The organism is Aquiflexum lacus (assembly GCF_015476655.1).
In the GTDB taxonomy this organism is placed as follows: domain Bacteria; phylum Bacteroidota; class Bacteroidia; order Cytophagales; family Cyclobacteriaceae; genus Aquiflexum; species Aquiflexum lacus.
Map to the genome: position 1 here is coordinate 1 of NZ_JABFHF010000013.1, position 57,671 is coordinate 57,671.

Below are 57,671 nucleotides of genomic sequence, written 5' to 3' on the forward strand. Positions count from 1 at the left end.
GAATTAAGCAAGAATTTGATCCTTAAATACCTTTAGCCTCCTTATCCCGATAGCTATCGGGATGGTAGAGCAACTGACTTGTAATCAGTAGGTCGTTGGTTCGATCCCGACAGGAGGCTCAAAAGGGTAGTTTCGACTATCCTTTTTCTTTTTATTTTCGTTGGTATCAATAAGTAATAGACCACTTGTTTTTTTATTGGCACGCAGGACCTGCCCCGATCACCGGGATAACACTGATCTCGCTGATTTACACTGATTAATTCACCTGCGAATATCAGCAAAATCAGCGTTATCAGTGTTCTATCGAAAAGGTTTAATAATCTGGCTAGATCAGTATAAATTACCCAAAAACCAATTTTTCAATTTTAAATTTCGAATACCGAACACCGAATAATGAATGATGAAGTTTTGGGCAACTTACAACCCTATAATTCCCTTAACCTCAAAAAGGATAAACATCCAAATCAATTCCCCAAAGCAATGGAAGGACATACAAGGTGAAAAGGGTAATCAAGATAATCGATAAAATATTCATCCAAATCCCGGCCTTGAACATATCAGGAATAGTCAGATAACCCGAACCAAATACCACAGCATTGGGTGGAGTAGCTACAGGAAGCATAAAGGCGCAGCTTGCCGCCATTGTGGCGCCAACCATTAAGCCATACGGGTGAACACCCATAGAGTAGGAGACAGCGGCTAAAATCGGCAGCAGCATCGAAGCGGTAGCTACATTAGAGGTGATCTCGGTCAAGAAATTGACAGCAGCTATCACGATCAATAAAAACAACCCAAAAGCCATAAAATCAAGGAATACAAATTGATTGCCGATCCAAGATGCTAATCCTGTTTCTTTAAATCCTTCAGCCAAAGATAGTCCACCACCAAAAAGCAATAAAATGCCCCAAGGGATTTTCTCAGCAGTTTTCCAATCTAATAATTTAGTTTTAGGTTTTGATGAGGGGAGGACAAACAGCATCAAAACACCTGCAATGGCAATGATGGTGTCATCTAATGCAGGAATAAAATCCTGTAGAACCAAAGAACGTAATATCCAGGACAAAGAAACCAATCCAAACACCCATGAAACCCTTTTTTCTTCTACAGTAATAGGACCCAATAGCTTGAGTTGGGTATTGATTTCTTCTTTGCCGCCATGGATGGCAAAGTTTTTTTCAAAAGGATAGGCAAAGCGAACCAAATAAACATAACAGATTGCCAAGAGAATAATGGAGATGGGAAGGCCAAAAAGCATCCATTGAGAAAAGGTTATCTCATATTGATACATTTCCTTGATTACTCCGGCCAGAATGATATTGGTAGGGGTTCCAATCAATGTGGACACACCACCGATGGATGCACTATAGGCGATACCCAGCATCAGTGCTTTTCCGATTTTATTGGGAGATCTTTCATGGGGATTTTCGTTGGAACTCAATTGGGTCACCACTGCGATGGCTATGGGCAACATCATCAGGGAAGTAGCAGTATTGGATATCCACATGGACAAAAAAGCCGTCGCCAGCATAAAGCCCAAAATAATCCGCTGAATATTGGTTCCGATAAACGCAATGATGGTCAGAGCTATCCGTTTGTGTAGGTTCCATTTCTCAATGGCCATGGCAATCATAAATCCACCCATGTACAGCAACACCATGGGATGTGAATAGGAAGTAGCTGTACTAGCCATAGATAAAGCGCCCAAAGTCGGCAGCAGCACTAATGGCAACAGCGAAGTCGCTGCAATCGGAATGGCTTCGGTTATCCACCAAACCGCAATCCAGGCAGTCACCGCCAACATGGACAAAGCTTCGGGCGACATATCTTTGGGCTGTAGCAAAAATAAAATTCCCAGAAACAATATAGGCCCAAGAAATAAGCCAAGCTTAGCGGTATTGGTTTGATTCATAGATCTCCGAATAAAGTGCTAAGCTTACCAAAAAAATCATGATTTTCAAATTGAAATGGGTTGGGGAGAGGTGATGGAGTTTATATGGTTATTGTTAAGGTATGGGGTGTTGTTAAATTCTATTTAACATAATGTAAATTATATAACAAAAAGGAAAAATAATTACTTCAATTCTTTCAATCAAAAATCACAATATCCCCAATGCTGATCCGAGCATCGTGGTAAGCCCCCGCTCGGTGTAGATTGTATCTACACCTTACTATTTTTGGATTTTGTAATTCCAGCCCTATCCCGAATACACAAACTCTCTTTCTTTTTCATAAAACCTGATTTACATTAGGTCTCCTATTCTTCTAATCGCATTCCTAACAATCAAAGTGCGCCTTTAAAAGACATTATTTCAAAAAATAATACAATCAGTAATATGCAAACTATCTCCGGTACTGCAGTAAAATTTGAGGAAACATATTGATCTCCAATAATTCCACAATCCCAATCATTGGAATAGTTAAAAAAGGGGCCGATTTTATCGGCCCCTTTTGATCAATTTGTTTTTTCCAGCTTTAATTTAGGGTAATCTGTGTACCCTTTTTCACCCGGTGTATAGAAAGTACTTTGATCCCAGTCCTGCAGAGGAGCATCTTGGGAGAATCTTTCCACTAAATCCGGGTTGGACACATACGGTTTGCCAAAAGCAACTGCATCTGCCAAACCTTCAAGGATAAAGCGGTTACCTTTTTCCTGGTCAAAATCTGAATTGATTATCAATGTGCCTTTGTACATTGACCGATATCGCTTGGCGATTTCTGTTACTGCAAAAGGCAATTCGGAAACATCCGAAAATGGCTCTGACAAATGAAGGTAGGCAAGATTGTATTCATTGAGCTTTTCGATGATATAATCAAAAGTAGGAATACTTTCTTCATCCATGGTCATTCCAAAAATTCCATGTAAAGAAGGATTTAACCTTACACCAATTCTGTTTTCAGGCATAACTTCCTTCAGCGCATCGATGATTTCAAAAAGGATCCTCGCCCTGTTTTCAATACTTCCACCGTAGCCATCGGTTCTCACATTGGATGTCTGACTGAAAAACTGATGCAACAAGTATCCATTGGAAGAATGAATCTCAATACCGTCAAAACCTGCTTCCATGGCATTTTTTCCGGCCATTTTAAAGTCACGTATGGTATCCTGAATTTCTTCTAAAGACATTTCTTTTGGGGTTACTGTCTCCTTGAAACCTTTTGGGGTAAATGACTTGGAATGTGGGTTGATGGCTGAAGGTGCAAGTGGCAATTCTCCATTATGGAAATCAGGATGAGAAATCCTGCCTACATGCCAGAGTTGGATGAATATTTTCCCATCCTTTTCATGGACAGCTTTGGTCACCTTCTTCCATCCATCAACTTGAGCCTGAGTATAAATTCCTGGGGTATTGATATATCCCACAGCCTTTGTTGAAATCTGTGAACCTTCTGTAATTATGAGACCTGCAGAGGCACGTTGTTTATAATACTTGGCATGAAGGTCCGTAGGTGCTTTTTCCTGATTGTCAGCTCTACTTCTTGTCATTGGGGCCATGACAACCCTATTATTCAATTCAATGTCCCCAATGGTCAATTTTTCTAAAAGTGGTTTGTTATTCATGTTGGATTTTGGTTTGTATTCAAAATTATGTGTATATACAACTAATCCTACTTCTAGATCGTTCACGAAAAACTAAGTTATTTTTTTTTAAAAAATATTTTTCCTGGCATCTTACATACCGGCAGCCAGGTCTAAAACGAAAAATCCCTACATCACCCCCGCTAGGTGTAGATTGTATCTACACCATTTTATCCAAGGAATTTGTAATTCCTCCCGTCCCCCATTCCCACAAACCCTCCTATCTGCACAAAACCCAAATCTAAATTCTTAAATAGATCACTCAGCCCGCGGAGAATGCTTTACCATTTTTCATCGTCATTGGTAGTTTTTAAAATTTGGCATTTACAGAAAGGAAATGACATCAAAATGGGCAGTAGACCTCTCCTGACGTCGAGGTGACAAGGCAAAGTTTTATTATAGAATTAATGCTATCTGTAGTTCTAAACACTCGATTTCAAAATCTGTCAATGGTAATTTGGCGAAGGGTATTCAGGATATTTCCACCTTTATAATACATATCCCCCGAACTCCGCTTGGTGTAGATTATATCTACACCTTTTTATCCTCGGAATTTGAAATTCCATTCTCTCCTTAAAGAGCCATATTACCAATCCATGTAGCAGCAACCACCAATAATCACAAAATTCCCAATGATGATCCGAGCATCGTGGTAAGCCCAAGAAAACTCAGAAATCCCACGATATCCGTGACTGTGGTCAACACTATAGCAGAAGACTGTGCCGGATCCTGGCCAAATGCTTTGAGGATAATCGGAATTACTGCACCCGAGAAGCCGGCAATCACCATAGACAAGATCATGGAAGATGCGATGACTACCGCAAGACCAAAGGAGGAAGCCCAGATAAACACAATGGCAGAGGTGGTCAGGGCCACTGCAACACCATTAAAAAAGCCAACAGCTACTTCTTTTCTGGCAACTTTCCACCAATGTCTGGTTTGTATCTCCCTCAAAGCAAGACCTCTCATGGTCACAGCAAGGGCCTGAGAACCTGTATTTCCGGATTGCCCGGCTACTACAGGCAGAAAGACTGCTAACACGGTCACCTGAGCGATCGTATCCTCAAAAATCCCTACAATTGAAGCTGCCAAAAAAGCGGTGACTAAATTAATATGAAGCCAGGGCAGCCTCTTTTTCACTGCAAACCAAGGACTGGATAAGGCACGTTCTTCACGGCCTGCACCAAACATCGCCAAAACATCTTCACGGGCATCCATCTGCGTGGCTGCAATCAACCGGTCATTTCTGATAATTCCCAATAAGTTATTACTGAGGTCCACTACTGGCAGATTGAAAAATTTTCCTGCCTCGAATAGTTCTATGATTTCATCAGAAGGAGTCATTACCTGTACACTCGGTGCAGGTTCCATCAACTTCTCCAGGGTGGTTTCGGCATTAGAAACAGCTAATGTCTGGATATAAACAGTTCCCAGCAACTGACCTGAAGTATCTGTAATGTAGATGTTCACTATCCTTCGGTCTCCAAGAGTTCTTAGCTTTGTAAGGACATCATTAACAGTTTCTTTTGGATGAAAAGTGATAATTCTGGTATCCATGAGGTGTCCGGCAGACTCCGCTGGATAGCTCAGCATCTCCCCTATCTTTTCAGACTTCTTTTCGTCCAACAAGGACAGTTTATGAGTTACAGAAGAAGCTGAAAGTCTGGAAATCAGTTTAGCTGCATCATAGGGATTCATCAGATCAAAAAGGGCAATAAACAAAATATCTTCCATGTCATCCAATACCCGGGATACGGTTTCCGGATTCAGATGAAGCAATACTTCTTGGGCGACATGAACGGGCTGCTTTTGCATATAGTCCAGAAGTTCCTTCGTTTTCACCATATTTAAGGTAACTGCTGCTTCTTCGGGAAATCGTTGTATGTATTGACTAACCAGTTGTTCTTTGATTGTTACTGTGTTCATAAGGAGTTTTTTTTATTTGATCACTTTTCAGAAGACCGACCAAACAGGCTGGTCAGTCCAATAAAATACAGGTCGCCCAATGCATTGCCTGCTTTTATTGCAGGGTGATCCAATGTGTTGGTTGTCTTTTCTAATTTACTAAGAGATGTTCTGGAAACTGTACCCAAAAAGGTGCCATTCAATTTAATCACAGGCAGGTCAATTAAAGTCGGGTCCCAGACTTCCAATAGGTCAGAGGTGCTCATACTGGCAAGCACCGTCCTTGGCACTTCTTTCATGACTGAATGGATTTCTGATTCCGATTCGGCCTTAAGCAGATCATTCCACTTTATATACCCTACCAGTTTATTGTTGTCATTCAAAACAAAAACATGAGGTCTGACTGGGGCTTTGCTATTTTTGACCATTGTCAATGCATTCTGAATGGTCATGCGATCGGATAAGGTGAATACAAAAGGTTCAAGATGTGCGCCAACTTGGTATTTTTGAAACACTAAGGCATTTCTCAGATAAGTGGACAGGGCTTTTGTAGTTCCCTCCAGCAATTGATCACGAATGGATTTATCAGTTACCTGAAGAATAGATTCTGCGATCTGAGGATCCAGCAATTCAACCAACTCGATGGCTTTCTTATTGCTGAGCTTTTCAACCACTTTACCTGCGATAAACGGAGCGATTTCCGCTAGTATAATGACCGCCTTATCAGAGTCAAGTTCTTCAATTAGCGCGGTGATTTCTTCCACTTCCAACTTTTCGATCATCGGGATAGCAATGTTTGAATGCTCCTTGAGGAATTGATATATTAAGAGATGGTCTGTACTCATGTTATTTCTTCTTCATTTTGATAATCATTACCGTCCTTTCATTGAATTCCCTCGCCGGGATATTGGCCAATCCTGTTTTTGTTTCGATTGTAACATTATAATCTGTCATTTTCACGATCACTCCCTGCTGTCCGTTCACCTCTATCACATTGCCCAGCATGTAGGATTTTCTAACATAATATGCACCTAGAATATTGCTGACGGAAGTTTGAGCACCTAACCCAAATGCTAAGGAAGCCCCGAAAAGCAAGGACACCAGAACAATTGTAATGAGGTTGGTCAGGAAAGCAATATCAACACCTAGCTGCCCGATAGCAATAATGATCGCAATTAAAAGCAGTAAATACCTGACCATATTGCCCAGGAAACTACCATTTACCAATCCTGTTTTTGTAGCTGCTGACCTTGTCAAATCGCCCAATAACCGCCCGAAAATAATCCCTACAAAAATGATGATGACCGCCACCAAAACATTGGGAAGATAAGCCATGATCTTTTCAAACCAGAGACCAGAAAAATTAAGGTCCAATATCTGTAAACAGAATAACACGGAAGTAATAAGGATAATCCAGAAAAACGTCTTGGAGATAAACCAGGCTGAACTTGCCAAGTCTACATTCAGCAAACGGTTTTGTAGCTTCAGATTAATGGATTTATTCAGGTAAAGAATAAATCGTCTGACTATTTTTTCCACCAGGCGACCTAATAAATACCCCGCTAGCAGGATGCCCAATGCCAGGAGTATCCTAGGCAAAAGGATAACTATCTTAGCTACTAAGTCCTCCATGAATAAGTTAAATTCTTTGTTCATACCCGTAATTTATATACTGCAATTTATCATTCTTATCCTGGAGTTTGAAACCAATTAAATAAAGGTTGGATTTTTAGCCATCTTAAAAAATCTTTTTTCAAAGTGGATAAGAGCTTTTTTCCGTCAAAAAACGAATCCCAATTTTAAGATTTCGCAGGATTTTTTGTCTAAATGATCTTTGGCAAAAACTAAATTAATAAAACCAAAAATACCTTAAAAATCAACTTTCCTCTAAATAATACATTTTCCAGATACCTCTGTTCTTAATGTCAATACTACCTCTGTATTCACATTCAAACTCCTCACTGATAAGTTTATAGGTTGTTTCGGAAAGGTTGATTTTTCCTGGGACTGAATTGGATTCCATCCTGGAAGCAATATTGACAGTGTCTCCCCATATATCATATTGCCATTTTTTGATTCCGACAATTCCGGCCACCACAGGACCGGTATGGATTCCGACGCGCATTTCAAAGGCGCAAATGCTATCATCCGATTTACTTTTTACAAACGCCATCATCTCTTTGGCAGCCAGAATCACATCGCGGGGATGGGTTTGGTTTTCCTTTGGTAGTCCTCCTGCGCACATGTAGGAATCGCCGATGGTCTTGATTTTTTCCAAGTTATTTCGTGTGCAGATCTCATCAAATTTTTTAAAATAGTAATCCAAACTTCTTACCAATTGCTCAGGTGAAATATTTTCCGCGGTAGCGGTGAAATTTTTGAAATCAGTAAATAAAACAGTTACGGATTCATTTTGCCTTACTTTGACTGAACCATATTCTTTCAATTCTTCCGCCGTTTCTGCAGGTAAAATATTCAAAAGAAGTTTTTCCGACCGATCTTTTTCTTTTTCAATAATCTGCTTGGTTTGTTTCTCATAGAGGTAACGCCGATAAACTACAAATGCCAGCAATGCAATCAATACCATCGCAATCACCGCCCCGTAAATGATAAACTTTTGCCTTTTAGTTTGGAGATCTTTGATGTAGGCTTCTTTTTCCAATAAGTCTACTTCAATTTGTTTTTGGGAAACTTCATAATCAGTCCGAAGATTTGCCATCTCCTGCACGGCGCTGATATTATTGACACTGTCACGATAAATGATGTGTTTTTTGTAGTATTCAAGTGCTGTTTGAGGAAGGCCAGCCTGCTCATAAATCTTAGAAAGGGTCAGATTGGAATTGCTGATTTGGTCTTTCAGACCATAGTGATTGGCAAGTTCCAGGCTTCGGTTGGCATAATTCAATGCCCGGGCCCGGTCTCCATTTTCCAAATAAATGGTGGAAATGAATTCTAAATACACCGATATAGGATAGAATTCATTGTAAGCTTCAAGAATGGAAATTGCCTTATTGATATTTTCTTCGGCGGCTGTATTGTTACCGTTTTGAGCATTGATCATCCCAAGATTCCCAAAACAATACGCTTCTCCAATAGGGTAATTAATCTTCGAGAAAATGGTTTTCGCCTCTTCTGTAAAAAGCAAAGCAGAATCGAGTTTCCCCAGATTCAGGTACTCATCGCCGGCATTGAAAATGCCACTTGCAAGGGCCAAAGAATCATTTCCATTTCTCAGAATTTCTATACTTCTGCCATAGTAAATGGCAGCGTTCTGACTGTTTTGACTTTGTGAATAAGTATCAGCTATTGCCAAAAACACCTTTCCCCTACCCTCTTGATAATTGACTTTCTCGGCATAAGCGAGACTTTGAAAATAAAAATCCAAACCTTGGGAAAGTTCGCCTTTCAATACATATGCGTTTCCCAATTGTAGGTATCCGTAATAAGTGCCTTTATAATCAGAATCGACCAAAGATCTGTCTACTAAAATCTGACCATATTTTAGCAGGCTATCGGGATTAGGGTCTATTTGCAGAATAGTTTCCAAAAGACCTATGTCACCATTTTCTTCTTGGAAATACAGCTTTTTCAAGCTATCGAGAATAGTAATACTCTTTCCGACATCCATTTCTGACTGCGAAAAAGCACAATTCAATAAAATAAAAAATAGAAACGGAATCAGGAATTTTTTCATTTCCACATATCAAAATGGGGGAAAATCAAATAACACGAATCTTTGGGTCGATTTTAAATTTTCTTTCCATCCCACCGGAATTAACTAGAAAGTGAATTCTATATTCTTCTTCCGATCCTGTCTTTGCCTTACTGACATACCCATCTTTATGTGTTTTTCCAGAGCCTTTCTTATCTTCATTAATTTTAATCATAGATTTTTTTTTATTTACTACGATCTTGGTGATAATTACAAAATCTTCAACACTTTCCATGATATGCATAGCAGCGCCAACCCATGCCAATTTTGACTTCTCCCGAACATGGCTCACAAAATCTTCATTTTTTGGTGGATCGTTATGGTTGTCTCCAATAAGAATGCATCCCAAAACTTCTTCTTTTGTTGGTTTTTCTTGTAAACCAATGATCTTTTTAGTATCCACGTACAATGTGATGATGGTGTCTTTCATTTTTTCCGGAGTTTTAAAATTATGTTTTCAAAAATTTTGCTTGATTAAAAATTGGTTATATCCAACTCAAAGTAAGGCTAAAATTAGTTAAATACAATATGTAACATTCAATATTTTAAAAGTCCTACACTCCAGCATTTCTGCTTTTGCCTCACTTTCAAATTCTCCTCTGCTTATAGATTGTATCTACACTTTTATATCCCCCTCGCTAGGCGTAGATTGTATCTGCACCATTTTATCCTCTGAATTTGTAATTCCCCTCCATCACCTCAACCCAAAACTCCCCACGTAATAATCCGCATCTACCTTCACCTCAGACCTATGGTTCACTTTCAATTCAGACCATTTTGTGTTGGGAAAAACCCGCACTTTGTTTTCTCCCAATTCCAAATCTACCGGCATATCAAATGAAGTTATGCAATTTGTCCAACGGAAATTTAAGGTATTGTCATCTGAGAAATAATACTCCAGGACAGGTAAAGTACTGTTTCTAAGGTACTGATCAAAAAAAGCAGCGAGATCGATTCCTATTTTTTGGGCTATATAATTTTCCACCTGCGCGGTGGTGACGGTCTGATGATAGAATTCAATATTGAGTCCTCGGAGGATATTTCTCCATTTTTCATCATCATTGGTGATTTGACGGAGGGTATTCAGAATATTTCCTCCTTTGTAGTACATATCACCTGAGCCTCTATGGTTCACCGAATACCTTCCGATAATGGGTAGTTTGTTGTCAATTCGGGTACGAGTTCCTCTAACATACTCCTGCCCTGCTTCTTTTCCATAGAAATAGTCCACAAATAGACTTTCGGAATAATTGGTAAAGCTCTCGTGAATCCACATATCGGCCACATCCTTGTAAGTGATGTTGTTGGCAAACCACTCATGTCCGGATTCATGGATGATGATAAAGTCAAACTTCATCCCCCAACCGGTGCCACTGAGATCGGTACCACGATAGCCGTTTTTATAGCCGTTACCATAAGTGACTGAACTCTGATGTTCCATGCCCAAATAAGGTGCTTCCACCAATTTATAACTGTCCTCATAAAAGGGGTAAGGACCAAACCAATGTTCGAAAGCTTCCATCATACGCCTTGCATCCTGAAACTGCACTTTTGCCTTTTCCAGATTATCCCGCAGGACATAGTACTCCATATCAAGGAGTCCATTTTCTCCGGGATATTTTTCAGAAAAATGTACATAATCCCCGATGTTGATATTCACGCCATAGTCATTGATAGGATTGCTGACAAACCAATGATAGGTTCTCGTTTTCCCTTTCTTTTCCACTTTTCTCAATCTTCCGTTGGATATGTTCATCAGATCTTTTGGTACCCTCACACTGATAAGCATGCTGTCCACTTCGTCGGCAGGATGGTCTTTGCTCGGCCACCAAATGCTGGAACCAATTCCCTGATTGGAAGAAGCTATATAATGTTTGCCGTTATTATCCTTTTGCCAGGTAATGCCACCATCCCATGGTGGACGGACAGCTTCCTTGGGTCGGCCTTCATAGCTGATGATGATCTCCTCAAAGGTTCCCGGAACTTGCTTTTTGGTCAAGCTGATAAAATGAGCTGCCCCTTCTTTTCTGATTTTTAATTCCTGTCCATCTTGTTTCGCAGAAATTATCTTTAGTGGTTCCTGAAGATCAATCTGAAGGATCTGATGCTCCTTTTTCACCTGATAACGCACCTTATTCTTCCCAGAAATGGATTTTGTCCCTGGAAAAACTTCCACATCCAAATGATAATAATTCAAATCCCACCAGCCTCTTTCAGGTGTAATACTTCCTCTCAATGTATCGGCACGGGTAAACTTTTCCTCCTGAGAATAAGCTGTCGTCACTGTTAAAAAGAATGCTAGGAAAAAGAAAAGTTTTGTTTTCATAGGACTTAATATTTTATTATTTGACTTCAAGTTTTGGGATTTCATCGGACATCGGTCATCGGTCATCTGACAAATTACTTTCTTTTGACAAACACCTCCATTATTCATTTAAACGAGATTCTCCCCGCCAAACTCTCCCCTATCCTCAACAATCCCTCACTTTCCTCCGTGGTAAAATCATAAGGTACAGGTTTTGCGATTCCCAAAGTCCCAAACAATTCATCATCCAATAACATGGGAACAGCAATAGATCCTTCCACTTTGGTTTCCTTGGCTGCAGGCCGTGCAACTCCAGATTCATCGGTTTGGAGATTACACATTTCCACAGGTTTTTTCCTTTCAGCTGCAATACCTGCCATACCCTTTCCGATTGGAATGGCTTCCATCTTCGGCAAAAGAAAGTCAGGAATTCCTTGTTGTGCCTTTAAGCGCAATAGATTGGTTTCTTTGTCCAGGACATGGATAGTTCCTGTAGTACAGTCAAATGCTGAAATAATCTCAGTCAAAAATGACTGCCAGTCGATTTCACCTTGAATTTTGTTAATGCTTGTGATGATGTTTTGTGTTGTTTTCATGTTTTTTTGATGTACCAAGTACTAAGTACAATCCGCCACGGCGGACAAGTAGTACAAAGTATGGGTTAGTTTATAGTTTTAGGTTTCTTGAATTAAAGTCGGATCGTGTGCCTCATATCTTGAATCTCACTTTCAAATAGATTTTCATTCTGAGAAGTTATTGGCCTAGAAATGAAAAGGAAAGGCTTTTTTCTCTATTAATATTCTTGCTTTATTTAGTGTAACCTAGTCTTGGAGCTTGTGTCTTATGTCCCACCTCCCCGTTTGTAATAGATGTCTCCTGCCGTCGACATGACAAGGTGAAGTCTTTTTCACTAATTTAAATTATTACTTTATTTAATGTCTAAGTCCTGAATCTTGCGTCTTGTGTCTCAAATCTCATATCTCACATCTCATAAAGCTTTCCCCACAAATACCGGCCAATCTTCCCTATTTTCAAAACTGTTACTGAAGACCATCTTCGCCATATCGCCTTCAAAGGTTATCAGGATGGTTTCAGTATGGGGGCTTTCGTAGTATTTCAGTTTGATTTCCAAGGTCTCTGCATCTTTCCAGGCATAGCTTCCGGCAACTTTGAAGGGGGCTAATCCTTCGAGTTGGTTTTGGGCAAAGTGAAAAAGGTTAGGACCTTTTCTAACAGTTGTACCTAATACCCACTCACCGGAACTCAATAGAAATTCGTAAGAGTCCTCTCCCACTTTCAATGTTAGTCTACTTTTATCTTTAAGAAATTCCAGATTAAATTGACTTACTATATTATTTTGTTTGTCAATATGATAAGTATTATTACTTATTTCTTTTTCTAGCTTTTTATTTGATTTGCTTTTAAGAGAAACTAGGGATAGGTTCTTTAAATTTTTATTAATATTTTTTTCAGTAGTGCCATTTGCATCAAAGGCTGGTAAAAGATATTTCCAAGCCAAATCCAATAAACCCTGCATATCCCTGGTTTCCGATGTGATGACAATCAATCCATCCAATTCGGGCAATATCAGGATATATTGGCCAAAGGCACCATCCGCCCGATAGGAATTATATCTGCTTCTCCACATCTGATAGCCATATCCTTGAATCCAATCATTGGCAGCCATTTTTTCATCCGATGCATCAGGTTCCTGCATGATTTTCATGGTACTGGCTTCATCTATCCATGATTCCGGTAAAATTTGTTTGCCATTCCAATGCCCCTTTTGCAAAAACAGTTGACCAAGTTTAGCCATATCTTCGGTTTTAACCCTGATACCCCATCCTCCGACGGCAACCCCATCCAAATCAGTCTCCCAATCCAATCCGTAAATACCCAATGGATTCAAGAGTCTAGGCTTAAGGTATTCCAATAAATTTTGTCCGGTCACTTTTTGAATAATGGCAGATAGCATATAGCTGGCTGAGGTATTGTAAAGAAATTTGGTACCTGGCTTATTGGCAATAGGCATACTCAAAAAAGCCTTGACCCAATCCTCCTGTGTGAAAACTTCCTGATTGAAACTCTTGTCATGTCCCACGGTCATGGAAAGCAGGTCTTTGATTTCCAATTCAGCCAAATAAGGACTGACAGTGGCAGGTAATGATTCTGGAAAAAAGGTTACAACCTTATCAGTGACTTTGAGTTTTCCTTCTGCTACCGCCAAACCTATAGCCGAAGCAGTAAAGGTTTTACTGACCGAATACATGGTATGTTTGGATTCCGGGCTATAAGGTGACCACCAACCTTCAGCAGCCACCTGTCCATTTCTCAAAATCATCAGGCTATGCATTTCATGTTTACTTTCGGACTCCACCGCATCCAAAAATTGTTGGATACCTTCGCTTGAAATATTTAGGGCTTCGGGTGTACTTCTTGGTAATGAACTTTGGGCAAAAATCTGAAAGGAAAACACGAATAGAATTAATGTTTGAAAGGTGGATTTCATTGAAAGTTTTTTTATTAGGTAAATAGGCTTTAACTGAGTCAGTTCGAATTTAATCAAAGATTGAAACTTATAAACTGATTTATTTATAACCTCTCCATAAATCTTAATGGTGGTTAAATAATAATATGTGCCCTCATCGGTCATCGGTCATCCGACATTAAACCCGGTGCAGAAAGAAATAAGGTAACTGGCATTTTTCCAGATAATTATAGAAATCCTAAATCGAACTTAACAAATAATCAAACCTGACCTGTCCCACAAATTCAATATGCTTTTTCAGATCAGGGAAATCAGGATTAATCAGGAGGTTATGTTCCAATGGGTAAAATGACAGATTCAATCTGGCTGAAGGTACTCTTAAAAATGGAAATTCTTTTTCCTGCAACCAAATCTTCCCAAATTCCTGTGTGACCTTGCCATGCGGCAGCTTATTCCATTGATCCGTCAAACTGTCTTTCTCCAATGTCCCGATCAAATCAGTTTTTTGGATTTCAAATTCAATCATGTACCAGGATTTACCTGAAACAGCATTACCCTTGATACACAAATATTCCAATAAAGATAAGGCGGGGCCACTTCCGGCATAAATCATTCCAAAGCCTTTAGGGTTCCATCTTCCTGCATTGTATGAACAACTGAATGGATTTTGATAATATGTTTCTGACATTATTCTGTAATACCGCATCACATCACATTGCCAAAATGAAGTGCATCCAATGCCTCATCCACCAACTCCAAGCCTATCATGGAGGTAATCAGCTTGATGGGGGCATCATTACCAAGAGCCATATTTGGACTGTCCAACCATTGCTTGAGGTAGGCAGTATTGCCAAATAAATCCACGCCTTTTTTGATGACCTCGTCTATTTTAAAAAATTGATAGGAACCTGGGGTACCTATCGGGCTTTTATTATCCCATCTGGAAACTGTGCTTGGAGACACTGATGCAGCTTTTGCTATATCTTGTATTTTGAAATCAAGAAAATCCACTATTGCAGAAATATCCTCTGAAAGAAGGTTTTGATCTAACAACTCCCCCACTTCGGCCATACTGCCTGCTTTTGTAAAGGAAGAAACAAAATATCCATACCCCCCACTCGGAATATGGTAGGATTTAGAGTGACCTGATCGTTTTACCTTAAATGAGGTAGCACTGCCATAGGGAGCCTCATATTGTAAGTCAGAAACAATATTTTCCTCCTCTGAATGGACTTCTCTATAGAATTTTGTCTTTTTAGTGGCCATCTTTAAGTGATTTAATTAATACATTCATTTGACACTTTAAAAATAGTCATTTGACATTTATATTAAAAAGGTTTTATCTATTTTATTTCCCTTTTATTAATTCTTTTTCAATTTCTTCCATATTACCTTTCAAAGCTTGGTCAAGGATATTGTCCCATCGATATTGTGCATTTCTGTCCAAACCATGTCGGGTTCTGGCATCATAGATTTCCTGAAGCTTGTTCATTTCCCGGAATGAGTCAAAAAAAGCATCATTGACTTCAGCTTCATAATTTTCAGGATTCAGATCCAATGTCTTCAATTTGTTGATCAGCCTGTTCCCCACTATCCTACTGACGTCAAAGTGCCTTTGCTCATGGTTCAATGAGTAATCGTTTCTTCCATCTGCTCTAACCCATGAGGAACCGGGAAGCATATATACTTTAATTTCCAAAGGTAAAAGCAATTCTCCATCCTCCATAAATGGATTTCCTTCCATGGCCAAACTTGTAAAAATCATCGCATTATTTCTATTGGTTCGGCTTGGTCTTTCAAGGAAATCATTCCAATTCAATGGCCTGTTGAAATCATAAAAAACGGTATCTTGATCACTCTTTCTGGATTTTTCAAAAATTTGAAGTTTGACACTTTTCGCCAATTTTCTATTGTATGTCGCATGGTCTTTTATCCAGTCATTGAAAAAAATAAGGGAATTGGAGACACCTTTATTCAATATCTGATTAACCAAATCAGTACGGTGAATGGACCTTTGGTAAGTAATTCCTGCTTCATAATCCACCAAATGAACAGGTTCAAAAGAGCCTTTAAGGTAATAGCTGAATTTGATTTTCAATTCTCCCGCAGCTACTTTACTGCTTTGTTGTTTCTCTGAAATTTTAAAATCCACAACACGAATCTGTATGGCCCTTTCAGTTTCTGTTTGTTGAAGAGACTTAGTATAAAAGTTTTTTATTCCCTGAGAAATGGAGTTCTTAATTTTTACATTATATATCTGATTATTAACACTGTAAATACTTCCAATTGAAGTGGAATTATTTTGAACATCCAACACCTCTACCAAATCAAATCCGGAATTTTCAAGAATCTGTCCCTCTACCTTTGTCAGTTCAAATTGTATGTCCTGAGGAAAAACAAGACCGATTGAAATGAGAAACAGGATGATTAATGCCAATACGATTCTTTGCATAGTTACGTAACGCAAAGTCAAAAAGAACAGTTCTGATGGAATATCTCACTCAATCCAACACAGGTATTATTCAAAATTTTTACCAATCATTTCTTTTACAAGAATTCTAAGAGATACTTCTCCCTGCCATTGGAATCAGCATGACTAAACTATAAATACCAGTACCAGCATGACCAAAGTCAATCATGTAAAACTATCCCCAATAGCCTACTGAGAACTGAATACTGCCTACTGTTTCGCCCCTACCTTTTCTCAAAAATCAACCTCGCATGTCCCATGATTTCCCTTTCGAAGCAAACCCTATTTGGCCGTACCCTCAATACTGCCAGCTGATGTCTAAATTCCTTATCGGTGAGATATTTGGGAATCAAAGAGGCAAACCAAAGGTATTTTTTTAATTGAAACCGGTGAAAGCGTTTGGTCCATTCACGGTTAGTATGGATATAATCCAATCTTCCATCAGTGTAATAAATGTTTTTGAAATAGGGTTCAGCAGTTCTTACAATATGTTCATACCCATAAGGAACCCAAGAATCGGGATTATGCTTCAAAAGCAGGGCCAGCATATATTGATTTGAGTCCTTGGGTGCGTTGATGTCTATTTCATCAAACGGCATCATGTTTTTTTCGAAGGTCATGCTTTGCATATAAAACTTTCCACCATCTTTTAATAAATGATATACATGCTTGAAATAATCTTCATAAACTGCATCTTGTTGACCATTGAGATAATCTTTGACAGATGCCACATGTTCAAAACTCCCAAAAGCCGTGATGGCGTCAAAGGTTCCAAAATCTTCAGGTTTTACAAATCGTGCATCTTTGATATAGGCAGTGAGACCATTATCTCTACACGCTTGAACCTGCCCATCTGAAAGGTTGACTCCAATTCCCTCAGCCCCAACTTCATCTCTCAAGTACTTTAACCAACCTCCCCAACCACATCCTAGATCCAAAACTCTAGTACCTTTTTTGATACCCAGATTTTCGACCACAAACTCATATTTCTTTAACTGTGCTTGCTCCAAGCTCATTGAAAAATCTCCCAAATACATTGCATTACTGAAATGGGCATTTTCTCCAAGACTCAATCTGATAAATTTGTCAATATTGGTATAAGTAAAGTCCATTTCTTTCTTCTTATCCCATTGTTGACCTTCACGTTCGCTGACACTTGATCCTACCCATTTGTCTTTAGGGGTCTCTTTTTTTAGCTCTTCAGTTGCCATAATTATTATGTTTGTTGGTGGATTTCGAAAAATATAATCCTGATAACGAATTAATTGTCATATAAATTAATAAAAAATTTCAGCAAAGCATAGAGGTCTTCAAAAAAATTAAAAATCTTCATATCCAAAAAAAAGAAGCCGGAGAAAAATCCCCGGCTTCTAGTACAATTAAACCCTATTTTCCAAATTCAAAAACATGTTGTCCTTCCAAAGATGTTGTCCTTCCTGTAGTAGTGTACGTGGTTTCATCCCAATCTAGACTTAAGGTAAGAGATGTTTCAGTAATATTCTGAATTTCAACACGCACGCCATCACTTCTGATAAATGTTGTGGCATCATTGTTATCAAAGTTCCAAAATCCATTAGTGGGCCAAACTCCTTTTCCATTTGTTGAAGTATATTGGGTATTGAGAAATGTCAAAACCAAGTCTCTATATGCATTGGTCTGATCAAATCCATCAACAGTTACTTTTGTCATTTTCCATGGAGAATTTACCAAAATAAGGCGGGTAAGTTCCTGTTGGGTTTGAGGTGGATCTGTGAGATCTTCTGTGCAAGAAAAAAACAACAATGGAAATACTATGAAAAAGCTGAAGATTAATGGATTGATGATTTTTTGATTAGTTATATTTTTCATCTTTTTTATGATTTAATGAGCGATAATGAATTTTTTGAATGCCCACCTTTTTTTCAAATCCAGATTTAAAAAAAAGGTGGACAATTCAATACTTCAACTTTATTTCTTAATGATTTTCAGTAAATAATTTCTATTACCTTGCTGTAACCTCAACAGATAAACACCTGGTGAAAGTCTTGAAACATCTGCCTGATATTCATTATCCAACTCTGAGAATACTATCGATGTCGGACGACCTGCCATGTCTACCATTTCCGAATATCCAATTGGGCCGCTTAATCCTCTCACATGAAGAATATTTTCCACTGGGTTAGGGAAGGCTTTCAGTTCAGGTGTTACCTGCGTCCTTACACTGTTTACAATTAAGGTGATTTCATCAGAGATTTCACTTACACAGTCATCAATAGTCACCTGAACAGTATAAGTTCCGAATGAAGAAATCGCAATTGATGAACCTATTGCATCTGGAATTGCCTCCCCATCAAGATACCATTGGTTTCCTGATTGCGAACTTGATGTCAAAGTTACTGCTTCAGTTCCTTGCCCAGAAACAGTTATTACCGGTCTGGCAGGATTGATACAGAAAGTTTGGCTCACGGGTGTTGCTGGGAAGAATTCAATATTTCCAGGTTGACTGGCAGTAATAGTGGTTTTCCCTGGATTGACTAGAGTTGCAGCACCTTCTGAAATTGAAACATTACTATTATCAGAACTGTAGGATATCGCTAATCCTGAAGTTGAGGTTGCATTTAAATTAAATGGTGCTTCTCCCAACGTCTTATCCTCTATTTCAGGGAATGTAATTACTTGCTCTACCTGTACTATCTCTCCAAAAGTCATATCATCCCAGTAATAAGTCTGCTCTCCCGCCTCTGCTCCTGTGGTTCCGAAATTGAAGAATACTGAAGCCTTATTATAGCTTCTTGAGAAGTTGATGGCCTCGGTACCAGCTGCCTGATTGGCAAAATCAAAAGTGAGTGTCTGCCATTCTGAGGCCACAGTCACTGTTGCTTCTGTTTCCACACTGATGGTAGGATCATTGGCATCTTCTACTTTTACCCTCACAGGAATTCCTGCAGTTGGAGACCATACCCTTAGACTCATTTTGGTATCTCCACTGGCAAACGGTATTGGACTTGCAAATCCTGCAGTTCCTCCAACAGTTGTACCTGCCCAGAGCTCTGCTTCTGCTGTCTTGACAGATTTCGCTACTTTATTGCCAGTGTTTGTCGGATCAATTACAATCTCTGAAGCATTGCCACCAAAGTCAGTCAGGCCATAATCCAGGTCATCATTTTCAAATGTGATTGGCAATTCGAGATTGGTCTCTCCGCCGTTGCCTCCGTCACCAACTTTGGTAAGTGAAACGTTTCTGATAAATACAGGATCATTGCTCAAACCCATTTCGAAACCAAATTTCATGGCATCATATTTATTGGACATATTGAATGGGACTTCAATGGTCTGCATTTCAGTATTCAGGGTATGATCAGTAACACTCACTGAGGCAAATCCTCCCCCATCTTCACCAAAATAAAGACGTAGAGCCCTTCCGTCAACTGATGACCTTGCATCAAATTTGGCAATATAATCTTGACCTACTTCCAATGCACTGATCTGTGCCGCTGTGAAGATTTGATTGAACTGAACATGCCAGATCTCTCCTCCTGCACCTGCTATATTGGTTATCGAAGCTTCACCGTCTGTGGCTGCTACTGTAGCACTGACCCCTGCAAAATCTGCAATGAAAGGAGTCCAAGAATTGAGACCGTCCGCGAAATCACCATTGATGATGATGTTTTCGCCTGTTTCTCCATTACCATCTCCGTCATCGTCTGATCCAAAAGTCATATCATCCCAGTAATAAGTCTGCTCTCCCGCCTCTGCTCCTGTGGTTCCGAAATTGAAGAATACTGAAGCCTTATTATAGCTTCTTGAGAAGTTGATGGCCTCGGTACCAGCTGCCTGATTGGCAAAATCAAAAGTGAGTGTCTGCCATTCTGAGGCCACAGTCACTGTTGCTTCTGTTTCCACACTGATGGTAGGATCATTGGCATCTTCTACTTTTACCCTCACAGGAATTCCTGCAGTTGGAGACCATACCCTTAGACTCATTTTGGTATCTCCACTGGCAAACGGTATTGGACTTGCAAATCCTGCAGTTCCTCCAACAGTTGTACCTGCCCAGAGCTCTGCTTCTGCTGTCTTGACAGATTTCGCTACTTTATTGCCAGTGTTTGTCGGATCAATTACAATCTCTGAAGCATTGCCACCAAAGTCAGTCAGGCCATAATCCAGGTCATCATTTTCAAATGTGATTGGCAATTCGAGATTGGTCTCTCCGCCGTTGCCTCCGTCACCAACTTTGGTAAGTGAAACGTTTCTGATAAATACAGGATCATTGCTCAAACCCATTTCGAAACCAAATTTCATGGCATCATATTTATTGGACATATTGAATGGGACTTCAATGGTCTGCATTTCAGTATTCAGGGTATGATCAGTAACACTCACTGAGGCAAATCCTCCCCCATCTTCACCAAAATAAAGACGTAGAGCCCTTCCGTCAACTGATGACCTTGCATCAAATTTGGCAATATAATCTTGACCTACTTCCAATGCACTGATCTGTGCCGCTGTGAAGATTTGATTGAACTGAACATGCCAGATCTCTCCTCCTGCACCTGCTATATTGGTTATCGAAGCTTCACCGTCTGTGGCTGCTACTGTAGCACTGACCCCTGCAAAATCTGCAATGAAAGGAGTCCAAGAATTGAGACCGTCCGCGAAATCACCATTGATGATGATGTTTTCGCCTGTTTCTCCATTACCATCGCCTCCTCCATTTCCATCTCCTGCACCTTGACGAATATTATCCAAATACCAAGTAAATCCTGCCGAGCCATCTCCGACAGTACCCAAGTCAAATATCAGAACCACTTTCTTATAAGTGAAGCCCCTATTTGCTCCGGCCATGTCAAAGGTGACATCTACCCATTGATTAGATTCAGATATGGTCAACTCTTGTTCAAAAGCTTGCGCGCCATCATTTTCATTTTCTAGCTTGAACAGCATTTTGGTATCTGCACGTGGTGCCCATACTGCTACTGTAAATTCTGTACCAGCAGAAAAATCAATGTTTTGATCCATCACGATAAATGATCCTCCCCAAGGCTGTCCTGCATTTTTTACCATTCTACCCACTTTGGCACTCGAGTTTCCATTTGTGTCTGGATTATCTATTACGGTCAGTTCACCACCGTCAAAATTGGTGATCACTTCATTCCACGTAATATCTTCTTCAAAAGTAATCGGGAAAACAAGACCTGAACTGCCACCATTGCCTCCATCGCCGTCATCGTCAGAACCAAAAGTCATATCATCCCAGTAATAAGTCTGCTCTCCAGCTGCTGCTCCGGTGGTTCCGAAATTGAAGAACACGGACGCCTTGTTATAACTTCTTGAGAAGTTGATAGCTTCGGTGCCAGCTGCCTGATTGACAAAATCAAAGGTAAGCGTCTGCCATTGTTCTGCAACAGTTACCGTTGCTTCAGTCTCCACACTAATGGTAGGGTCATTGGACGCTTCCACTTTTAGTCTGACAGGTATTCCGGCAGTCGGAGACCATACCCTTAGGCTCATTTTAGTAGATCCGCTAACAAAAGGAATCGGACTTGCAAATCCGGCAGTTCCTCCAACAGTGGTGCCGGCCCAAGTTTCTGCACCTGATGTTTTAATAGACTTGGCTACTTTATTTTCAGCGTTTGTAGGGTCAACTACGATCTCTGATTCATTTCCACCAAAATCAGTCAGGCCATATTCCAGATCTTCATCGAATGAAACAGGTAAAGTAAGTGAATTGTCTCCACCATCTCCTCCTCCATTTCCGTCTCCTTCAAGCTGTCGGATATTATCAACATACCATGTGAATCCTGCCGAACCATCTCCAACAGTACCCAAGTCAAAAATCAAGACCACTTTTTTATAAGTGAAACCCCTATTTGCTCCGGACATATTAAAGGTAACGTCTACCCATTGATTAGATTCAGCGATGGTCAGTTCCTGTTCAAAGGCCTGTGCACCATCATTCTCGTTTTCTAACTTAAACAGCATCTTGGTATCGGCACGTGGTGCCCATACTGCCACTGTAAATTCCGTTCCGGCAGAAAGGTCAATATTTTGATCCATCACCATAAATGAACCTCCCCAAGGCTGCCCGGTATTTTTTACCATTCTGCCCACTTTGGCACTTGAGTTTCCATTTGTGTCCGGATTATCAATTACGGACAGTTCACCCCCGTCAAAATTGGTGATCACTTCATTCCACGTGATATCTTCTTCAAAAGTAATAGGAAAAATAAGTCCTGAACTACCGCCTTCATCACCGTTTCCGCCATCATCCTCAGTTATGAATACCATATCATCAAAATAATAGGTCTTCTCTCCAGCTTCAGCACCTGTTACTCCAAAATTAAAGAAGATGGATGCTTTGTTAAAGTTAAGAGAAAGGTTTAACGCTTCAGTTCCTGCTGCCTGATTGGCAAAATCAAAGGTAAGCGTTTGCCACTCATTAGCCACGGTTGTCGTAGTTTCTGTTTCCACAGATTTGGTAGGATCAAGATGGTCTTCTACCTTTAATCGTACAGGGATTCCTGCATCAGGTGACCATACCCTCACAGACATTTTTGTTTGCGAAGCGGTAAAAGGAATTCTGCTGGAGAATCCTGTTTGAACTCCATCGGTTACTGCAGTTACTGTCGCACCTGCCCAAGTTTCTGCCTGGGCATTTTTTGTAACCCTGGCAACTTTGTTGTTCGCATCCGTTGGATCATCTACTATAGCAGAGTCATCTGCACCTCCAAAACCCAAAATGCCATAGTTAACATCAGGTTCATCAAAGGTAACAGGAAGGTTCATCTGTGACTGCGCTTTTACATTAAAAGCTGCCACTAAGATGAAAAAGAAAATCATTGTAAAATTTTTCATAGGCACATATATGCTTCTTTTGGGAAATTGTTATTTAGTTGATTTGTAATTGTTTGTGAATCATTAAAAGTAGTATTTAGAAAAATGAATAGATATTGGTTGTCTACATCATAAATACATCAAAGCATTTTAAAAAATACATCTAAACTACATCAAGCCTTTTTTTTTTCAATTTTTGATATTTTTCAGTTCCTCAATTTGATACTGGTAATCATATTGAAGATCTTCATGCAACCCTGATATCAATTTTTCAGATTTACGGATTTGGGTAATGTATAGGTTTTCAATGACTGGATGCCGAAATGTCAAATAGCCATAAAGTTTCATCTTCTCACAAAAAAATAAAATAAGTTCAATCTGCGCAGTTTTGTCCTTGGTAAGTTTTAGAAATTTATTCAATTTCCTTCTTATGGATTGCGCTGATTTTTTTGCGAAATGGTAATGCTTTGTATTTGCTTTTACAAACTCAAAGTCCAAATCTTCTTTTACCATTTCAACAAACAATCTGGGGTTGTCCCTTTCGAATAACTTAAAAAATAAATAAGCTTTATTTTCAGTGCTAAATTTACTGAGATCAATAATCAGATCTTTTAATTCCTTTTCATTAAGGTGGGATAGTTCTTTTTTAATATCACTAAGGCTTGCAATTTTCATATCCAATAGAATAAAATTTTAGGAAAAGGTCAGACCTTTACCTAAAATTCTAAATAAAAATGTGTGATTGATATTTTTACAGGGCATTACACGACCAACTTCACCTCAATAGCGCTCAATCCCTTGGGTGTTTTTTCGGTTTCGTATGTAACCTTGTCGTTTTCCTTGATGGGGTCAATACAGGCTTTAAAGTGAACAAAAAGACTTTCTTGGGTTTGATCGTCTTTTATAAATCCATACCCTTTTGAGTCATTAAAAAATGTCACTTTTCCTGTTTTAGGAAGACCTTCATCTTCACCCTCCACTTGTTTTGAAGTACCAATCTGAATACTGTCGACGTCAATTTTTTTCTTTTTGGTAGGATCAGGAGGAGTTGAGGTAATATTTCCATCCTCATCCACGTAGGCGATCATATCTTCAAAGTCGGCAGTTTCATTGGCTTTGCGGGCCTCTTTCTTTTCTTCCTTTTCCTTTTTCTTTTTAAGTCTTAATTTTTCTTTTTCCTTTTTGTTGAAGGTTTCTCTTGATTTTGACATTCAGTAATTTATCTAATTTAACATTTTTTAATCCAAAAAATATATACTTCTAATCTCCTACATTTTCTTTCAACTTCCAAAAATGCAAATGAAGATTTTACAAAAATACCATGAATTTCTGTGCATTCCCTAATTTATGTTAAAAGTATTTGATTTATCCTACTAAAGTGATTATCCAAATAAAAACAAAAGCCAAGGTCGGATATTAATTATATTTTTACCTCAGTTTTTTTTAGCTTGGTCCAAATAAATGCGAGAACATAAATCCATGAAAGAGCTTCAGCAAATCATTACAGCATACGAAAAAAGTAAAGACCGCAATCAAAAGACAGCCTTGGCCACTGTGGTGAAAGTGGACGGTTCTGCTTACAGAAGACCTGGCGCAAGGATGTTGGTAACTGAAGATGGAGAGCTTACAGGTGCTATCAGTGGCGGGTGTCTTGAAGGAGATGCGTTGAGAAAGGCCCAATCGGTTATTTTTCAACAACAATCCATGGTGGTCACCTATGACACTACCGATGAAGACGACCAGAAATTTGGAGTGGGGTTAGGCTGTAATGGAATCATTCAGGTATTGATTGAACCCATTGATTTGAATGACGAAAATAATCCTGTAGCGTTATTGAAAATAGCTTTGGAAGACAGACAATCAAGTACCTTGGTCACTGTTTTTTCCTTAAAGCATTCCCGATCAGAACAAATAGGAACGAGAATACTTTTAAAAGGAGAAACACACCATGGTTCTTCCGGAAAAATAGATGAAAAATTATTAAAGCAAATTCATGATGATTTTAATGATATAATTGATAAACAGGTTAATACAATAAAAATATATCCTGAATTTGATGATATTCTTGTGTTTTATGAAAGTATCAGACCACCTGTTCAACTTTTCCTTTTTGGTGCGGGCAACGACACCATTCCTCTAGCGAAAATGGCAGCAATACTGGGTTGGCAAATCCAATTGATAGATGGCAGGAAAAACTATGCCACCAAGGAAAGATTTCCTGATGTGTCAGCAATAACAACAGGGCCTCCTGCTGAGGTGGTTAAGCATCTCTACCCTGATTCCAATTCGGTTGCAATGCTGATGACGCATAACTTTGAATATGAATTAGAAGTATTAAATCACCTAATTCCATTCAATTTGCCGTATATAGGAATTTTGGGGCCAAAGAAAAAAACTGAAAAGCTCATTTCAATTTTACGAGACAAAGGTGTCAATGTTTCTATGGAAAATATCTTTGCTCCTACCGGATTAAATCTCGGGGCAGAAGGTTCTGAAGAAATTGCCTTATCTGTACTAGCTGAAATCAAGGCGGTACTCAATAAAAAGACTCCGATTTTTTTGAGAGAGAAATCCGGTCCAATACATGAAGAAGAAAAATGAAACCTTTAAAAACAGGAATTATAATTTTAGCCGCAGGAAGTTCTTCCCGTCTTGGTCAGCCTAAGCAACTGCTGAAATATAAAGGTAAATCACTGATTCAAATGACAATTGATACCGCCATTAAATCTCGAGCAGATACCTGCGTGTTAGTGCTTGGTGCAAATCTTGAATTGATTCTAAAAGAAATCAGAAATTCAAAAATAAATATTGTGATCAACAATAATTGGCAAAATGGCATGGCTTCAGGTATGCAAATTGGATTGGCATTTTTAGAAAAAAAACTTGCCCCAGATCAGGTAATTTTGATTCTTTGTGATCAGCCTTTTGTTGATTCCGAACTCATAAACAACATTATAAATCAAGCTGAATCTGGAAAAGGAATAATTGCCTGTCATTACAATGGAACTTTGGGTGTTCCTGCTCTTTTTTCAAGAAAATACTTTCAGGAATTAAGGGGTCTAATTGGTTCGGAAGGTGCAAAAAAAGTAATTTATGCCCACCAAGATGATCTGGGAAAAGTTGATTTTCCAGATGGTGCCATTGATATTGACACCCCAGATGATTACAAGAAGTTAACTATAGAGGATTAGACTTTCTCAGTTCTTTCACTATCGCTAGCACATGGTCTGCAGCAAACGCTATATCCTTTTCAGTGGTCTCCTTTCCCAAACTAAATCTGATTGAAGCCCTTCCCAAATCAGAACCAAGTCCCATAGCTGCCAATACGTGAGAAGGTTTGGGTAAGATACTTGTACAGGCTGACCCTGAGCTTACAGCAATTTCTTTATTTACCCTTCTGAGTAATTCCTCCCCTTCCACTCCTGAAAATGAAATATTACTGACATGAGAAAGCCTTTTGTTTCGACTTCCGTTCAAAGTGGCACCTACTATACTCAACAATCTTTTTTCCAGTGCATCTCTGAGGGACCCCAACCTTTCTGCATCTTCGATCAATTTATTGGGTCTTAATTGTGCGGCCTTTCCAAAACCCACAATTCCAGGTACATTCAAAGTACCACTTCTAAAGCCCTTCTCATGCCCCCCTCCTTCAATCATAGCCGAGGGTTTGGGTAAATGGTGATTATGTCGAATGTATAGTGCTCCAACTCCCTTTGGACCATACATTTTATGAGCAGAAATAGCCATTAAATGTATACCTCCTGTCGATATCGGAATCTTTCCTGCCGCCTGAACAGCATCCGTGAAAAGAATTATGTCATGCTCTTTAGCCAATTTTATCAAATCTGACATAGGGTGAATAAGCCCTGTTTCATTATTGGCCCACATAAAAGCAAGCATTTTTGTATGGGGTTGAATATTTGATTTCAATTCATTTAAGTCAATATCACCAAATTGATTGACAGGAAGATAAGTAACCTCAGCCCCTTTTGACTCCAAAGACTTGAATGTGTCCAAAACAGCTTTATGCTCTGTTTGGCATGTAATATAATGTTGTTTCTGACCTTTATAAAATTCAAAAATCCCTTTAACGGCCAAGTTAATGGATTCTGTAGCTCCTGATGTAAATACTATTTCCTTTGGCTTGGCTCCAATCAGATTAGCAATCTGTTCTCTAGCTGTCTCCACTGCATCTTCGGCCAACCAACCGTAAGGATGACTATTGCTTGCGGCATTGCCAAAATGCTCTCCAAACCAAGGAATCATGGCCTCAATAACTTCCTTATCACAGGGAGTCGTTGCATTGTAATCTAAGTAAATCGGGTATTTCATGTAATTGACAATGTAAAACCTTTGCCTTATTCAAGCAAGATTTTAAGGATTTACGGCTGAATTAATTAATTTTGAGTATGCAAGAAACTTGGAAATTTGATATTTCAACATCTATTCAGGATAGAAGCCTTGAAAGTCTCATTCTGAAGATCCTTCTTGAAAAACAAAAGGATATGGGAATATTTCTTTCATACTACTATAAAAAAGAAGGAGCTGTGGTGGAAAATGTTCAATTAGCTGGGCTCATTAACTTCTTAAATGAGTTTCATGGTTATTTTTTGGTGGATTTTGAATTGATACATTTTAATGCCTGCCTCAATATCCATGAGCAGAACAAAGAGAAAATGAAACTCCAATTTGAAATTGACCGAGATTCAAAGCAGATTATTTTGACAGGTCCATATTGGCCTGAAAGGGAGATGGATGAGATTTGAAGAAGACCTGAGATATTAGATTTAAGAATTTAGATCGATATCAGGTCTTTATTTCAGAAAAAATTTAATTTATTCAAATGAATCTCAGTTCCCCAATACAAGGGACGGAATTTGTCTCTTGGTTCTAATATCTTATCTCACTTGCCACGGCTAGAAAAGGCATAAAAAAACCTTCCCAGCAGTAAATCCACTGGGAAGGCGTTGAGAGAATTTAAGTTCTCTTGATCTGTAATTTGATTTCGGAGAATTCTTTTTGTTCTATAAAAGGTTGTGTTCTAATTCTTCGACCTGTGGCTGCGAAAATTGCGTTTGCAATTGCACCACCTGTTGGAGGAAGTGCAGGCTCCCCTAGTCCGGTAGGTGCAAATCCGCTATCCACATAATGAACATCTATTTCAGGAACTTCCTTCATCCTGATTAACCGGTAGGTATCAAAATTCTTTTGTTTTGGAAGTCCATTTTCAAAAGTCATATTGGTGAACATGGCATGCCCCATTCCATCCACAATACCCCCTCTAATTTGTTGATTTGCACCTGTTGGATGGACTACTGTTCCACAATCGGTAGCTGCTGTGATTTTTTTCAATACAGGCTGTCCATTTTCCATTTCGATATCAGCAACTTGAGCCACATAGGACCTATGCGAGAAATACACGCTGAACCCTTGCATTACATCCTTGTTTTTACCCCAATTGGATTTGTCTGCGGCTGTTTGAATAACTCCTCGCATCCTGTCTATATCATAATGTATCTCACCAACAGGATTATTTTTGGCCCTATCCAAGAGTTCCATTCTCAATTTCACAGGATCTTGTTTTCCCGCCAATGCTACTTCATCCAAAAAGGATTGTTCTGCGTAGGCCAAGAAATTAGTAATAGGTGCTCTCCATGCATTGGTTGTAATCGGGGATTTGTGCTCGACATTTTCAATCAAGAGATTATCAACAGAACCGGAGGGGAAGTTATTTTCCCTGGTGGAATTACCTGCATTGATCCCAACACCTCTGAGTTTATATCCGATCATTTTTCCCTGCTCATCCAAAGCAGCTTGGAACCTATATCTTACAGCCGGTCTGTAAGCACCGCCCGTCATATCATCTTCTCTGCTCCAGGTTACTTTAACAGGTTTATCAAGCATTTTTGACAATTCGGCTGCTTCTACTACAAAATCAGCCGCCAGTCTTCTGCCAAAACCTCCACCAAGTCTTGTCAATTCCACTGTTATGTTTTCCTGAGGAATATCTAGTAATCTTGCAGTCTCCATTCTTGCCCTGTCGGGTGTTTGTGTGGGACCTACTAATTCCACCTTATCTCCCTTTACATGTGCAAAGAAATTTTGGGGCTCCATGGGTGAATGGGATAAAAACGGGCATTGGTATTCACTCGTGATTACCTGAGCAGCATTCTTGAAGGCTGTTTCCACATCACCATCTTTCCGCATGACCCTTGCATCTTTACTATCAAGCAGTTCCTTAAATATGCGGTCATGGTCAAAACTGCTTTCAACAGTTCCATCAGGCTCATATTCTATTCTAAGCTTGTTTTTTGCTTTAATCAGTGGCCAAGTGGAATCACCAACAACCGCTACTTTATTTTTGAAGACGATCACATCAGAAACCCCGGCAACTGATCGTGCTGCTGAATCATCAACAGATTTGATTTTCATGCCAAAAGGAGGCCGCGTTATCATGGCATTGACCATTCCCTCTCTATAGAAATCCAAGCCAAAAAGAGATTGGCCTGTATAAATTTCTTTTCCCTTGACATTTTTGACAGGTGTTCCAATGATTTTAAAATCTTTAGGATCCTTTAAACTTACTTCCTCCGGCGCTGTTAATTTGGAAGCATCTGCAACCATCTCACCATAAGAGAATTTCTTTTTTCCATTGTGGAAGATTTCTCCTTTTTCAGTGGTCAGTTCACTTACTGGTACTTGAAGCTTTTCGGCAGCCGCAGCCAACAATAAATGTCTTGCAGTTGCCCCTGCTTTTCTCAACCTTTCCCAGGAATGAGGCATGGCACCGGAACCTCCGGTAAGCTGTCTGTCATATTTTTCATTATCCAAAGCCGCTTGAAATACCCTTACCTTGCTCCAATCAGCATCAAGTTCTTCCGCTACAATCATTGGAAATGAGGTGATGATATTTTGACCCAATTCAGGATTAGGTGAATAAATCACTATATCCCCTGTTGGAGAAATGGATAAATAGGCATTGAAATCATGAACCTGTGAGAGCACTTCCTGATCGGTAAGTACCTGAACTTTCGGAGAATCACAGCTGGCCCAATTGAAACCTATAAATAGACCTCCTGCTGTAGTTCCAGCAATTTTAAGGAAGTCCCTCCTATTTGTTTTTGTTAGATTTGCCATGATTATTTAAGTTTTGCTGCCATTGCTACTGCTTCTCTGATTTTGTGGTATGTTCCACATCTGCACAGATTCCTATTCATCACATTCTCTATTTCTTCTAGAGAGGGATTTGGGTTTTTCTTTAGGAATGCAGATGCTGTCATAATTTGCCCGGTCTGACAATAGCCACATTGTGCTACATCGACATCAGCCCATGCTTTTTGTACAGGGTGGTCTCCTTCTTCTGATAGACCTTCAATAGTTGTTATTTTATCTGAACCAACACTTGATACAGGTAAAGTGCAGGCATAAACTGCTTCATCATTGAGATGGACCATACAAGCACCACACTGGGCGATACCGCAGGAATATTTGGTACCTACAAGACCAAGATGATCTCTTAAAACCCAAAGCAAAGGGGTATCATCATCAACATCTACTTGATGTTCTTTGCCATTAATTCGAAGTTTGAAATTTGCCATTTGTCAAATTTTTATGGTTAACTCTTAAATTTAGTGAATTTGTATTTCCATTCAAGTCCAATAGCATACTATTTTTAAAGTATTTTGATAAACAATGAGATTGTTTCCTTGAATGGAGAAATAAATTTTATTTGATGGCATATTCAGAATCCTAATCAGGCTATAATTTATATATATTTTTATTTTTTCTTAAAGTTAACTCTCCATTTACTTGATTATTAATGCGTTAATATTTAAATTTTAGCATTAAATATTGTCTTTTTTGCCTCTATTAGATTTTACATTGATTTTATCTTTGAAAAAGCAACATGAAAAAATTTGCTGCAATTTTAATTATAGCGCTCCTTGCCATCCTTGTATTGGTAATATTCACCAATCCAGAGGTTTTGGGCAAAGCTTGGTTATATGTGTTGGGTTTTATTGGATATGTGGTTGTATTGGTAGAAAATGGTTTTAAGAAAATCGCAGTAGCTTTTACAGGTCCCAAAGAAAATAAACCTGATGCTCCACAAAAACCAACTCTTGATCAAAATCATGAATCCCATGAGATTGCCCAGAGAAACAAAGAAATTGCCTTATTGCAACAAAGAATCAAAGACCTTGAAATCAAACTTCAAGAGTCTCAAACTGATGATGGCACACTATTGGGAAAATGTACACTCACTGTTTTAAGGTACATTGATGATGGTGAAACTACATTAGGACTGATATTCCTTAGAAATAAATTTTTTGCATATACTCTTGAAGATACCCATCGGGAAGAAAAAATAAGAGGAAAAACAAGAATTTCACCGGGTATTTATACCATTGGATATAGCCCTGTCGATCCGGCCCAATCTAGGATAACAAGAGATTATCTAAGAATTTATAGTCCTTGGTTTACCAAACACTTACACCTCAAAAATGTACCCGATTTTGAAGGAATATACATTCATGTTGGAAACAATCATGAGAATACTGAGGGCTGTATTTTGATCGCAGATGGTGTATCAGCAGGTACCCAACAAAAAATGCTTCAAAGTTCTAGAAGCGCATATCAAAGGTTTTATAAAATTATCTCCGCCCTTCTCGATTCCAATGAGCAGGTAAATATTCAAATACTCAATGAAGACTGGTTTGATCGAAGTAAACTGACATCATTATGAAAGAATTGAACAACAACTTTTACCAAATGTTGATAAAAATCACTGCAACAGTGATTTTAACCATCGTCGTAGGTTTTTTCCTCAGACATTTTTTTCAGGAAGACCAAAGCGTCTTGTCATGGACTATTCCATCTATCCTTGCCTTAGGGATAGTTTATTGGATAGTTATCAGCTACTATAAGGAAAAGGATGTGAGAGACTCCTATTATGTCAATAAATATCATGATGTCTTTTTTAAAGGTACTATAATATTTGCGATTCTATTGGTGACGATTTCCTTTATCTATAGTGTTTTGATGTACTTGGAACAGAAGAACATATTTGCCATTGTTGGCTTGCTGATGCTGGTAACTTGGTTGGCTGTTTTTATGATCTATTTTGTTTGGTCAGTTTATCATTACAATATTAATTTCGGGATCACTGATGGGGAATGGGCAGAAATAGCAGAAGCCAAAAGACAGGGTCGGAATTTGGAACTGGAAAATCCAGCATTCCAGATCCGTGAACCTAAGTACAATCCCTACCGAAGTCAAACCTTCGGACTTCCTCCTGGTACTGTAAGGGGTATGATTGCTTTTACCCTATTGTTTGGGGGTATTTCGTTGTTGGTAGCCAGCATGGGTACAGAAGAAATTAATCCGGAAATGATGCAATTGAGGATTCAACAATTCGAATTTTTTGAGACAGCCTTTTTGATGATGATTGCTTTCTACTTTGGCGACAGGTCCCTCAAATATTTTAGGGAAAGATGGAAAAATCCAAACCAAACTGGTACCGACCAGGATCCGTCAATTGCAAAAACCTCATCAAGCACTTCTAAGAATGACAGTATTCCTGCAACAACTTACGGCTTCGTCGACTCTGTATCAGATGACGATAGAGCCTTTTTTGAAGAGGATCGGGAGTTTGGGCTTTCAACCCAAAAAGAAGAACCAGGCCCTTCAAATCTTACAGAGCTAAAAAACACTTTGAAAAACACTTCAACTGAAGCCCCAGAAGAGATTCATACATTTGGTTTTGTACAAATCAAGGATAATATCAACGGTAAAATTCTCAATGATGATCAACTGATGGAATCCCTTGAAAACCTTGCTGAGACCAAAGATCTTATACTGTCTCTGCCTGTGGTCAAAGCTGTAATCGAAGTTGAATCATCTGGCCGAGGTCATCTTAAAAATGGAGATGCCAAAATTCTTTTTGAAGGCCATCTCATGTGGAGACTGCTAAAAAACAATGGTATGTCAGAGGATGAATTGGAAAAACTTCAAAGATCCAATAAAGATATCCTTTACAAATCCTGGACAAGAGAGTTTTATAAAGGAGGAATCGGAGAATATGACAGGTTGGAAAGGGCGAAAAAGATTGACCCTAAACTGGCTGTCTATTCTGCTTCTTGGGGCTTGTTTCAGATTTTAGGTGAAAATCTTGATCACAATATTAAATCGCGATTAGGTGATGGAGAAGATCAATATAAGTCCTGGATTGAATTTGAGGCCATACAGCATGAACACGAAAAATACCATTTTATGGATTTTATGGCATTCATCATGACCAAGAAATTTAAAGGTACCCCTTTGATTAATTTCATTTCGGAAAATGAAAATAATAATGGAAATTATAACTGGGCAAACTTTGCTCATGGGTATAATGGAAGCGGATATAAAGCAAACAAATATGATATAAGATTGCAGGCAGCTTACGAAAAATACAGGAAAATCCATCAGTGATGAAAGCCAAAATTTCATTAACACCTTACCTATACTTTGCTTCTATACTGCTTATTTTGGCAGTGCTGATCTCCTCCTGTCAAAATAATGACAGAGCGCTTATTGTGGGCAAAATCCAAAACGCTTCAGATTTGGCTACTACCGAATTTGTGATCGACAAAATTGTTTTTGGTACCAAGACCAAAAGGCTTGCCTTTTTCAAAATCAATGAAGCCAGCTTTATGGCCTATTCCCAAGCAAAAGTCAAGACAGGAATTGACCTGAGTAAAATCAGAGAAAGTGACATCAGAATTGAAGGAAACAAAATCCATCTCAGACTTCCACCTATAGAAGTGATCAATTTTTCATATCCGCCTGCAAGTTTTGTTGAAGATTCTTTGATTTCAAATCCCAAAATATTTCTCAACAAAATAAATATCAGAGATCAGGAAGAGTTTTTCCGTCTTGCCGAACTCGATATAAGGGAAAATCTACAATATATGGGAATAGTCAAAACCACACAGAACCATACTCGGCAAATGTTCAATGTGCTTTTAGGCTCTTTGGGTTATGAGGAAATCTACATCAATTTTGAAAATGACGACTTGATCATTTCCAAGGTCAATTTATTGGTAAACCCTGAAAACCTGGTGGAACAATGATAGGATGGCTCCTCAGAAACTGGAAATTTTTACTCGATATAGTTATCGTTTTGGCTATAGTAGTACTGATTTTCATTTGGAACCCGATGGGGATTTTTGGAGGGGGAATAAAATTAAAAAATACTGCCAATATGGTATCCGAAGTCAATCAAATCGGTCAATTGGTAACCGCAGAGTATTATGGTGAGGTCATCGCATCTATAGATGAGGCCAGGTTAGATTTGATTGAAGATGATAATATCAGTAACAATGCCATTATTTTATTTAGTGATATCAAATCTGCTTTGGGTAACTTAAAATCTTTCCAAGAATTGCCCAAGGCAGAAAAAGATCAGGAATATTCAAAAATGACACCTGTAAGCGGCTGGAGAAGAATTATTCGGTATGACGTAAATAGCCGGAATATTGCAGATAAAATGGATTTCCATGGATTTATGAATGATATCGTAGCTGATCCTCTTTATGACGACATGTTGGAATACATTTATAGGCTCAAAAGCAAGAGGCCGAGAAATGTACAATGGGATCCAAATCCTAGGCATAAAGAGGAAGCATTGTTTATGATATATAATGAACTCCCAAGTCCGAATGAAAATCTTGATGTAGAAGATTTTAAGCAGTTCTATTACCAAAATAAAACAGCTGAACTCAGTAAGAGCGAAACCCGAAAAAAACTGGCGATGGTTGGCAGAGGTTGGGTAAAAGCTGGCTTTGATTTTTCTGAATTGAAGGAATCTTCTGTCATCATCAATGAGGACCGTGGCGAAATCCACATCATGGGACTCACTCCACAAATCCTTAATGCAGATATCAACCCTTGGTTTATTCCTGAAAAAGGAATTCCAGGATTTGAAATACTGGATGACAATGGAAGAGTAGACTTCAAAGATGCCAAACTCGTCAAAGAATATTGTGTTGAGAAACTTTTAGCCTTTGCACATAGGGCTGATATCCTCCAAAAAGCAGAAGATCAAGCTTCTGAAACATTGAAAAACCTTTTCACCTTAATTACAGGGAAGGAAATAAGAAAAGTAGTTTTTCATAATGACAGGATTATCCAAATCGCCAATAGGATTGAAAAAGAACAAACTGTAAGTCGGTTTGATGTGGTGCTATTGGATTCCTTGCTACAACAGGAATTTGATCTGATTAAAATATTAGCCGATTCAGCCAAAACTGACCCTAGAATAAGACCTGCTTTGCTTCTTAAAGAAAACAATATCGCATTCGTTATCAAAAATTTAAGGAACATTTCATTTATGGGAATGGATCTCAATTATGGATATTTTTCCAAACAGGTCTTGGGCATTGCCTCAGATGGGATCCTAAATGAAAAAGAAATTCAAATTTTGGATTCGCTGCGGATTGATTGGGAATTGATGGATAGAATTGATTATTTTAATAAGCCTATCCCCTATCCGATTTATTTCTGGTATGACAATCCAGGTGAATATATTACAGATTACAATGCTGCAATTTCTTTTTTAATGAGTAAAAATTTGGTTATCGGGGAATTGGAAAATGTTTTAAAAAATATCAGCGAGGTGGACTCTGCTTATTTGGCTTCAAATAAAGTATTGAACAGTAAGAAGTTCAATGAAACGGAAATTGTTTTGACCCAAGTTCAAAATCCAATTGATGCCGAAGACACCTTATTCAGTCTTTTGTATCCATATCAATACAACAGTAAAATCATCTCTGATTTTATAAATACCAAAGATATCAAAGATGTAAAAATAACTGAACCCAATCCATCAGATAGTAAGTATTGGCATCTTTACCACACTGAATATGGACAAGTAATACAATTGATTCCTGCAGAGTTTCTCGATTGGATAGCGCCGCCTCTTAAAACAAAATTGATAGAGAAGGGAGCCATGAATTTTAATAATAAATTTATACTCTTTGCTGACCCAAGGGACTTCACTAAATTTCTCCAGGATTCAATTACAATGATTGCGAGCGAACAAAGCTTGGAAATGGCTACTTTTATTGAACTATTGATCAATGCCAGAACTGAATACCAAACTGAGGGAGCTTTGAAGCGGGCCAACAATTGGGCGAGAAAGAAATTAGAACAAAGGCAGTCTGAACCCAAATGGATGACCTCTTTTCGGGAATCTGTCAAATGACTGTGACTATTCTTTTTTTCCGAGTTTCTTGAAATATGTTTCAAAAACATTTCCTCCAAAGAACTTTCCAAATGTAGTGATTGCCTTCAATCCCTGGATTTTATTGGAAGTATTCAAAGCCTTCATTGTTGTGAGTTGTTTGGCAAAATCTGCGGGTTGGATAATCAGTTTTCCTTTTCCTAATATCTTTCCATCCTCTGATTCTCCCTCAAAAACAGTAATGAATAAGGTGGTAGTATCTTTCCATACATCAAACCCTTTATTATTGTATACATCCTTGAATCCTCTGAAATAATATTTTTTACCTTCCTTACTGAGAAGAACAGTCTTGTACAACATTTTTTTCCTTTCAGGATCCTGACTATTTTCAATAAATAGGTTGAAGGTACCCTGAATGGCTGCAAGGGGTTCTGATGAAAGTGAAGGAACCAACATTGTGCCATACATTCCTGCTTCATGAGTGGATACTCCAACAAAAGACTCCACATCTTCTGACCTGATGGTCAGGGTAAATTGAAATGCTGAATTAGAATTTTTCCCCTTCTCAAATCCTTGGTGATAATCCTCTTTTTCCTCTGTTGAAAAATAGCCTTTCATGGTTTCGGTAAACTGAACACCGGGCTTGATATTGGGACTTGAATCTTTTTCCGGAAGGACATTGAATCCATAATCTAAATCTAAATCCATTTCTTCTGCGATCAGCTTACAACTTCTTTCAGCCAATGCACTGATGGTCAATAAAGGATTGGTACCTACAGGTCTTGGAATAACTGCCCCATCCATAACATACAGGCCATCATGAAGTTCAGTACCTGAGGTTCCTGAAAAAACCTGACCTTTATGATCGGTAACCCCTAGCCCGGCATGATCAGCCATACCACAGCCCCCAAGTGGATGGACAGTTACCAAATCATAATCCATTCTTTTATTCCATGTTGGATTGGGTACTTTTGTTCCTCCCAAAGCTCTAGTGGCACTTAGTAACTTGTCTTCGACTTTTTTGAATATTTCCTGTTTGCCCACACCCTGCCAATTTATACGAAGCTGATCATCCTCAAATACCATTTGCCCATTTCCATCATCATGTGTCATTACCAAATAGATTTGTGTATGATTGATAGCACCATAAAAAGGTCCTCTGACCATGCTTACTATCTCCCGCCATTTTCTCTTAAAAAAATTATTGGAAAAAATCCTGTCTCTGTTCAAACCAAACAATCTGGAGAATGTCAGGAGTGTGCCGGGCATGATACCCCTAATTGGCCCGGGAACTGTACCTTCTTCCAAAGTCATTCCGTTTTCCATTACCGACCCATTCCGCATATCGATCACTGAAGTAATGCATGGCCCTACCTCCGAAACTTGACCATTTCCTCTTTTACCGAGCCCAATACCGTTTATCGGTACGTCATTGTTGTATCCAAATCCTAAAGCATCACCGTTACCGGTAAATCTTTTCCCCAACATGGAGGAAACTTTCAAACCTTTTTGAGCAGAGCGGAAAAGGATCTCTGTGGAACCCAAAGATCCTGCACTTAATATTACGTTTTGTGCATAAACAAACATTTCCGGCGTGTCAAAAACCTCCCTTCCAGTATTCAAGGGGTTGAAATAAACTTTCCAATTTCCATTTGATTTTTCCACGTATCTAACATTGATCTCAGTAAAAATATCGGCACTGTGATTAAAAGCATCAGGAAGATAATTCATGGCAGTGGTGTTTTTGGCGCCAACATTACAACCTGTGACACAATCTCCGCAATTGTTACATTTTGGTTGTTGGATTCCAACGTGGTTGTCAACTCTGTCTTCAAAGGTCACATTGATATCAAGTAATTTGAATTCTTCAGCCATACGGTTTGCCGATATGCGCATTGCTTCGGTTTTTTTCAACACAGGATACCCATTCTCATTTTCGGGATAAGGATTGGGTTGAAGCATTTCCCATGCCCTTTGTAATCCATCTTCAAAGGAACCCACATCTTCCCTTATAGCTGTCGGCCATTCTTTTTGCTCCATTACCCTAGGTTCAGGTTTGATGGAAACATTCGCATTGACAAGCGATGTTCCTCCAAGTCCACATCCTTTAAAGACATTGATTCCATCTCCAAAATTGAATTCATACAAACCATTTCTGGATTCAGAACCTTTGCCTTTTTTCATGTTCATTTCCAAAGCGGCTTCTTTCAGGGTTTTTGGAAATTGACCGGGTAAAAATTCTTTTCCTTTTTCAAACAGACAGACAGATTTGCCTAATCGCGACATTCTTGATGCGGCTATACTTCCGCCATATCCCGAACCAATTACAATAAAATCATAATGACTTTTGAGTTCTGATAAAGATTTGGATAGTTTTTTCATGGTCTTGTTTAGTGAGCTATGTTGATGGGATTTTCTTCTATGAGGTCATATTTTACTTCATCTCCTTTATATTGAGGGTCTTTGCCGGTTCCTTTGTTTACATCCTTCCAGTTTTTAACCACTGTTTTTACTCCTATTGGATAAATGGTTAAGGCTTTTTCGTCTAAGTGCAGCCTTAAAAAGTTCTTATAATCCTCTCCCAAAAATGACGATGATGCCTCTGTGATGTGATTGTTGAGAAAATTACCACTGATAAGAAGATACAGACCGAAAAGTATACCACTTAAAATTCCACCAACTACAATCATTTCAGCTGAAAACCATAAGACCTGTTGTAAGCTATCAATTTTCATCCCTTGCGTAAATAAATTATACCTGGAAAATAGCCATATCAGTATATATAAATTGGCAACATGCAAAATACCATGTACTCCACCTGCGATATAGTTCCAATTGCCTTTACCTGATTTGACATCCGTAAAAACCAACAATCCACCAAACAGTAATAAATTCAAAGCCAATACGGACGGGATATGACTCAAACTACCTCCAATCAAGGATAAATATTCCCCAATCCCTCCATCAAATAGTGATATACTCTTTGCACTTTCCATGAATGTTGAGGGGTCACTTTTAGTACCGACTTGAAGTAACCAAGCAGTGAACAGGTGAAAAATGCCGAAAAACAAAAGCATGCTTACATTATAAAAAGGAAAAAGCAAATTTTTGTAACCGAGCATTATAGAGTCACTTTTGGAAGGAAATGTAGGTTCCATCAAAGTCGCATTGTATCCTTCGGAAGCATTGATTTCCTTTTTTAGCGTATGTGTTGTATGCATAAACGCACCACCGCCACCTGCTGTAATGAGATGGCATTTTTTGTTGATGATTCCTTCTTCTACATAATGAGAGTAATGGTGCAAGTCACCTGTCAAAATAGTGGTTACCTGAATACTTTTGTTTTTACCTCCATAGAAGCAATCCGGATCCTCAAGATGGGTTTTGCCAAAAATGATTTTATCAATAAAAAACTTGAACCGGTCATGGGCAGAGCTTTTTTGACTGAAAGACTTGTACACCCAAGATGGTTCTGCCGTTACTAAAATAATTTTATTATTTGCCTGAATGTCATTCTTTGCAATTTCCCTAAAGTAATTGAGTTGGGGAATATCAATATCTGCATTTAGTTGGATATCAATGCCCAACAACCAGTAGTTATGGGGTAATTTTAAAGCAAAATAACTTCTAGTTTGTTGTGTCCTCCAATTACCCATGGATCTTTTTTGGAGAAACACTTTGATGAAATTGGTCAGACCATCATACCAATCATGGTTGCCAGGAATAGCATATAAATGTGGCGGATCAGGGTCATTTCTATTTCCGGGAAAAGCTGCATGAAATGGCCCTTGCAACCTATTTCGGTATTCATGCATTTCCGGAGTGGGATAAACTTCATCTCCACCCATGATCAAAATTTTTCCTCGTTTTATTTTTTTGCCCTTGACTTCAAGATGATCTTTGGCAAGAAGGTGCGCCATCGTATAAGTAGGATTAAAGCCATCGCCTAAATCCGAAATATAATCGATCCAAATATCCACTCTGTCAGAATAATCAATATAATCCAATTTAGGGTCTAGTGCAGCCTGCATTTCCCTCCTATCCGCAAAATTTCCAAAAACAGAAGATACCACCGTTTTCATACCGGTAGATGCCAATTGCTTGGGATCATACCAGTTTACCATAGGTTTTTTCTCAAATTTCATAAGTAATTAAGGTTATTTGATTTTATATTTTTCGAAATCAGTGATAGAAGGATCAGGCAGCCATTCCTCACTTTGACCAAGGTTTATGACACTTTCCAATCCCTCAGGCATTTCCTTTGGTGGTTCATCATAGGTCATAAACCAACTTTCAAAATGATCATCCAAGATACCTACTGTTTTGGGCATGAATACTGTGAAAAAAGGGTCGGGATTGATGTCAATGCCCCTTAGAAATGAAACATTGGGATGATCACCTATGTATAAATTGGCCTTGGCTTTGCCGAATAAATTGATGCCTGCTTTGGTGTCAAAATAGATATAGGATGCCATTAGCATGTTTCTGAACCTACAATAATTAGTGGCTCCTACCTTTAACCTAATGGAAGGGCTGTTCGGTCTTACAATTTCAATTCTGAAAACAAACTGTCCATCTTTTTCATACTGGCTGCTAACGGTGGTGTCGGTAACCTTAAAGTCCAGATTTGCAATATGTTTCGGCATGCCCCAAATGCCTTTGCCCCCTTTTACCGATACTTCTGAACTTACAGGCAAATCAAGAATAAATTGACCTGTCCCATATTTTTTGAGCATCATGGAATTGAGGATACGGGGGGCAGGTTTGGAGCCCTTGGTGCAACCTATTGCAATGCTGTATTCAATGTATTTGCCGATGCTGGTGTCCACATAGTCAATGACAGTGATCAATAGCGCAGCTTTTCCATTGGGCAATTTCATGGCATGGATTTCATTTCCGGGCAGCAAAGCGTTGGCTTTATCCCAATCACAGGTAAATCCTGCCATCATCGCAGGGGAATTGCGGGCGCTGACGGGCATTTGGTAAGGTATTCCATCAACAAGGGCATATTTCCCTTCATAATGTTTGATCCTTTTGGGAGGCATAATTTTTCATATTAGGGCTTGTTTAGTTCATCAATCATAATCGGAAATACATCTATATGGGAGTTTTTGCCAAAAAACACATCCAAATGGCTATACTCTTCCAATAGATACAACCGGTGGGCTCCTGGGTCCAACCTCTCTAAATATTCAAAGGTATTCTTTTGACTGTCCGGTAGAAAACAGAGATTTTTTACTCCACTGAACAGAACAATTCTTGCATCAGGTTTGAAATTCTCGGGAGCATATGATTGGCCATTACTATTATTTTTTGAAACCAAAACACCGTGATTGATACAAGACCTGATATGTTTGAAGAAGGACAAAGGAACCTCTGCAAATTCATTTTGAATCCACTCCATGGTTTCTTTATTCAAATTTTTAAGTAACCAAAGTGCTGGAAATCCCGAACCGTAAGTAAAGCTCACAAACTTACCCACCATAGTATCTTTTTCCGGATGGGTTACCTTTACCAACTTTCGGAGCAATTTTGTTTTAAAATCAGGTGCTTCCTTGCCCCATTGAGGATTGAGATAGGTGAATATCGTATTGACAATAGGAACCAAAAACTTCAGTTTAAATATGGACCATTTTGGAACAACTGGATGCAGAGATACTGCATTACTGATAATAGTTTTAACTTCGGGTACCAATCCCAAAGAAACTGAAATCATAAAACTGGTGCTCCCCTGACAATGTATGATGGCTTTAATTTCTTGATGACTCGTGAGCTCCACTACCTTCTTAACAGCTGCGGGATGATCATTTTTAGCTACAACGTCCAAATCCCATTCATTGGGTTCCAAATCGATACTTGCTCTCCAATTTTCCAACCATACATCATATCCATCTTCCGCTAAAACTTGTATGATATTCTTTTCCGTTGGAGCATTAAAGATATTTGCCCTTACTCCTGCACCATGAACCAATAGTACAGGTCCTTTCGATGGAGTTTTTTCTGATTTGAAATGCCAAAGATTCAAGGGAAATCCATCTTTCGCTTTAAAGTCTATAATTTCAAATTTATCATTCATATTATTTCAAAAATTACCCTTAATTTAATATAAAAAATTGTTTAATGCTTCAAATACTTCACTATTTATTAATGAGCAGGCTATATTACAATGTTAATTTATCAGGGTTTTTCGAGATATTTTATTTTTATCAAACAGGATTGTTCTTATCAAACCATCAACAATTAGATGATTTTTTGAAAATTAAGCCACCTTTTTAAGGTAATTTTAAAAGTGATCTAAATAAAAATCAACTATATCTATAATTATAAATCATTTTTGAAAGCACTAAAAAATATTTCATACATTATATTTTGTATTATAAGTTTTTTTTAATTAAATATTTTGATATATAATTATTTATACCTTATTTTCAATCAGTTAAGTCACCCAAAAATATTGAATTTTAGTCACCCCCTAATATCAATAAAGGCATGAAAAATTTAATCACCAGGATATTTGCTTTAGCATTAGTTGTTTTTGTGTTATTTCAGATTCAAAATTTAACAGCTCAGACACTAGCCCCGTTTCCCGCCAAATATTCTTTCGTAAATGGATCTGAGTCGGGAGAGATTATAAAAAGTGATAATACCGTCAATGAGGTAATTATTCCTTCAGGAGAAAATGAATATGCCTCTGCTCATTTTCTTCCAATTTCCTTAGAAGGATTGTCTAATTCATTTCAATCCTTTGGATTTGGTAAAAACCATCTATTGATGATCAGTCTATGTCTTTCTGCATTCTTTTTGGTGCTTTCTCACAAGAATCGATTCGAAACTGATATTTATGAATTTTATCATAGATCTTCATCTGGAGAAGTATTATTTGATAGTGTTGAAATGGCCAAAAACCATGAATTCAAAAGTTTTATTGCCATAAGTACAAAAATCATTGGATTGATATCCGGCCTTATTGCAATTATCCTGATTGTTTTTTGATAATTACTAAGAGATAGAATAAAGTCTTTCATAGATTCCAATTTTTTAATCATAATTGGTGGAAAGGTCTACTGTAGCAATACAGTGGCCTTTTTTCTTTTTAACCCCTCCCAAAGCCATTTTTGGCATGGTATTTTTTATATTACGAATCTTGCTCCTATCTTTAATCTACATTTCAAACCAAAATACCAATGAACAGAAAAATCAATGCAGCCATAGTAGGTACCGGCTTTATAGGACCCGCACATCTTGAAGCATTAAGAAGGCTTCCAAATATAGAGGTTACCGCTTTATGTGAAGTAAATATCGAATTGGCTAAAGAAAAGGCTGAAATTTTGGGTATCCCAAATGCGTATACTTTTGAAGAAATGCTTCAGCAGCCTGACATTGACATTGTACACATCTGCACTCCAAATTTTTTACATTTTTCTCAATCCAAAGCAGCTTTGTTAGCTGGGAAGCATGTAGTTTGCGAAAAACCACTTGCAACAAAAATTGAGGAAGCAGAAGAGCTTGTAACTTTGGCCAAAGAAAAAGGATTGGTGAATGCGGTACATTTCAACCTTCGCTATTACCCCATGGTGCGCCAAATGAAAACCATGAGAGAAGCAGGGGAATTGGGAGATGTTTACAGTATCATGGGCTCATATCTTCAGGATTGGTTATATCTTAATACAGACTATAATTGGAGATTAGAACCTGATAAATCAGGAGATTCAAGGGCAATTGCTGATATCGGTTCTCACTTATTGGATTTGACAGAATATGTGACAGGACTTAGGGTTATAGAAGTAATGGCAGATTTCTCGACCGTGCACAAAACGAGATTGAAGCCCTTAAAGCCCATTGAAACTTATTCGGGAAAAATGCTTCAGGAATCAGATTATGTAGAAGTGCCCATCAATACTGAAGACCATGCAACCGTGATGTTACGTTTTGACAACGGCAACAAAGGTTCTGTTACAGTAAGTCAGGTCAATGCTGGTAGGAAAAACCGCCTGAACATTGAGATTGCTGGATCTAAAGCTAATTTTGAATGGTGTTCGGAAAGGCCTAATGAAATGTGGATCGGTAAAAGAGAAACTGCCAATCAACAGCTGATGAAAGATCCTTCTCTATTTTCCAGAGAAGCAGCAGGTTTGATCAGTTTCCCTGGAGGACATAATGAGGGTTTTCCTGATACTTCCAAACAAATGTTCAAAGAAGTATATGCTGCTGTCAGACAGGGCAAACAACCTTCAAAACCAACTTTTCCTACTTTTGAGGATGGGATGCGGGAATTGTTAATATGTGAAAGAATCATCGAAAGTCACAGAAAAGAAGCTTGGGTGAAGATTTAATACTTCATTTGACAACTAAAATGATTCTTTTGAGTTAATCCAAACAAACATAAAATCAATAAACCATGAAAAATTTTATTTTTGCAAAGTTCGGTGTCATGACCTTGACCTTTGCTTTGATAGCAGCTTTGGCTATCGCACAGGATGATAAACCAAGTCCTGCCCGTACTGCTGAAGGAACCATCAACGGTGCCAAAATCACCATCAACTACAGCAGTCCTGCCGTCAAAGGTCGGGTTATTTGGGGAGATTTGGTACCTGTTGGACAGGTTTGGAGGGCTGGAGCAAACGATGCTACCACTTTTGAAACTTCAAAGGATATAAAAGTGCAAGGACAGACTTTACCTGCCGGTAAATATTCCCTTTTCATTATCCCTAATGAAGGAGAATCTACCCTGATTTTCAATAAGGTGGCCAAACAATGGGGTGCATATTCTTATGATGAAAGTCAAGATGCCCTGAGAGTCAGTATACCATCCAACTTTGGAGATAAAATGGAAGAAAGACTGGTATATGAAGTGAAAAATGACCGTGTCGAAATGAGATGGGAATACGGTATCAGTTTTGCGAAAATTGAATAATTAAATATCTAAATACAATCTGACCACTGATTCTTATGAATTTCAAAAGAATCAGTGGTTTTTTATTTTAAATCCAAATCGCTTGAATTTCGATCCCTATTCTATCAAACTTCCTATACTTGATATCCTCAGTGAAGTCAAGGAAAAACTGAACAACTTCAATACCCTTGTTGTAAACGCTCCTCCGGGCGCAGGTAAAAGCACGCTTCTACCTCTCGCTTTATTGAATGAGCCATTTTTGAAGGGTAAGAAAATTCTCATGTTGGAACCAAGGAGATTGGCAGCTAAAACCATCGCATGGCGAATGTCTGATCTGCTGGGTGAGAAAGTCGGTGAATCCATCGGTTACCGAATCAGATTTGAAAGTCAGGTTTCAGAAATTACCAAATTAGAGGTATTGACAGAAGGGATTCTCACAAGAATGCTTCTTAATGACAATGCTCTTGAGGATATTGGTTTGGTTATTTTCGATGAATTCCATGAAAGGAACATTCATGCAGATGTGGCCATGGCCCTGTGCAGGGAAGTTCAGCAAGTTTTAAGACCTGACCTACGGATTTTAGTGATGTCCGCTACCTTGGACATGCCTCAACTTCAGATGCTATTAAAAGCGCCATCTTTAAAAAGTGAAGGAAAAATGTTTCCTGTTGAATTTCATTATTCAGGTGATTTTGATCCATTCTTGATGCCTGAAATGGTTTCCAATACAGTTATAAATGCTTCCAAAAATCATGCAGGGGATATTTTGGTCTTCCTACCCGGTCAGGGGGAGATAAAAAAAACAGAAGCTATTTTGAGAAAAAATTTACCTGAATTTGCTATTCATCCGCTTTATGGACAACTGAGTCCCCAAGCTCAACATCAGGCCATTTTCCCCAATAAAAAAGGAAAAAGAAAAGTTGTTTTGGCTACATCTATCGCAGAAACAAGTTTAACCATAGAAGGAGTTTCGGTAGTGGTAGATTCTGGATTTGGCAGGACATCAAAATTTAATCCGCGATCGGGTTTATCAAGACTGGAAACTATTCGAATTTCAAATGATTCAGCCGATCAGCGTGCAGGAAGAGCAGGAAGATTGGGTCCCGGGCATTGTTACCGGATGTGGTCAACCTTCACCCATTCCCAATTACAGGAATTCAGAACCCCTGAAATTTTGGAAGCTGACCTGGCTTTTTTGGTTTTGGATATGGCAAAATGGGGAATTGAAAATGTCCAAGACCTCACTTGGTTGACTCCTCCCCCACTGGGAACTGTAGCACAAGCCACCGAACTGTTACATGAAATCAATGTGTTGGAAAAGGGAGAGATTACAGTCCATGGGAAAAAAGTACATCAGATTCCTGCCCATCCTAGGATTGCACACATGCTGATCATTGCGGAAGAATTGGGGAAAACAGCCCTGGCCACAGACATCGCAGCTTTATTGGAAGAAAGAGATCCTTTGGAACCGGAAATGGGTGTAGACCTCAATCTGAGGATAGAAGGATTGAGAAGGGCTAGAAGGGAGAATCTTTTCATCAAAGGTTTTAACAAAATTGAGAAAGTCGGTAAACAATACAGAAAGATGCTGAAGATAGATGAGGAGAATACGCCCGTGGACTCTTTTGAAACCGGTCTTTTGATAGCTTACGCCTATCCTGAGCGGATTGCAAGTGCCAGACCTGGAAACAACGCCCAATTTCAAATGGCCAATGGCAAAATAGCCATGATGGGGCACAGAGATGATCTTGCAAATGAATCATGGATTGCCATATCGCATGTAGATGCAAGAGATGGATTGGGAAAAATATTCATGGCATCACCACTAGACCCCAAAGACCTCCTTCCAATGATCAAAGAAAAGAGAATGGTCAAATGGGACAAAAAGGAAGGGGAATTGAAGGCTTTAAAAAATATCTGCATTGGATCAATTATTCTTAAATCCATTCCTTTAAAGGATGTGTCCTTAAATGAAAAAAAAGAGGCCATAATTTCAGCCATAAAGGAAGACCCTGATTTATTGAACTTTAGCGAAGATGTAAGCCAGCTTCTTAACAGGGTAAATTCATTAAAAGTGTGGAATCCAGCTGAAAACTGGCCTGATTTCAGTAAGCAGTATTTAATCAAGCATTTGGAACAATGGATTTCCCCTTATCTCGATGACGTCAAAAGAGAAGAAGATTTATGGAAACTTGAACTGAATGAAATACTGTTTCATTTTTTGGATTTTGAGCAACAACAAAAAATCAATGAGTTAGCTCCCCCAAAAATCCTAGTTCCCAGCGGAAGCATGGTTCCTCTTGAATATCGCACTGAGGGAGAGGTTCCTATACTTTCCGTAAGACTTCAGGAAGTTTTTGGTTGGCTTGAAACCCCAAAAATCAATCGTAATCGAACTCCCATTTTGTTACATTTATTGTCTCCGGGTTTTAAGCCTGTTCAGGTCACTTCTGACTTGAGAAGTTTTTGGACCAATACGTATTTTGATGTTAAAAAAGATTTGAAACGAAGGTATCCAAAACACTCTTGGCCTGAAGATCCATTGAAAGCCGACGCCGTCAAAGGAGTAATTAGAAAGAAATGATTTATGATTATCCGACTATATACCATTAGTTTTTCCACGAAAATGGTTGGAAGACAGAAGGATCATATTCATTCATTAGTTGAATAGAAGCTGCCAAATCAATTTTTGGATTATTGAAGAATATTATAAATTAGATAAATTTTTGAAATTTTTCCTACCAATTTTACAGTTCATGAAAACATTTATTACGGGTGCATCTGGTTATTTGGGACAAAAGTTAGCATGGAAGCTAGCAGAATCCGGCGAACATGTCCAAGTTTTGATCCGAAACAAAAATATAGCTGTTCACCTGATGCATCCCAATATCAAGATTTTTTATGGAGATATTTTGGACTTAAAAAGCGTCAAAGAGGCTTTGGCTGATTGTGAAGTCATTTTTCATGTTGCAGCATTGGCCAGAGTGTGGTCAAAAAACCCAGAGGATTTTTTTACTGTAAATGTTGACGGAACAAAAAACCTTATTCAAGCGGCTAAAGAAGCAAATGTCAAAAAATTCATCTTAACAAGCAGTACAGGAACTATTGGTCCATCTCTGAAAAAACCGAATGATGAAAACACTTCAAGATGGTCGAGTTTCAACAATGATTATGAATTATCCAAATATTTAGCTGAGGAGGAAGTTCAAAAAGAAGTATCCAATGGATTCCCTGGGTTGATAGTAAATCCTTCCCGTATTTTTGGGCCCGGTTTAGAATCTCCAAGTTCAGGAATAAACCGTCTGATAGCAGGATATCTCAAAAACAGAATTGCCATTATGCCAACCAATCACCGCGCTTTGGGTAATTATGGATATATTGATGATATTGTAGAGGGCCATATCAAAGCCCGGGATAAGGGTGAAATTGGACAGAAATATATTTTAGGAGGAGAAAACAAATCTCTTGGAGAGCTTTTTAAAACCATTCAAAAACTTAGCCCACAACGAGGTATCATTCTTAAATTTCCTATTTGGCCTTTAAAATATTGGTCATCGTTTGAATTGTTTCTGGGTGATAAATTTGGAAGAACCCCAAAAATAACTCCTGATTTTGTAAAGAGAATCAATCAAGACGCTGCATTCAGTTCAGAAAAGGCGATCCAAAATCTAGGGTATAAGGTTACTCCCTTTGAAGAAGCCATTGAAATTACTATTCAATTTTTATGGCACAAAAGATCAACATGAAGAGCTTAGCATTGATGAGAACAACAAGTTTGCATGGCTTACAAAGACCTATGTACAGGTTCAAAGATTATCCAGATAGTCTAATAAATTAAGAAAACATGCAACAGTAAAAGGTGTCACTTGCATCTCTTCCATTTTGGCAAGGTATGTATCTCTGACCTCCTTGTATTTTGAAGGATTGTATAGTTTGGCTAACGTAATCCCTCTTGAAGATCTGTAGGTGAAATTTTGTGTGAGGATATTTTTGTCCGGATCTTCATTAAAGAATCTTTCGAGCTTTTTACCACTTGAAAAATTATCCATCCATGGAAATCCCAATTTGATCATGAAGTCTTCCACTTTTTCTATAACAGGTCCGATCTCAAGGTCATTCTCCAAAAAATATCTTCTTGGCATATTTGAATCTATGCTATCCATTGTTTCCACCAAAGTGATACTTCTGTCCTTATAATCCCCCAATGTTGGTAAAAACTTATGAATGATGGTTTCAACTTGATCAAACCGGACTCCCAGATGATATTCAAAATAGGTAGCGTCATTAAAATAAGTATGATGAAAAAATATTATCTGTTTTCCTTGAACAAATGATTTGGAATATAGCAATTTTTTGGGCTCCAAATGAAAGCCAAAATCAGTTAAAAAGTTTTCATGGAGCAATATCATTTCTTTGATTTTCATGCACTATTCCAATTTATGTTTTGATATAACGAATATCTTTTATCTTTATTTTAATCCTTTTGATAAATATTATATTATTTTAGTTAATTATTCCAAATTCTTAAACATCCCTGTTTTTTTATGATGTCTTGCCGGAATCTTTTAGTGGATTTGATGAATTTTCTTTTTGAAATATTTTGTTTAAGTAATATTTAAAAGAGTAGCATTTAAATATTAAGTTATCAATAGGTGTTTTTTTTGTATGTAAATTACAAAAATTAAGCCATTTTAATCAAAAAAATTAAAAAAAATTATGGTTTGGAAAAAATTAAATTTTGACCAATTGAGAAATCTGTTGATTTTCTGTGGTGAAAATAATTTCACTATGAGCTATAATTCCCAAAAAAAGACTATAACAGGTTATGATTCAGAACATAATAAAATTTTAATCTTGAGATTATCAATCGATCTGAATTACATACCCGAAGAAAATAAGGTGATAAAACTGGGTTTTATCAACCATATCATTTTATTGATCAAATCCGGAATTGCTTCTGTTGCATTATTTGAAAACACGGAATTGATGGATCACAAAGTATTTAGGGCCTACATGGTAAGAAAAAAGCAGGGAAAAAGTCAGGTCAAATACCTCAAGACAAAAGGAAAATCCAGAGCCGGTTCCAGGGTTAGGCTCCAGGAAACTTTGGATTTTTTTGAAGACATCAATACCAGGCTTATCTCCTATTTTGAAGAATATAGGGTTGACCTGATTGCTATGAACAGCTCGAAAATACTATTGCCGTATTTATTTGAAAGTAAATCCAAGACACCCTTTGAAAAAAAGGACATCAGACTTTACAAGATTCCCAAGCATATAGCGTCTGCTACGCATGAGAACTTGCTAGAAGTAAATGAACAGTTGTTTTCAAGCGCTGCTTTTATAACAGAAATGGGTACGGACATTTTTACAAATATCATTTCGATCAATGAAGATTTAGACGATGATGGCAAGGAAGAAGACTGGTAGATCTCGAAAAACTCAATTTGGAACAATATTTGGTACAGAAGGTTTTCATTTGATAATAATCCTTTGATAAATAAAAGCTACACCCTGATTTCCCTTCTTATACTTGTTTTCCTGTCCTTAGAAGTTGAAGCGCAGCGATATGGATCAGCGGTGGGTATCCGAATGGGAAGCAATGACTTCAGTAGAACTTTTGGCCTTTCTGCCCAACAACGTGTTTTTAAGCATATCACACTTGAAGGAATTTTACAATCTGATTTTAGGAATAATTCAACAGCCCATTTGTTGGTAGAAGTACATCGGCCGATCATTTCCAAAAGATTCAATTACTATTATGGTGCGGGCATATCGGGAGGTTGGGAGGAAAGTTTTGTAAAGGATACAGAAAGCAAGCAGATCCTACATACTTACGGAAATGCGACTTCAGGAGTTGATATCATTGCAGGAGTAGAACTTACAATTGCCAATACTGTCATCTCTTTGGATTACAAACCAAATTTCAATTTGTCTGGGAGAGAAGAGTTTATTAGAGGTCAGGTTGGAATTACTGCAAGAATGGTTTTGGTAAAAAGCAAAGAGCAGGATAGAAAGCGTAGGAAAAAGGCAAGAGCCAAAAAAAGACAGCACAAAGAACCTATTGGTCAAAAATTCAAAAATACCTTCAATTTCAATTCTAAATAGAAACTTTTTTTATCCTATACAATTAATTAAGATAGGGATATTGACAACACTTTTCACCCATCTGAATAATATTTTCAAGCTTTTTAAAAGAATAATAATTAAACTAGGGTTTATTAAATGTTCCCCTAGATGAAAGCATTCAAAACCTTAGCATTATTGCTGTTGCTCCTGATCATTTCCGGTCAAAGTTGGGCACAGGAAAAAAACATTCTTGAGCAACTTCAGGAAATAGCCATTGTCGATCAAAAGGTCATGATGCCCATGAGAGACGGGGTCAGGTTGGCCACTGATATTTACAGGCCAAAGACAGACAACCCGGTTCCAATAATTTTTTCAAGAACCCCTTACAATTTCAATTCATACCGGGATGGAGAATTGGTGACTCGTACTATGCAAACCGCATTGGAAGCGGTTCAAAAAGGTTATGCTTATGTCGTACAAAATGAACGTGGAAGGTTTTTTTCAGAAGGAGAATGGGACATCTTAGGAACTCCATTAACCGATGGCTATGATGCCTTTACCTGGATGGCTGATCAAAATTGGAGTAATGGAAAAATCGGTACCATTGGTTGTTCCTCTACTGCTGAATGGCAAATGGCAGTTGCTGCGCTTAACCATCCTGCACATGCTGCTATGGTGCCCCAGGGATATGGTGCTGGTGTGGGAAGAATTGGAAAATATTTTGAGCAGGGAAACTGGTACCGAGGCGGTGCCGGACAGATGCTGTTTACTGCATGGCTTTACGGTACCCAACATGACCCCATGGCTCCAAAACTGCCTGAGGGAATCTCGCAGGAAGATTTATTAAGACTTCAGAAGTTTTATGATATGGCTCCAAGATATCCAAGGGTAGATTGGAAGGAGGCTTTGGCCCATTTACCTGTGCAGGATATCATCCGAAATGTTGATGGCCCTCAGGGGATTTACGAAGAAATGATCACCAGAAAACCTAATTCTCCGGAATGGTATAAAGGAGGGCTATTCCATGATGATATGGAATTTGAAAAACCTGCATTTTGGTTTGTGTCTTGGTATGATGTGGCTTCCAGTCCCAATTTGGCGATGTACAACCATGTCAGGGAAAATGCCAAAGATCCAAAAATCAGGGATAATCAGTTTTTGGTCATTGCCCCCACCCTACACTGTTCATTTACCCGGGCTACTGAAAATACCATCGTCGGTGAAAGAAGTATGGGAGATGCAAGATTACCCTACAATGACATGACTTATGCTTGGTTTGACTATTGGTTAAAAGGTGAGGCAAATAAGGTTACAGAAGAAATGCCAAAAGTCACCTATTTCACCATGGGGTCCAAAAAATGGCAATATTCCGATACTTGGCCTCCAAAGGAAGCACAATTGGTCACCTATTTTCTGGACAGTAAGGGCAATGCCAATTCAAGATTGGGAGATGGTAAATTGTCCACCTCAAAACCAAGCAAAGACAATCCCGACACTTTCCAATACGATCCAATGGATCCTGTGTCTTCTTATGGTGGCAATGTGTGCTGTACAGGAAATGCCGTTCAGGGAGGTGCATTTGACCAACAGGAGATGGAATTGAGAAAGGATATTTTGGTCTATACTACCGAGGCATTGACCGAAGGAGTTGAAGTAAGCGGATTTATTGAGGCCCAACTGTATCTTTCCTCTGATGTCAAAGATACTGACCTTACCATTAAACTCATTGATGTCTATCCTGACGGTACAGCTTATAACCTGGATGAAACCATTCAAAGAGTAAGGTATAGGGAAGGATATGAAAAAGAAGTATTTATGGAAACCGGGAAAGTCTATGAAATCAATATGACTCCCATGTCAACTTCCAATTACTTCGAAAAAGGCCATAAAATCAGAATTGAGGTTTCCTCTTCCAACTTCCCCCGATTTGATAGAAACCTGAATACCGGTGGCAATAATTATGACGAAACAGAAGGTGTAGTAGCAACCAATGCTATCCATCATTCCAGAAAGTATCCGAGTAGTGTTAGTTTGCCGATTGTTAAAAAGTAAATGGTTAAAGTCATGGCATGACTAGTCCCAAGCTTACCCAAAGTCTTGCCATGACAAACTATTATTCATCACACATGAAAAACAGACAACTTTATTGGGCAGGAGTCTTAACTGCCTTGATTTCCCTTACACATATTGCCATTGTGATTGGAGGGCCTGATTGGTATAGGTTTTTTGGGGCTGGAGAAGGAATGGCACAACTAGCTGAAGCAGGGTTGGCAAGTCCTATCATAACTACCTTAGGGATTGCCCTTATTTTGGGGATATGGTCACTTTATGCATTTTCAGGTGCAGGTTTGATTCGTAAATTACCTTTATTAAAACCTGTTTTGGTCATCATAACGTCCATATTCTTGCTGAGAGGTTTGCTTGGAATACCCCTTGTTATGCTTATTGACGATCCTTATTTTAATGAATTAAGAGATAAAATGGTTTTTATGGTTGTGAGTTCCCTGATATGTTTTGGGTTTGGGATGCTGTATGCCAAAGGGATTTGTAGGTTCATTTCTCATCCTTGAAATAAGCCAATTTGTAAACTTCAGATTAACGGGCATGTTTGACCTCGGTTTCTTTTATCTCGCATCTTCTGTCTTCTGTCTCCCGTCTCCTGTCTTCAACCCCCTACAAACTCCAAGTATTCCCCACTTCCGACAATGGAATACATCCACGGAATTCCCCTGGAATGGGATCATAACTCAGATGATTTTTTCCGATCTCCTCAGAAGTGAAATAACCCCAAAGTACCATAGATTTTAGGGAACGGTAAAAACCAACGGGTTTTTGATCTCCTACGGCTGTGCCCCAAACTTTTGGATTGAATTTGGCAGTTTCAGCTTCTGCTTTTTTTAGCACAGCCTTTTTATCTTCCTCACTCAATTCGGCAAAAACTTTTCCAAAACTTGCTTTGGTCTCAGCATTGAATTTATCAATTTCAGAGGCCATATTTTGCTGGGCTTTGGGATCATAAGTCTTGGCAATTACCAAATCCAGAAATATATCCGTCTTCACATCCAATCCCCCGGGTGTATCTGTCCTCGGCAAAATGGTATCTACAAATGCAGAAATAAACCTTGCTTGATCTTCAGAGAAAAAAAGCGGCTCCCATTCCAATCGGTTCTGTTGCTTACAGGATTGAAGTAAAGAAAACAAGGAAGGTGCCGCCATGGCGGACCCTGCCATCAATGCTGTTTTTCGTAGTGCGTTTCTCCTGTTCATATACTTAGAGGTTATTTTTCTTTAATTCTGAAACTGCGTGATTGGCCGCCCTTGCGGTAAGTGCCATATAGGTAAGGGACGGATTGACACATGATGAAGAAGTCATACAGGCACCATCTGTTACAAATACGTTTTTACAGGCATGTACCTGATTGGTGGCATTCAGAACAGAGGTTTTAGGATCTCTACCCATTCTTGCTGTTCCCATTTCGTGGATACCAAATCCTGGTTCATGCTCATTGTCAAAGTCTACAATATCTTTCAATCCCGCTCGCTCCAACATTTCTTTGGCATCGATTCGGATCTGTCTGTTCATGGCTTTTTCGTTTTCCTTAAATTCACAATCTATCGCCAAAGTCGGCTGCCCCCACTTGTCCAGGTTGTTTTTGTCCAGATAAACATGGTTTTCATGGTAAGGAAGACACTCTGCAAATCCAGTGATAAAGAATTCCCACGGTCCAGGCTTCATCAGGCTATCTTTGAAGTCTCCACCAAAGTCTTCCGAATTGGAACCTGCACCCCAACCGGCACGACCTCCTGAACCTTGATATCCAAATCCTCTCAGAAACTTGTCGGTTTTGGTTTTTTCGTCCAGATTGACATAGCGTGGGATATAAATGCCATTGGGTCTTCTACCCTTGTAATATTCATCTTCAAAGCCGTCCACAATTCCCATTGCTCCTACCCTATAAGTATGGTCCATCAGGTTATGTCCCAATTCACCGCTGTCATTGCCCAAGCCATTTGGAAAACGGTCTGAAGTAGAATTCAGCAAAATCTGTGTGGTGCTCAAGGTAGATGCATTGCAGAAAATAATCTTAGCATAATATTCAACCACTTCACTGGTTTCTGCATCGATGATGCGCACACCTGTTGCTTTTCCTTTTTGCTCGTCATAAATGACAGATTGTACAATGGAATAAGGTCTTATGGTCAGGTTACCTGTTGCATTGGCAGCTGGTAAGGTTACCGCATTACTGCTGAAATAGGCCCCATAAGGACAGCCGCGGCTGCAACGGTTTCTGTACTGGCAAACTCCCCTGCCGTTCAAGGGCTCGGTCAAGTGGGCCACCCTACCGATGATCATATGTCTTCCCTGAAATTCTTTTTCAATACGGCTTTTGACATGTTTTTCCACACAATTCAACTCCATGGCCGGTAGAAAATGGCTATCCGGTAAATGGGGCAAACCCATCGCTTCACCGCTGATACCCGCATATTTTTCTACATGGGTGTACCATGGTGCCAAATCATTGTATCTTATTGGCCAATCAACCCCATAACCATCCTTTGCATTGGCTTCAAAATCCAAATCAGAAAAGCGGTAACATTGCTTTCCCCATAGGATAGACCGACCACCCATCTGATGGGCACGGACCCACATAAAGGGCTTTACTTCTGTGTAGGGGTTTTCCAGGTCATTGGCATGAAAATGCTCTGTGTCCATTCCGATAAATCCGGAACGCATACCCACCTTGTGTTTTTCTTTCAACTCAGGGGTCAATGAACCCCTCAACTCGCTATCCCAAGGATCATCCATCATGGTGGGGTAATCTTTGACATGTTCTACCAACCTTCCACGTTCCAACACCAAGGTCTTTAATCCATTTTCACATAGTTCTTTGGCTGCCCAGCCACCGCTGATACCCGAACCGATGACAATGGCATCATAAGTCATGTCCTTTTTTGCATCAATATTAAAATTGGCCATATAGTTAAATTAGGTTTGAAGATTTCTGTTTTTGGAGATAAGCGTTTACTTCGACAAGCATGTTTACGAAATAAAGCCAAATTATCTCTCAGGTGAATTTTGAATCTGAAATTTAACTTTATTCTTTTTTATTTCAAGATTTTTTAAATAAATGGGGTAATGAGGGGTTAATTAATTTGATGTAAGTATAAAGCTAACCATGGAGATGCATTCAGATAATATAACCCGGTTTAAAATATTCGTATATTTGAAAACAACTTATGTTAAGAATTTATATTGAAAACTTGAATCTACTGAAAAATACATTTTCAAAACCTTCATTTACATAAAATCAAGCTACCCAATGAAAGTTACATTAGAGATCAATGACAATAAAGCTGCGGCATTTATCAATTTTATAAAAAGTTTGGATTTTGTACATATCCATAGTGAAGAAGATTATAAAGAACCTACTAAACAAGAGATTATTGAAAGTATTAGACAGGGAATGAAGGAAGTACAACTTCATCAAGAAGGAAAAATAAAGCTTCAATCTGCAAGGGATTTTCTCAATGAGCTTTAAAGTAATTACCACTTCAGACTTTAAAAAGAATTCTAAGAGATTGATCAAAAAATATAAGTCCCTGAAAACAGAATTATTGGAATTGATCACATCTCTTGAAAAAGAACCAACACAAGGATCACCTTTAGGGTAAAATTGCTTTAAGATTCGATTGGCTATAAAATCAAAAAGCAAAGGTAAATCCGGGGGTGCAAGAGTTATTACTTGTGTCAAATTGGTGAACAACTTTGTTTACCTGCTTACAATCCACAGCAAATCTGAAAAAGATAATATCTCAGATAAAGAACTCACAGACCTAATTGATGGAATCGAGTAAATATGCTCTGTTTCTATCATTAATTTATCGGTATCTGTCATATTGATATATTTTTTTGAAATTCCTCGCATTGTATAATTACATTCTTTACTACAAGCCGAATATTCCGGTTGCAATTATTAAAGCAAAAAGGTCTTGGAAACCCTTCTTGAAAAGTATGCTGACGAAGGTGTAAACAACATTGAAAGCACGGATATCCTAAAAGTGAAACCCCTGACAGATTACGGTTAACCGTTGGAAATCATTTAACAATTTGGCAGCAAGGCCAAATACGTTGAAGCAATTAAAGAATAGGAATTATATTAAACGAGGACTTAATTAGTTCGGAAATCTTCATATACCAATCCGAAGACGGCAAGAC

Annotated in this window: 46 protein-coding genes and 1 tRNA gene; 19 read left to right on the forward strand and 28 right to left on the reverse strand. The window is 38.6% G+C overall.

Going from position 1 to position 57,671, the window contains the following annotated elements; translation table 11 throughout:
• Positions 1–35: 35 nt before the first annotated feature.
• A tRNA-Thr gene (locus HMJ38_RS12845) sits at positions 36–119 on the forward strand.
• Between the two features lie 323 nt (positions 120–442).
• Here the strand turns inward: HMJ38_RS12845 and HMJ38_RS12850 are convergent.
• The 18 genes from HMJ38_RS12850 to HMJ38_RS12935 all read right to left on the reverse strand — a co-directional run bounded on the left by HMJ38_RS12850 (position 443) and on the right by HMJ38_RS12935 (position 24,481).
• Positions 443–1,909, reverse strand: a complete 1,467-nt coding sequence (locus HMJ38_RS12850) for an SLC13 family permease (RefSeq protein ID WP_194974813.1) — start codon at positions 1,907–1,909, stop codon at positions 443–445.
• A 543-nt stretch (positions 1,910–2,452) separates the two neighbouring features.
• A complete protein-coding gene (locus HMJ38_RS12855; RefSeq protein ID WP_194974814.1) occupies positions 2,453–3,559 on the reverse strand; it encodes an alkene reductase in 1,107 nt (368 codons plus the stop codon).
• A 636-nt stretch (positions 3,560–4,195) separates the two neighbouring features.
• Positions 4,196–5,503: a magnesium transporter gene (mgtE, locus tag HMJ38_RS12860; protein WP_194974815.1), complete on the reverse strand. Its 1,308-nt coding sequence runs from the start codon at positions 5,501–5,503 to the stop codon at positions 4,196–4,198.
• A gap of 20 nt (positions 5,504–5,523) precedes the next feature.
• Positions 5,524–6,327, reverse strand: a complete 804-nt coding sequence (locus tag HMJ38_RS12865; protein WP_194974816.1) for a CBS domain-containing protein — start codon at positions 6,325–6,327, stop codon at positions 5,524–5,526.
• A gap of 1 nt (position 6,328) precedes the next feature.
• Positions 6,329–7,138: a mechanosensitive ion channel family protein gene (locus HMJ38_RS12870; RefSeq protein WP_194974817.1), complete on the reverse strand. Its 810-nt coding sequence runs from the start codon at positions 7,136–7,138 to the stop codon at positions 6,329–6,331.
• A gap of 220 nt (positions 7,139–7,358) precedes the next feature.
• Positions 7,359–9,176 carry an adenylate/guanylate cyclase domain-containing protein gene (locus HMJ38_RS12875; RefSeq protein ID WP_194974818.1) on the reverse strand — a complete coding sequence of 606 codons (1,818 nt, stop codon included), beginning with the start codon at positions 9,174–9,176 and terminating at the stop codon, positions 7,359–7,361.
• 25 nt (positions 9,177–9,201) lie between these two features.
• The gene (locus HMJ38_RS12880) at positions 9,202–9,624 is read right to left on the reverse strand and encodes a hypothetical protein (RefSeq protein WP_194974819.1); all 423 of its coding nucleotides are present in this window, start codon (positions 9,622–9,624) and stop codon (positions 9,202–9,204) included.
• Between the two features lie 264 nt (positions 9,625–9,888).
• Complete coding sequence (locus tag HMJ38_RS12885) at positions 9,889–11,520, reverse strand: M1 family metallopeptidase (RefSeq protein ID WP_194974820.1); 1,632 nt, start codon at positions 11,518–11,520, stop codon at positions 9,889–9,891.
• 104 nt (positions 11,521–11,624) lie between these two features.
• Entirely contained in the window at positions 11,625–12,095 is a 471-nt protein-coding gene (locus HMJ38_RS12890; RefSeq protein WP_194974821.1) for a GAF domain-containing protein, read from the reverse strand.
• Positions 12,096–12,487: 392 nt separating this feature from the next.
• A complete protein-coding gene (locus tag HMJ38_RS12895; protein WP_194974822.1) occupies positions 12,488–14,008 on the reverse strand; it encodes a serine hydrolase domain-containing protein in 1,521 nt (506 codons plus the stop codon).
• A gap of 217 nt (positions 14,009–14,225) precedes the next feature.
• On the reverse strand, positions 14,226–14,675 hold the full coding sequence (locus tag HMJ38_RS12900) for an RES family NAD+ phosphorylase (protein ID WP_194974823.1): 450 nt from the start codon (positions 14,673–14,675) through the stop codon (positions 14,226–14,228).
• Positions 14,676–14,692: 17 nt separating this feature from the next.
• Positions 14,693–15,253 (reverse strand): antitoxin Xre/MbcA/ParS toxin-binding domain-containing protein, encoded by a 561-nt coding sequence (locus HMJ38_RS12905; protein ID WP_194974824.1) that lies wholly within the window; start codon positions 15,251–15,253, stop codon positions 14,693–14,695.
• Between the two features lie 82 nt (positions 15,254–15,335).
• Positions 15,336–16,439: a hypothetical protein gene (locus HMJ38_RS12910; protein WP_194974825.1), complete on the reverse strand. Its 1,104-nt coding sequence runs from the start codon at positions 16,437–16,439 to the stop codon at positions 15,336–15,338.
• Positions 16,440–16,681: 242 nt separating this feature from the next.
• Positions 16,682–17,668, reverse strand: coding sequence for an SAM-dependent methyltransferase (locus HMJ38_RS12915; RefSeq protein WP_194974826.1), 987 nt, complete (start codon positions 17,666–17,668; stop codon positions 16,682–16,684).
• A gap of 175 nt (positions 17,669–17,843) precedes the next feature.
• Positions 17,844–18,305 carry a hypothetical protein gene (locus HMJ38_RS12920; RefSeq protein ID WP_194974827.1) on the reverse strand — a complete coding sequence of 154 codons (462 nt, stop codon included), beginning with the start codon at positions 18,303–18,305 and terminating at the stop codon, positions 17,844–17,846.
• A gap of 99 nt (positions 18,306–18,404) precedes the next feature.
• The gene (locus HMJ38_RS12925; protein WP_194974828.1) at positions 18,405–23,291 is read right to left on the reverse strand and encodes a carbohydrate binding domain-containing protein; all 4,887 of its coding nucleotides are present in this window, start codon (positions 23,289–23,291) and stop codon (positions 18,405–18,407) included.
• A gap of 168 nt (positions 23,292–23,459) precedes the next feature.
• A complete protein-coding gene (locus HMJ38_RS12930) occupies positions 23,460–23,945 on the reverse strand; it encodes a hypothetical protein (protein ID WP_194974829.1) in 486 nt (161 codons plus the stop codon).
• Positions 23,946–24,031: 86 nt separating this feature from the next.
• Positions 24,032–24,481, reverse strand: a complete 450-nt coding sequence (locus HMJ38_RS12935) for a cold-shock protein (RefSeq protein WP_194974830.1) — start codon at positions 24,479–24,481, stop codon at positions 24,032–24,034.
• Between the two features lie 250 nt (positions 24,482–24,731).
• Between HMJ38_RS12935 and HMJ38_RS12940 the strand changes: the two genes are divergently transcribed.
• Both HMJ38_RS12940 and HMJ38_RS12945 read left to right on the forward strand, forming a co-directional pair.
• Positions 24,732–25,871 carry an XdhC family protein gene (locus HMJ38_RS12940; RefSeq protein ID WP_317174522.1) on the forward strand — a complete coding sequence of 380 codons (1,140 nt, stop codon included), beginning with the start codon at positions 24,732–24,734 and terminating at the stop codon, positions 25,869–25,871.
• The gene (locus HMJ38_RS12945; RefSeq protein ID WP_194974831.1) at positions 25,868–26,461 is read left to right on the forward strand and encodes a nucleotidyltransferase family protein; all 594 of its coding nucleotides are present in this window, start codon (positions 25,868–25,870) and stop codon (positions 26,459–26,461) included. Before HMJ38_RS12940 ends, HMJ38_RS12945 begins: the two co-directional genes overlap by 4 nt.
• On the opposite strand, the gene HMJ38_RS12950 is transcribed toward HMJ38_RS12945, so the two are convergent.
• Positions 26,448–27,602 carry a cysteine desulfurase family protein gene (locus tag HMJ38_RS12950; RefSeq protein ID WP_194974832.1) on the reverse strand — a complete coding sequence of 385 codons (1,155 nt, stop codon included), beginning with the start codon at positions 27,600–27,602 and terminating at the stop codon, positions 26,448–26,450. The genes HMJ38_RS12945 and HMJ38_RS12950 overlap by 14 nt on opposite strands.
• 77 nt (positions 27,603–27,679) lie before the next feature.
• Between HMJ38_RS12950 and HMJ38_RS12955 the strand changes: the two genes are divergently transcribed.
• Entirely contained in the window at positions 27,680–28,036 is a 357-nt protein-coding gene (locus HMJ38_RS12955) for a hypothetical protein (protein WP_194974833.1), read from the forward strand.
• Positions 28,037–28,247: 211 nt separating this feature from the next.
• Here the strand turns inward: HMJ38_RS12955 and HMJ38_RS12960 are convergent, their stop codons facing one another.
• Positions 28,248–30,407, reverse strand: coding sequence for a xanthine dehydrogenase family protein molybdopterin-binding subunit (locus HMJ38_RS12960; RefSeq protein ID WP_194974834.1), 2,160 nt, complete (start codon positions 30,405–30,407; stop codon positions 28,248–28,250).
• Positions 30,408–30,409: 2 nt separating this feature from the next.
• Entirely contained in the window at positions 30,410–30,868 is a 459-nt protein-coding gene (locus HMJ38_RS12965; protein WP_194974835.1) for a (2Fe-2S)-binding protein, read from the reverse strand.
• Between the two features lie 308 nt (positions 30,869–31,176).
• Here HMJ38_RS12965 and HMJ38_RS12970 point away from each other — a divergent pair, with 308 nt between their 5' ends.
• Genes HMJ38_RS12970 through HMJ38_RS12985 form a run of 4 tightly spaced genes read left to right on the forward strand, consistent with a single transcriptional unit; the run spans position 31,177 to position 36,513 of the window.
• A complete protein-coding gene (locus tag HMJ38_RS12970; RefSeq protein ID WP_194974836.1) occupies positions 31,177–32,013 on the forward strand; it encodes a DUF5675 family protein in 837 nt (278 codons plus the stop codon).
• On the forward strand, positions 32,010–33,740 hold the full coding sequence (locus tag HMJ38_RS12975; protein ID WP_194974837.1) for an N-acetylmuramidase family protein: 1,731 nt from the start codon (positions 32,010–32,012) through the stop codon (positions 33,738–33,740). The genes HMJ38_RS12970 and HMJ38_RS12975 overlap by 4 nt, the downstream gene beginning before the upstream one ends.
• Positions 33,740–34,381 carry a DUF4230 domain-containing protein gene (locus HMJ38_RS12980; RefSeq protein WP_194974838.1) on the forward strand — a complete coding sequence of 214 codons (642 nt, stop codon included), beginning with the start codon at positions 33,740–33,742 and terminating at the stop codon, positions 34,379–34,381. Before HMJ38_RS12975 ends, HMJ38_RS12980 begins: the two co-directional genes overlap by 1 nt.
• Positions 34,378–36,513 (forward strand): DUF4230 domain-containing protein, encoded by a 2,136-nt coding sequence (locus tag HMJ38_RS12985; protein WP_194974839.1) that lies wholly within the window; start codon positions 34,378–34,380, stop codon positions 36,511–36,513. The genes HMJ38_RS12980 and HMJ38_RS12985 overlap by 4 nt, the downstream gene beginning before the upstream one ends.
• Positions 36,514–36,519: 6 nt before the next feature.
• Here the strand turns inward: HMJ38_RS12985 and HMJ38_RS12990 are convergent, their stop codons facing one another.
• Genes HMJ38_RS12990 through HMJ38_RS13005 form a run of 4 tightly spaced genes read right to left on the reverse strand, consistent with a single transcriptional unit; the run spans position 36,520 to position 42,568 of the window.
• Positions 36,520–38,874 carry a GMC family oxidoreductase N-terminal domain-containing protein gene (locus HMJ38_RS12990; protein ID WP_194974840.1) on the reverse strand — a complete coding sequence of 785 codons (2,355 nt, stop codon included), beginning with the start codon at positions 38,872–38,874 and terminating at the stop codon, positions 36,520–36,522.
• An 8-nt stretch (positions 38,875–38,882) separates the two neighbouring features.
• Positions 38,883–40,637 (reverse strand): metallophosphoesterase, encoded by a 1,755-nt coding sequence (locus HMJ38_RS12995; protein ID WP_194974841.1) that lies wholly within the window; start codon positions 40,635–40,637, stop codon positions 38,883–38,885.
• 12 nt (positions 40,638–40,649) lie between these two features.
• Positions 40,650–41,537 (reverse strand): acetoacetate decarboxylase family protein, encoded by an 888-nt coding sequence (locus tag HMJ38_RS13000; RefSeq protein ID WP_194974842.1) that lies wholly within the window; start codon positions 41,535–41,537, stop codon positions 40,650–40,652.
• An 11-nt stretch (positions 41,538–41,548) separates the two neighbouring features.
• Positions 41,549–42,568, reverse strand: coding sequence for an esterase (locus tag HMJ38_RS13005; protein ID WP_194974843.1), 1,020 nt, complete (start codon positions 42,566–42,568; stop codon positions 41,549–41,551).
• Positions 42,569–42,981: 413 nt separating this feature from the next.
• Here HMJ38_RS13005 and HMJ38_RS13010 point away from each other — a divergent pair, with 413 nt between their 5' ends.
• The 5 genes from HMJ38_RS13010 (at position 42,982) to HMJ38_RS13030 (ending at position 49,131) form a co-directional block, all read left to right on the forward strand.
• On the forward strand, positions 42,982–43,485 hold the full coding sequence (locus HMJ38_RS13010) for a hypothetical protein (RefSeq protein ID WP_194974844.1): 504 nt from the start codon (positions 42,982–42,984) through the stop codon (positions 43,483–43,485).
• Between the two features lie 191 nt (positions 43,486–43,676).
• Entirely contained in the window at positions 43,677–44,825 is a 1,149-nt protein-coding gene (locus tag HMJ38_RS13015) for a Gfo/Idh/MocA family protein (RefSeq protein WP_194974845.1), read from the forward strand.
• A gap of 65 nt (positions 44,826–44,890) precedes the next feature.
• Positions 44,891–45,406 carry a DUF2911 domain-containing protein gene (locus tag HMJ38_RS13020; RefSeq protein WP_194974846.1) on the forward strand — a complete coding sequence of 172 codons (516 nt, stop codon included), beginning with the start codon at positions 44,891–44,893 and terminating at the stop codon, positions 45,404–45,406.
• 82 nt (positions 45,407–45,488) lie between these two features.
• Positions 45,489–47,969 carry an ATP-dependent helicase HrpB gene (gene hrpB, locus HMJ38_RS13025; protein ID WP_194974847.1) on the forward strand — a complete coding sequence of 827 codons (2,481 nt, stop codon included), beginning with the start codon at positions 45,489–45,491 and terminating at the stop codon, positions 47,967–47,969.
• A gap of 172 nt (positions 47,970–48,141) precedes the next feature.
• Positions 48,142–49,131: an NAD-dependent epimerase/dehydratase family protein gene (locus tag HMJ38_RS13030; RefSeq protein ID WP_194974848.1), complete on the forward strand. Its 990-nt coding sequence runs from the start codon at positions 48,142–48,144 to the stop codon at positions 49,129–49,131.
• A gap of 60 nt (positions 49,132–49,191) precedes the next feature.
• Here HMJ38_RS13030 and HMJ38_RS13035 read toward each other — a convergent pair whose 3' ends face one another.
• Positions 49,192–49,809: a hypothetical protein gene (locus HMJ38_RS13035; protein WP_194974849.1), complete on the reverse strand. Its 618-nt coding sequence runs from the start codon at positions 49,807–49,809 to the stop codon at positions 49,192–49,194.
• 430 nt (positions 49,810–50,239) lie between these two features.
• Here HMJ38_RS13035 and HMJ38_RS13040 point away from each other — a divergent pair, with 430 nt between their 5' ends.
• From HMJ38_RS13040 to HMJ38_RS13055, 4 genes are all read left to right on the forward strand, one after another.
• Positions 50,240–50,815, forward strand: coding sequence for a hypothetical protein (locus tag HMJ38_RS13040; protein ID WP_228780037.1), 576 nt, complete (start codon positions 50,240–50,242; stop codon positions 50,813–50,815).
• 63 nt (positions 50,816–50,878) lie between these two features.
• The gene (locus HMJ38_RS13045; RefSeq protein ID WP_228780038.1) at positions 50,879–51,493 is read left to right on the forward strand and encodes a hypothetical protein; all 615 of its coding nucleotides are present in this window, start codon (positions 50,879–50,881) and stop codon (positions 51,491–51,493) included.
• A gap of 129 nt (positions 51,494–51,622) precedes the next feature.
• Positions 51,623–53,506, forward strand: coding sequence for a CocE/NonD family hydrolase (locus HMJ38_RS13050; protein ID WP_194974851.1), 1,884 nt, complete (start codon positions 51,623–51,625; stop codon positions 53,504–53,506).
• 17 nt (positions 53,507–53,523) lie between these two features.
• Entirely contained in the window at positions 53,524–54,024 is a 501-nt protein-coding gene (locus HMJ38_RS13055; protein WP_228780039.1) for a hypothetical protein, read from the forward strand.
• A 103-nt stretch (positions 54,025–54,127) separates the two neighbouring features.
• On the opposite strand, the gene HMJ38_RS13060 is transcribed toward HMJ38_RS13055, so the two are convergent.
• Both HMJ38_RS13060 and HMJ38_RS13065 read right to left on the reverse strand, forming a co-directional pair.
• Positions 54,128–54,721 (reverse strand): gluconate 2-dehydrogenase subunit 3 family protein, encoded by a 594-nt coding sequence (locus HMJ38_RS13060; protein WP_194974852.1) that lies wholly within the window; start codon positions 54,719–54,721, stop codon positions 54,128–54,130.
• A gap of 4 nt (positions 54,722–54,725) precedes the next feature.
• Positions 54,726–56,432, reverse strand: a complete 1,707-nt coding sequence (locus tag HMJ38_RS13065) for a GMC oxidoreductase (RefSeq protein WP_194974853.1) — start codon at positions 56,430–56,432, stop codon at positions 54,726–54,728.
• A gap of 343 nt (positions 56,433–56,775) precedes the next feature.
• Here HMJ38_RS13065 and HMJ38_RS13070 point away from each other — a divergent pair, with 343 nt between their 5' ends.
• Both HMJ38_RS13070 and HMJ38_RS25650 read left to right on the forward strand, forming a co-directional pair.
• Positions 56,776–56,994, forward strand: coding sequence for a hypothetical protein (locus HMJ38_RS13070; protein WP_194974854.1), 219 nt, complete (start codon positions 56,776–56,778; stop codon positions 56,992–56,994).
• 151 nt (positions 56,995–57,145) lie between these two features.
• A complete protein-coding gene (locus HMJ38_RS25650) occupies positions 57,146–57,310 on the forward strand; it encodes a type II toxin-antitoxin system RelE/ParE family toxin (RefSeq protein ID WP_317174523.1) in 165 nt (54 codons plus the stop codon).
• Positions 57,311–57,671: the final 361 nt, after the last annotated feature.

Excerpts from the sequence above, each read along its gene's own strand:
- HMJ38_RS12855 (WP_194974814.1), bottom strand. The coding sequence starts at position 3,559 with ATGAATAACAAACCACTTTTAGAAAAATTGACCATTGGGGACATTGAA.
- HMJ38_RS12890 (WP_194974821.1), bottom strand. The coding sequence starts at position 12,095 with ATGAAAACAACACAAAACATCATCACAAGCATTAACAAAATTCAAGGT.
- HMJ38_RS12955 (WP_194974833.1), top strand. The coding sequence starts at position 27,680 with ATGCAAGAAACTTGGAAATTTGATATTTCAACATCTATTCAGGATAGA.
- HMJ38_RS12965 (WP_194974835.1), bottom strand. The coding sequence starts at position 30,868 with ATGGCAAATTTCAAACTTCGAATTAATGGCAAAGAACATCAAGTAGAT.
- HMJ38_RS12960 (WP_194974834.1), bottom strand. The coding sequence starts at position 30,407 with ATGGCAAATCTAACAAAAACAAATAGGAGGGACTTCCTTAAAATTGCT.
- HMJ38_RS13035 (WP_194974849.1), bottom strand. The coding sequence starts at position 49,809 with ATGAAAATCAAAGAAATGATATTGCTCCATGAAAACTTTTTAACTGAT.
- HMJ38_RS13055 (WP_228780039.1), top strand. The coding sequence starts at position 53,524 with ATGACTAGTCCCAAGCTTACCCAAAGTCTTGCCATGACAAACTATTAT.
- HMJ38_RS13030 (WP_194974848.1), top strand. The coding sequence starts at position 48,142 with ATGAAAACATTTATTACGGGTGCATCTGGTTATTTGGGACAAAAGTTA.
- HMJ38_RS12930 (WP_194974829.1), bottom strand. The coding sequence starts at position 23,945 with ATGAAAATTGCAAGCCTTAGTGATATTAAAAAAGAACTATCCCACCTT.
- HMJ38_RS12885 (WP_194974820.1), bottom strand. The coding sequence starts at position 11,520 with ATGAAAACAAAACTTTTCTTTTTCCTAGCATTCTTTTTAACAGTGACG.
- mgtE (WP_194974815.1), bottom strand. The coding sequence starts at position 5,503 with ATGAACACAGTAACAATCAAAGAACAACTGGTTAGTCAATACATACAA.
- HMJ38_RS13000 (WP_194974842.1), bottom strand. The coding sequence starts at position 41,537 with ATGCCTCCCAAAAGGATCAAACATTATGAAGGGAAATATGCCCTTGTT.
- HMJ38_RS12910 (WP_194974825.1), bottom strand. The coding sequence starts at position 16,439 with ATGCAAAGAATCGTATTGGCATTAATCATCCTGTTTCTCATTTCAATC.
- HMJ38_RS13015 (WP_194974845.1), top strand. The coding sequence starts at position 43,677 with ATGAACAGAAAAATCAATGCAGCCATAGTAGGTACCGGCTTTATAGGA.
- HMJ38_RS12935 (WP_194974830.1), bottom strand. The coding sequence starts at position 24,481 with ATGTCAAAATCAAGAGAAACCTTCAACAAAAAGGAAAAAGAAAAATTA.
- HMJ38_RS12905 (WP_194974824.1), bottom strand. The coding sequence starts at position 15,253 with ATGGCCACTAAAAAGACAAAATTCTATAGAGAAGTCCATTCAGAGGAG.
- HMJ38_RS12990 (WP_194974840.1), bottom strand. The coding sequence starts at position 38,874 with ATGAAAAAACTATCCAAATCTTTATCAGAACTCAAAAGTCATTATGAT.
- HMJ38_RS12925 (WP_194974828.1), bottom strand. The coding sequence starts at position 23,291 with ATGAAAAATTTTACAATGATTTTCTTTTTCATCTTAGTGGCAGCTTTT.
- HMJ38_RS13050 (WP_194974851.1), top strand. The coding sequence starts at position 51,623 with ATGAAAGCATTCAAAACCTTAGCATTATTGCTGTTGCTCCTGATCATT.
- HMJ38_RS13010 (WP_194974844.1), top strand. The coding sequence starts at position 42,982 with ATGAAAAATTTAATCACCAGGATATTTGCTTTAGCATTAGTTGTTTTT.
- HMJ38_RS13020 (WP_194974846.1), top strand. The coding sequence starts at position 44,891 with ATGAAAAATTTTATTTTTGCAAAGTTCGGTGTCATGACCTTGACCTTT.
- HMJ38_RS13005 (WP_194974843.1), bottom strand. The coding sequence starts at position 42,568 with ATGAATGATAAATTTGAAATTATAGACTTTAAAGCGAAAGATGGATTT.
- HMJ38_RS12985 (WP_194974839.1), top strand. The coding sequence starts at position 34,378 with ATGATAGGATGGCTCCTCAGAAACTGGAAATTTTTACTCGATATAGTT.
- HMJ38_RS12875 (WP_194974818.1), bottom strand. The coding sequence starts at position 9,176 with ATGAAAAAATTCCTGATTCCGTTTCTATTTTTTATTTTATTGAATTGT.
- HMJ38_RS12980 (WP_194974838.1), top strand. The coding sequence starts at position 33,740 with ATGAAAGCCAAAATTTCATTAACACCTTACCTATACTTTGCTTCTATA.
- HMJ38_RS12940 (WP_317174522.1), top strand. The coding sequence starts at position 24,732 with ATGCGAGAACATAAATCCATGAAAGAGCTTCAGCAAATCATTACAGCA.
- HMJ38_RS12865 (WP_194974816.1), bottom strand. The coding sequence starts at position 6,327 with ATGAGTACAGACCATCTCTTAATATATCAATTCCTCAAGGAGCATTCA.
- HMJ38_RS12950 (WP_194974832.1), bottom strand. The coding sequence starts at position 27,602 with ATGAAATACCCGATTTACTTAGATTACAATGCAACGACTCCCTGTGAT.
- HMJ38_RS12895 (WP_194974822.1), bottom strand. The coding sequence starts at position 14,008 with ATGAAATCCACCTTTCAAACATTAATTCTATTCGTGTTTTCCTTTCAG.
- HMJ38_RS12880 (WP_194974819.1), bottom strand. The coding sequence starts at position 9,624 with ATGAAAGACACCATCATCACATTGTACGTGGATACTAAAAAGATCATT.
- HMJ38_RS12900 (WP_194974823.1), bottom strand. The coding sequence starts at position 14,675 with ATGTCAGAAACATATTATCAAAATCCATTCAGTTGTTCATACAATGCA.
- HMJ38_RS12915 (WP_194974826.1), bottom strand. The coding sequence starts at position 17,668 with ATGGCAACTGAAGAGCTAAAAAAAGAGACCCCTAAAGACAAATGGGTA.
- HMJ38_RS12975 (WP_194974837.1), top strand. The coding sequence starts at position 32,010 with ATGAAAGAATTGAACAACAACTTTTACCAAATGTTGATAAAAATCACT.
- HMJ38_RS12945 (WP_194974831.1), top strand. The coding sequence starts at position 25,868 with ATGAAACCTTTAAAAACAGGAATTATAATTTTAGCCGCAGGAAGTTCT.
- HMJ38_RS12850 (WP_194974813.1), bottom strand. The coding sequence starts at position 1,909 with ATGAATCAAACCAATACCGCTAAGCTTGGCTTATTTCTTGGGCCTATA.
- HMJ38_RS12970 (WP_194974836.1), top strand. The coding sequence starts at position 31,177 with ATGAAAAAATTTGCTGCAATTTTAATTATAGCGCTCCTTGCCATCCTT.
- HMJ38_RS13065 (WP_194974853.1), bottom strand. The coding sequence starts at position 56,432 with ATGGCCAATTTTAATATTGATGCAAAAAAGGACATGACTTATGATGCC.
- HMJ38_RS12995 (WP_194974841.1), bottom strand. The coding sequence starts at position 40,637 with ATGAAATTTGAGAAAAAACCTATGGTAAACTGGTATGATCCCAAGCAA.
- HMJ38_RS12920 (WP_194974827.1), bottom strand. The coding sequence starts at position 18,305 with ATGAAAAATATAACTAATCAAAAAATCATCAATCCATTAATCTTCAGC.
- HMJ38_RS12870 (WP_194974817.1), bottom strand. The coding sequence starts at position 7,138 with ATGAACAAAGAATTTAACTTATTCATGGAGGACTTAGTAGCTAAGATA.
- HMJ38_RS13060 (WP_194974852.1), bottom strand. The coding sequence starts at position 54,721 with ATGAACAGGAGAAACGCACTACGAAAAACAGCATTGATGGCAGGGTCC.
- HMJ38_RS13070 (WP_194974854.1), top strand. The coding sequence starts at position 56,776 with ATGAAAGTTACATTAGAGATCAATGACAATAAAGCTGCGGCATTTATC.